The organism is Pseudomonas sp. 14A (assembly GCF_018132745.1).
Taxonomy (GTDB): domain Bacteria; phylum Pseudomonadota; class Gammaproteobacteria; order Pseudomonadales; family Pseudomonadaceae; genus Aquipseudomonas; species Aquipseudomonas mercuritolerans.
On sequence record NZ_JAGRQJ010000015.1, the window covers coordinates 632,472 to 690,142 of the forward strand.

50 protein-coding genes (2 of these 50 cut by a window edge) are annotated in these 57,671 nt (G+C 60.0%); 33 read left to right on the forward strand and 17 right to left on the reverse strand.

Going from position 1 to position 57,671, the window contains the following annotated elements:
- Window positions 1-667 carry the 5' portion of an iron-sulfur cluster carrier protein ApbC gene (gene apbC, locus PS14A_RS19665; RefSeq protein ID WP_024014150.1) on the reverse strand. Its footprint begins 428 nt before the window's first position, so only the first 667 of its 1,095 coding nucleotides appear in the window; it begins with the start codon at window positions 665-667; its stop codon lies beyond the left edge, outside the window.
- Between the two features lie 320 nt (window positions 668-987).
- On the opposite strand from apbC, the gene metG reads away from it, so the two are divergent.
- The 8 genes from metG (at window position 988) to PS14A_RS19705 (ending at window position 7,787) form a co-directional block, all read left to right on the forward strand.
- The gene (gene metG / locus PS14A_RS19670; RefSeq protein ID WP_071173428.1) at window positions 988-3,039 is read left to right on the forward strand and encodes a methionine--tRNA ligase; all 2,052 of its coding nucleotides are present in this window, start codon (window positions 988-990) and stop codon (window positions 3,037-3,039) included.
- Window positions 3,040-3,153: 114 nt separating this feature from the next.
- Window positions 3,154-3,723, forward strand: a complete 570-nt coding sequence (locus PS14A_RS19675) for an Rnf-Nqr domain containing protein (protein ID WP_212617027.1) — start codon at window positions 3,154-3,156, stop codon at window positions 3,721-3,723.
- A complete protein-coding gene (gene rsxB, locus PS14A_RS19680) occupies window positions 3,720-4,724 on the forward strand; it encodes an electron transport complex subunit RsxB (RefSeq protein ID WP_212617028.1) in 1,005 nt (334 codons plus the stop codon). The genes PS14A_RS19675 and rsxB overlap by 4 nt, the downstream gene beginning before the upstream one ends.
- On the forward strand, window positions 4,711-5,694 hold the full coding sequence (locus PS14A_RS19685; protein WP_212617029.1) for an RnfABCDGE type electron transport complex subunit D: 984 nt from the start codon (window positions 4,711-4,713) through the stop codon (window positions 5,692-5,694). The genes rsxB and PS14A_RS19685 overlap by 14 nt, the downstream gene beginning before the upstream one ends.
- Complete coding sequence (locus PS14A_RS19690; protein WP_212617030.1) at window positions 5,691-6,296, forward strand: RnfABCDGE type electron transport complex subunit G; 606 nt, start codon at window positions 5,691-5,693, stop codon at window positions 6,294-6,296. The genes PS14A_RS19685 and PS14A_RS19690 overlap by 4 nt, the downstream gene beginning before the upstream one ends.
- Window positions 6,293-6,865, forward strand: a complete 573-nt coding sequence (locus tag PS14A_RS19695; RefSeq protein ID WP_212617031.1) for an Rnf-Nqr domain containing protein — start codon at window positions 6,293-6,295, stop codon at window positions 6,863-6,865. Before PS14A_RS19690 ends, PS14A_RS19695 begins: the two co-directional genes overlap by 4 nt.
- Window positions 6,862-7,500 (forward strand): endonuclease III, encoded by a 639-nt coding sequence (gene nth, locus PS14A_RS19700; protein ID WP_016773410.1) that lies wholly within the window; start codon window positions 6,862-6,864, stop codon window positions 7,498-7,500. The genes PS14A_RS19695 and nth overlap by 4 nt, the downstream gene beginning before the upstream one ends.
- A 107-nt stretch (window positions 7,501-7,607) precedes the next feature.
- Entirely contained in the window at window positions 7,608-7,787 is a 180-nt protein-coding gene (locus PS14A_RS19705) for a hypothetical protein (RefSeq protein ID WP_130912026.1), read from the forward strand.
- Window positions 7,788-7,875: 88 nt separating this feature from the next.
- Here PS14A_RS19705 and PS14A_RS19710 read toward each other — a convergent pair whose 3' ends face one another.
- On the reverse strand, window positions 7,876-8,502 hold the full coding sequence (locus PS14A_RS19710) for a response regulator transcription factor (RefSeq protein WP_130912025.1): 627 nt from the start codon (window positions 8,500-8,502) through the stop codon (window positions 7,876-7,878).
- Window positions 8,503-8,920: 418 nt separating this feature from the next.
- Between PS14A_RS19710 and PS14A_RS19715 the strand changes: the two genes are divergently transcribed.
- On the forward strand, window positions 8,921-9,634 hold the full coding sequence (locus tag PS14A_RS19715; protein WP_212617032.1) for a hypothetical protein: 714 nt from the start codon (window positions 8,921-8,923) through the stop codon (window positions 9,632-9,634).
- A 122-nt stretch (window positions 9,635-9,756) separates the two neighbouring features.
- Here PS14A_RS19715 and PS14A_RS19720 read toward each other — a convergent pair whose 3' ends face one another.
- Both PS14A_RS19720 and PS14A_RS19725 read right to left on the reverse strand, forming a co-directional pair.
- Window positions 9,757-10,974 (reverse strand): argininosuccinate synthase, encoded by a 1,218-nt coding sequence (locus PS14A_RS19720; protein ID WP_007953201.1) that lies wholly within the window; start codon window positions 10,972-10,974, stop codon window positions 9,757-9,759.
- A gap of 129 nt (window positions 10,975-11,103) precedes the next feature.
- On the reverse strand, window positions 11,104-12,018 hold the full coding sequence (locus PS14A_RS19725; protein ID WP_041479867.1) for an OmpA family protein: 915 nt from the start codon (window positions 12,016-12,018) through the stop codon (window positions 11,104-11,106).
- Window positions 12,019-12,178: 160 nt separating this feature from the next.
- Between PS14A_RS19725 and pyrC the strand changes: the two genes are divergently transcribed.
- Both pyrC and rnt read left to right on the forward strand, forming a co-directional pair.
- Window positions 12,179-13,225 carry a dihydroorotase gene (gene pyrC, locus PS14A_RS19730; RefSeq protein ID WP_016773405.1) on the forward strand — a complete coding sequence of 349 codons (1,047 nt, stop codon included), beginning with the start codon at window positions 12,179-12,181 and terminating at the stop codon, window positions 13,223-13,225.
- Window positions 13,222-13,899 (forward strand): ribonuclease T, encoded by a 678-nt coding sequence (gene rnt, locus PS14A_RS19735; RefSeq protein WP_016773404.1) that lies wholly within the window; start codon window positions 13,222-13,224, stop codon window positions 13,897-13,899. The genes pyrC and rnt overlap by 4 nt, the downstream gene beginning before the upstream one ends.
- A gap of 72 nt (window positions 13,900-13,971) precedes the next feature.
- Here the strand turns inward: rnt and PS14A_RS19740 are convergent, their stop codons facing one another.
- Window positions 13,972-14,574, reverse strand: a complete 603-nt coding sequence (locus tag PS14A_RS19740) for a peroxiredoxin (RefSeq protein ID WP_003227723.1) — start codon at window positions 14,572-14,574, stop codon at window positions 13,972-13,974.
- Between the two features lie 312 nt (window positions 14,575-14,886).
- On the opposite strand from PS14A_RS19740, the gene PS14A_RS19745 reads away from it, so the two are divergent.
- Window positions 14,887-15,105 carry a bacterioferritin-associated ferredoxin gene (locus PS14A_RS19745; RefSeq protein WP_003227725.1) on the forward strand — a complete coding sequence of 73 codons (219 nt, stop codon included), beginning with the start codon at window positions 14,887-14,889 and terminating at the stop codon, window positions 15,103-15,105.
- 201 nt (window positions 15,106-15,306) lie between these two features.
- A complete protein-coding gene (gene bfr / locus PS14A_RS19750) occupies window positions 15,307-15,780 on the forward strand; it encodes a bacterioferritin (protein ID WP_016773403.1) in 474 nt (157 codons plus the stop codon).
- A 204-nt stretch (window positions 15,781-15,984) separates the two neighbouring features.
- Here the strand turns inward: bfr and grxD are convergent, their stop codons facing one another.
- From grxD to PS14A_RS19765, 3 genes are all read right to left on the reverse strand, one after another.
- Window positions 15,985-16,326, reverse strand: coding sequence for a Grx4 family monothiol glutaredoxin (gene grxD, locus PS14A_RS19755; RefSeq protein WP_016773402.1), 342 nt, complete (start codon window positions 16,324-16,326; stop codon window positions 15,985-15,987).
- A 97-nt stretch (window positions 16,327-16,423) separates the two neighbouring features.
- Entirely contained in the window at window positions 16,424-18,529 is a 2,106-nt protein-coding gene (locus PS14A_RS19760; protein ID WP_212617033.1) for a molybdopterin oxidoreductase family protein, read from the reverse strand.
- Between the two features lie 135 nt (window positions 18,530-18,664).
- Window positions 18,665-18,955, reverse strand: a complete 291-nt coding sequence (locus tag PS14A_RS19765) for a hypothetical protein (protein ID WP_186550022.1) — start codon at window positions 18,953-18,955, stop codon at window positions 18,665-18,667.
- Between the two features lie 406 nt (window positions 18,956-19,361).
- On the opposite strand from PS14A_RS19765, the gene argF reads away from it, so the two are divergent.
- Window positions 19,362-20,282 carry an ornithine carbamoyltransferase gene (gene argF / locus PS14A_RS19770; RefSeq protein WP_024014160.1) on the forward strand — a complete coding sequence of 307 codons (921 nt, stop codon included), beginning with the start codon at window positions 19,362-19,364 and terminating at the stop codon, window positions 20,280-20,282.
- Window positions 20,279-21,388 (forward strand): ABC transporter ATP-binding protein, encoded by a 1,110-nt coding sequence (locus tag PS14A_RS19775; protein ID WP_130912626.1) that lies wholly within the window; start codon window positions 20,279-20,281, stop codon window positions 21,386-21,388. Before argF ends, PS14A_RS19775 begins: the two co-directional genes overlap by 4 nt.
- A gap of 120 nt (window positions 21,389-21,508) precedes the next feature.
- Here the strand turns inward: PS14A_RS19775 and PS14A_RS19780 are convergent, their stop codons facing one another.
- Together PS14A_RS19780 and ybaK are read right to left on the reverse strand one after the other, a co-directional pair.
- Window positions 21,509-22,291: a PhzF family phenazine biosynthesis protein gene (locus tag PS14A_RS19780; protein WP_137214064.1), complete on the reverse strand. Its 783-nt coding sequence runs from the start codon at window positions 22,289-22,291 to the stop codon at window positions 21,509-21,511.
- 99 nt (window positions 22,292-22,390) lie between these two features.
- Entirely contained in the window at window positions 22,391-22,861 is a 471-nt protein-coding gene (gene ybaK, locus PS14A_RS19785; RefSeq protein WP_130912627.1) for a Cys-tRNA(Pro) deacylase, read from the reverse strand.
- Between the two features lie 350 nt (window positions 22,862-23,211).
- Between ybaK and PS14A_RS19790 the strand changes: the two genes are divergently transcribed.
- From PS14A_RS19790 to PS14A_RS19840, 11 genes are all read left to right on the forward strand, one after another.
- The gene (locus PS14A_RS19790) at window positions 23,212-24,063 is read left to right on the forward strand and encodes an MIP/aquaporin family protein (RefSeq protein ID WP_212617034.1); all 852 of its coding nucleotides are present in this window, start codon (window positions 23,212-23,214) and stop codon (window positions 24,061-24,063) included.
- 77 nt (window positions 24,064-24,140) lie between these two features.
- Window positions 24,141-25,643, forward strand: coding sequence for a glycerol kinase GlpK (gene glpK / locus PS14A_RS19795; RefSeq protein WP_024014162.1), 1,503 nt, complete (start codon window positions 24,141-24,143; stop codon window positions 25,641-25,643).
- A 95-nt stretch (window positions 25,644-25,738) separates the two neighbouring features.
- Entirely contained in the window at window positions 25,739-26,494 is a 756-nt protein-coding gene (locus PS14A_RS19800) for a DeoR/GlpR family transcriptional regulator (protein WP_007953179.1), read from the forward strand.
- Between the two features lie 246 nt (window positions 26,495-26,740).
- Window positions 26,741-28,276: a glycerol-3-phosphate dehydrogenase gene (gene glpD, locus PS14A_RS19805; RefSeq protein WP_186569766.1), complete on the forward strand. Its 1,536-nt coding sequence runs from the start codon at window positions 26,741-26,743 to the stop codon at window positions 28,274-28,276.
- Between the two features lie 521 nt (window positions 28,277-28,797).
- Entirely contained in the window at window positions 28,798-29,712 is a 915-nt protein-coding gene (locus PS14A_RS19810; protein ID WP_095181779.1) for a glutamate/aspartate ABC transporter substrate-binding protein, read from the forward strand.
- Between the two features lie 200 nt (window positions 29,713-29,912).
- Window positions 29,913-30,659: an amino acid ABC transporter permease gene (locus tag PS14A_RS19815; RefSeq protein WP_056790046.1), complete on the forward strand. Its 747-nt coding sequence runs from the start codon at window positions 29,913-29,915 to the stop codon at window positions 30,657-30,659.
- Entirely contained in the window at window positions 30,659-31,330 is a 672-nt protein-coding gene (locus PS14A_RS19820; protein ID WP_016773391.1) for an ABC transporter permease subunit, read from the forward strand. The genes PS14A_RS19815 and PS14A_RS19820 overlap by 1 nt, the downstream gene beginning before the upstream one ends.
- The gene (locus PS14A_RS19825; RefSeq protein WP_016773390.1) at window positions 31,327-32,061 is read left to right on the forward strand and encodes an amino acid ABC transporter ATP-binding protein; all 735 of its coding nucleotides are present in this window, start codon (window positions 31,327-31,329) and stop codon (window positions 32,059-32,061) included. Before PS14A_RS19820 ends, PS14A_RS19825 begins: the two co-directional genes overlap by 4 nt.
- Before the next feature lie 204 nt (window positions 32,062-32,265).
- Window positions 32,266-34,167 carry an ATP-binding protein gene (locus PS14A_RS19830; protein WP_056790048.1) on the forward strand — a complete coding sequence of 634 codons (1,902 nt, stop codon included), beginning with the start codon at window positions 32,266-32,268 and terminating at the stop codon, window positions 34,165-34,167.
- Entirely contained in the window at window positions 34,164-35,489 is a 1,326-nt protein-coding gene (locus PS14A_RS19835; RefSeq protein WP_024014166.1) for a sigma-54 dependent transcriptional regulator, read from the forward strand. Before PS14A_RS19830 ends, PS14A_RS19835 begins: the two co-directional genes overlap by 4 nt.
- An 8-nt stretch (window positions 35,490-35,497) precedes the next feature.
- Entirely contained in the window at window positions 35,498-35,827 is a 330-nt protein-coding gene (locus PS14A_RS19840; RefSeq protein ID WP_172828174.1) for a GlpM family protein, read from the forward strand.
- Between the two features lie 258 nt (window positions 35,828-36,085).
- Here PS14A_RS19840 and PS14A_RS19845 read toward each other — a convergent pair whose 3' ends face one another.
- Window positions 36,086-37,120, reverse strand: a complete 1,035-nt coding sequence (locus tag PS14A_RS19845) for an alpha/beta hydrolase (RefSeq protein WP_212617035.1) — start codon at window positions 37,118-37,120, stop codon at window positions 36,086-36,088.
- Window positions 37,121-37,335: 215 nt separating this feature from the next.
- Between PS14A_RS19845 and PS14A_RS19850 the strand changes: the two genes are divergently transcribed.
- Both PS14A_RS19850 and metR read left to right on the forward strand, forming a co-directional pair.
- Entirely contained in the window at window positions 37,336-42,876 is a 5,541-nt protein-coding gene (locus PS14A_RS19850; RefSeq protein WP_212617036.1) for a DUF6543 domain-containing protein, read from the forward strand.
- 154 nt (window positions 42,877-43,030) lie between these two features.
- Window positions 43,031-43,948, forward strand: a complete 918-nt coding sequence (metR, locus tag PS14A_RS19855; RefSeq protein ID WP_130909512.1) for a transcriptional regulator MetR — start codon at window positions 43,031-43,033, stop codon at window positions 43,946-43,948.
- A gap of 128 nt (window positions 43,949-44,076) precedes the next feature.
- Here the strand turns inward: metR and PS14A_RS19860 are convergent, their stop codons facing one another.
- The 3 genes from PS14A_RS19860 to PS14A_RS19870 form a co-directional block, all read right to left on the reverse strand.
- Window positions 44,077-44,574: a GNAT family N-acetyltransferase gene (locus PS14A_RS19860; protein WP_212617037.1), complete on the reverse strand. Its 498-nt coding sequence runs from the start codon at window positions 44,572-44,574 to the stop codon at window positions 44,077-44,079.
- 99 nt (window positions 44,575-44,673) lie between these two features.
- Window positions 44,674-45,108: an NUDIX domain-containing protein gene (locus PS14A_RS19865; RefSeq protein WP_212617038.1), complete on the reverse strand. Its 435-nt coding sequence runs from the start codon at window positions 45,106-45,108 to the stop codon at window positions 44,674-44,676.
- Window positions 45,109-45,165: 57 nt separating this feature from the next.
- Window positions 45,166-46,530, reverse strand: coding sequence for an HD domain-containing phosphohydrolase (locus PS14A_RS19870; protein ID WP_212617039.1), 1,365 nt, complete (start codon window positions 46,528-46,530; stop codon window positions 45,166-45,168).
- A 286-nt stretch (window positions 46,531-46,816) separates the two neighbouring features.
- Between PS14A_RS19870 and PS14A_RS19875 the strand changes: the two genes are divergently transcribed.
- From PS14A_RS19875 to PS14A_RS19885, 3 genes are read left to right on the forward strand one after another with little or no spacing between them, the layout of a single operon-like run.
- Complete coding sequence (locus PS14A_RS19875) at window positions 46,817-47,767, forward strand: cytochrome c peroxidase (protein ID WP_241669503.1); 951 nt, start codon at window positions 46,817-46,819, stop codon at window positions 47,765-47,767.
- Complete coding sequence (locus tag PS14A_RS19880) at window positions 47,764-49,578, forward strand: DAHL domain-containing protein (RefSeq protein WP_212617040.1); 1,815 nt, start codon at window positions 47,764-47,766, stop codon at window positions 49,576-49,578. The genes PS14A_RS19875 and PS14A_RS19880 overlap by 4 nt, the downstream gene beginning before the upstream one ends.
- Window positions 49,575-50,978, forward strand: coding sequence for an ATP-binding protein (locus tag PS14A_RS19885; protein ID WP_212617041.1), 1,404 nt, complete (start codon window positions 49,575-49,577; stop codon window positions 50,976-50,978). The genes PS14A_RS19880 and PS14A_RS19885 overlap by 4 nt, the downstream gene beginning before the upstream one ends.
- Before the next feature lie 7 nt (window positions 50,979-50,985).
- Here the strand turns inward: PS14A_RS19885 and PS14A_RS19890 are convergent, their stop codons facing one another.
- On the reverse strand, window positions 50,986-52,311 hold the full coding sequence (locus tag PS14A_RS19890; protein WP_212617042.1) for an APC family permease: 1,326 nt from the start codon (window positions 52,309-52,311) through the stop codon (window positions 50,986-50,988).
- A 265-nt stretch (window positions 52,312-52,576) separates the two neighbouring features.
- Window positions 52,577-53,398, reverse strand: coding sequence for a carbon-nitrogen hydrolase family protein (locus PS14A_RS19895; RefSeq protein ID WP_212617043.1), 822 nt, complete (start codon window positions 53,396-53,398; stop codon window positions 52,577-52,579).
- 124 nt (window positions 53,399-53,522) lie between these two features.
- Between PS14A_RS19895 and PS14A_RS19900 the strand changes: the two genes are divergently transcribed.
- Both PS14A_RS19900 and PS14A_RS19905 read left to right on the forward strand, forming a co-directional pair.
- Window positions 53,523-54,323 (forward strand): LuxR C-terminal-related transcriptional regulator, encoded by an 801-nt coding sequence (locus PS14A_RS19900; RefSeq protein WP_016773377.1) that lies wholly within the window; start codon window positions 53,523-53,525, stop codon window positions 54,321-54,323.
- Between the two features lie 158 nt (window positions 54,324-54,481).
- A complete protein-coding gene (locus PS14A_RS19905; RefSeq protein WP_137214076.1) occupies window positions 54,482-56,101 on the forward strand; it encodes an FMN-binding glutamate synthase family protein in 1,620 nt (539 codons plus the stop codon).
- Window positions 56,102-56,150: 49 nt separating this feature from the next.
- Here PS14A_RS19905 and PS14A_RS19910 read toward each other — a convergent pair whose 3' ends face one another.
- A protein-coding gene (locus PS14A_RS19910; protein WP_212617044.1) for a hypothetical protein crosses the window boundary here: on the reverse strand, window positions 56,151-57,671 show its final stretch. It continues 2,073 nt past the right edge of the window; 1,521 of the gene's 3,594 nt are visible here — the last part of the coding sequence; the start codon falls outside the window, past its right edge; the stop codon is at window positions 56,151-56,153.

The following is a 57,671-nucleotide window of genomic DNA, read 5'->3' on the forward strand; positions in this document are numbered from 1 at the left end:
TGTCGCCAGTGCCTGGCGGCATGTCGATGACCAGATAATCCAGATCGCCCCAGGCAGTTTGCGTGACCAGTTGCAGCAGCGCCCCGGAAACCATCGGCCCGCGCCAGACCATCGGCGTGTTGTCGTCGGTCAGGAACGCCATCGACATGACTTCCACGCCGTGGGCCTTGAGCGGCACGAACCATTTCTGATCCTTGACCTCGGGCCGGGTGCGCTCGGGAATGCCGAACATGATGCCCTGGCTCGGGCCGTAGATATCGGCGTCGAGGATGCCGACTTTGGCGCCTTCACGGGCCAGCGCCAGCGCGAGGTTGGCAGCGGTAGTGGATTTGCCCACGCCGCCCTTGCCGGAAGCGACGGCGACGACGTTCTTGACGTTGGCCAGCCCGGGAATCTGTGCCTGGGCCTTGTGCGCGGCGATCACGCTGGTGACCTCGACGCGAGCGATGACCACGCCGTCGAGGTTTTCGATGGCCAGTTGCAGCAATTGCGCCCAACCGCTCTTGAACAGTCCGGCGGCGTAGCCGATTTCCAGCTGCACATTGACGCGGTCACCGATGATCTCGATGTTTTTCACGCAACCGGCGCTGACCGGATCCTGGTTCAGGTAGGGGTCGGTGTATTGGCTGAGGACGGCTTCCACCGCTGCGCGAGTGACGGCGCTCATGGGCAACTCCGATAACAAGACTGGAAAGGATGGCGGGTATCGTACGCTGGACACCGATTTGAGGCGAACAGATTACTTGAGCTGAAAAGCCACTGTGGTGAGGGGATTTATCCCCGTTGGGTGGCGAAGCCGCCCCAAAACCTGCGCCCCCGGTACATCAGGAGCTGCGTGTGTAACGATATCCACGACTGCTGCGCAGCCGAACGGGGATAAATCCCCTCACCACAAGAGCTCTCAAAGTACCCGGTGGCGCAGGGGTGAAAAATATGCGCCGGCGCTTTATAGTGGCCGACCTCCGTTTCATCAAGTAGCGAAGCCCCATGTCCGAGCCACGCAAGATCCTCGTCACCAGCGCCCTGCCCTACGCCAATGGTTCGATCCACCTTGGCCACATGCTGGAATACATCCAGACCGATATGTGGGTGCGCTTCCAGAAGCATCGCGGCAACCAATGCATCTATGTCTGCGCCGACGACGCCCACGGTTCGGCGATCATGCTGCGCGCGGAAAAGGAAGGCATCACCCCGGAACAATTGATCGCCAACGTACAGGCTGAACACAGCGCCGACTTTGCCGACTTCCTCGTCGATTTCGACAATTTCCACTCCACTCACGCCGAAGAAAACCGTGAGCTGTCGAGCCAGATCTACCTCAAGCTGCGTGACGCCGGGCACATCGCCCAGCGCTCGATCACCCAGTATTTCGACCCGGAAAAGAAAATGTTCCTGGCCGACCGCTTCATCAAGGGCACCTGCCCGAAATGCGGCACCGAAGACCAGTACGGCGACAACTGCGAAAAATGCGGCGCGACCTACGCACCGACTGACCTGAAGGATCCGAAGTCGGCGATCTCCGGCGCCACCCCGGTGCTCAAGGATTCCCAGCACTTCTTCTTCAAGCTGCCGGACTTCCAGCAAATGCTGCAGGCCTGGACACGCAGCGGCACCCTGCAGGACGCCGTGGCCAACAAGATCGCCGAATGGCTGGACGCCGGCCTGCAGCAGTGGGACATTTCCCGCGATGCGCCGTATTTCGGCTTCGAGATTCCGGGCGAACCGGGCAAGTATTTCTACGTGTGGCTGGATGCGCCGATCGGTTACATGGCCAGCTTCAAGAACCTCTGCAACCGCACGCCGGAGCTGGACTTCGACGCGTTCTGGGGCAAGGATTCGACTGCCGAGCTGTACCACTTCATCGGCAAGGACATCGTCAATTTCCATGCGCTGTTCTGGCCAGCCATGCTCGAAGGCGCCGGCTACCGCAAGCCGACCGGCATCAACGTGCACGGCTACCTGACCGTCAACGGCCAGAAAATGTCCAAGTCGCGCGGCACCTTCATCAAGGCCCGCACTTATCTCGATCATCTGTCGCCGGAATACCTGCGCTATTACTACGCGGCCAAGCTTGGCCGTGGCGTCGATGACCTTGATCTGAACCTCGAAGACTTCGTGCAGAAGGTCAACTCCGACCTGGTCGGCAAAGTGGTCAACATCGCCAGCCGTTGCGCCGGGTTTATCCACAAGGGCAACGGCGGCCTGCTGGTCGACAACAATGCCGCGCCGGAGCTGACCGAGGCCTTCCTCGCCGCCGCGCCAAGCATTGCCGACGCCTACGAGGCCCGCGATTTTGCCCGCGCCATGCGTGAAATCATGGCCCTGGCTGACCGCGCCAACGCGTGGATCGCCGACAAGGCGCCGTGGTCGTTGAACAAGCAGGAAGGCAAGCAGGATGAAGTCCAGGCAATCTGCGCCACCGGCATCAACCTGTTCCGCCAGTTGGTGATCTTCCTCAAACCGGTACTGCCGCTGCTGGCCGCAGATGCCGAGGCGTTCCTCAACGTCGCGCCGCTGACCTGGAATGACCACACCACCCTGCTGGCCAATCACCAGCTCAACGAATTCAAGCCGTTGATGACCCGCATCGACCCGGTAAAAGTGCAAGCCATGACCGACGCCTCCAAGGAAGACCTGACCGCCAGCCAGACCGACACCGGCGCTGCCGCACCTGCGGGTAACGGCGAACTGGCCAAGGATCCGCTGTCGCCGGAAATCGATTTCGACGCCTTTGCCGCCATCGATTTGCGCGTCGCTCTGATCGTCAAGGCCGAACACGTCGAAGGCGCCGACAAGCTGCTGCGCCTGACCCTCGACATCGGTGACGAGCAACGCAACGTGTTCTCCGGGATCAAGAGCGCCTACCCGGACCCGTCCAAGCTCGACGGTCGCCTGACCATGATGATCGCCAACCTCAAGCCACGGAAAATGAAGTTCGGTATTTCCGAAGGCATGGTGATGGCGGCAGGTCCCGGCGGTGAAGAGATCTACCTGCTGAGCCCTGACAGCGGCGCCAAGCCGGGTCAGCGCATCAAGTAAGACGTTGCCGTAAAGCGATCCCACCGACGTGCGCTGCATGCCGGTGGGATTTTTCATATCTGGCCCGATAGTGCCTACCCTTAAGAGACACCCGCCCGTTTCGCTGGCAGAACCATGACCGAACTCGTGTTAACGCTGATCAGTGCTGCGCTGCTCAACAACTTGGTGTTGCACTGGCCGCTGGGCGTCGCTCCGCTGCTGGCGGGCAACCGACGCCAGGTGCATGCGCTGGGGTTGGCGACGTTGTGCCTGATGGTGGTGGTCGGCGTTATCGGTCACGCGATCTGGCAGTGGATACTGCTGCCGTTGCAGCTTGAAGCGCTGCGCCTGTTCGTGTTTCTGCCGTTGAGTGTGTTGTTGATCGCGCCGCTGCTGAAACTGCTGGCGCGCGGGCTGCCGGATTGGCCGTTCGACGGATTGTGGCCGCTGCTGCTCGGCAATGCCGGCGTACTCGGGCTGGCGATGATCAATGCGCAAAACGAACTGGGCGTGCTGCACGCGACGGCGTTGAGCTTCGGTGCCGGGCTGGGTTTCTGGCTGGTATTGAGTGTGTTCTGCGACCTGCGCGAGCGCACGGCCGACAACGATATTCCCCTGCCCTTTCGCGGCCTGCCGATCGATCTGATCAGCGCCGGACTGATCGCAGTGATTTTTCTCGGATTCAGTGGATTGATCAAAACATGAGTCTGCTTCAACGCATCGATGCCCTGCTGCCGCAGACCCAGTGCGGCAAGTGCGGCCATCCCGGATGCAAACCGTATGCGCAAGGCATTGCTGACGGCGAGCCGATCAACAAGTGCCCACCGGGCGGCGAGGAAACCATCGCTGCGCTGGCCGAACTATTGAAAATACCGGTCCTGGAACTGGACATCAGCCGTGGCCCGGCACCGCCGCAAGTCGCTTTCATCCGCGAGGCCGAATGCATCGGCTGCACCAAGTGCATTCAGGCCTGCCCGGTCGACGCCATCGTCGGCGCGGCAAAACTCATGCACACGGTGCTGATCGACGAGTGCACCGGTTGTGATCTGTGCGTCGCGCCGTGCCCGGTCGACTGCATCGAAATGCATCCTTTGCCTGCGAACACGACTGCCGTGGTTGGCGGTCTTGCGTTCGGTCTTGAAGAACAGCGCGCCCGCGCAATCAAGCGTGACCACGCGCGCCAGCGTTTCGAGCGCCGCAACCAGCGCCTGCTGCGCGAAGAACAGCAAAAGCAGGCCGAACGTGAAGCGCGAGCGCAGCGTGCGGCACAGCCGCAAGTGTCGACCGCCGACCCGGTGCAGGCTGCGCTGGAGCGGGTGCGGGCACAAAAAGCCGCGAGCGCCGATGCGGCGCTGAAGAAAGCCAAGGTCGATGTGGCGATGAGTCGCGCTCAATTGCATAAATCGCTGAAAGCCTTCGGCCATCCGCCGACGTTCGAACAGCAGTCGCAATTGATCGTCCTGCAGCAACAATTCGAAGCCGCCGAGCAAGCGCTGGCGAATCTGGAAAGCAGCCAACCGGCAATTCCCGCCGTTCCCGCACCGACCAACGACGCCGAACTGAAGCGAGCCAAGATCCAGTTGGCCATGCGCCGCGCCGAGCTGAAAAAAGCCCAGGCAGCGGAGGCTGCGCCGGAGCAGATCGCAGCACTGGAGCAAGCCGTGACTGACGCCGAGCGCCAGGTGCAAGACCATGCCACCCCTTGAGGCAGCGGACGATCGCCTGCAACAGGCGATGAATACCGTGCTGCTCGCAGCGCTGCCGGGGCTGCTCGCTTTGTTCTGGCTGTATGGCTGGGGCGTGTTGATCAATCTGCTGCTGGCGGTCATCAGCGCTTTGCTCGTCGAAGCTGGGGTCGCAAGCCTGCGTCGACAAGCCGTGCAACCGACGCTGCGCGATCGCAGTGCACTGGTCAGTGCGATGTTGCTGGCCGTCGCGCTGCCGGCTTATTGCCCTTGGTGGCTGACCGTCACGGCGACCGCTTCAGGCTTGTTGTTCGGCAAGCATCTGTATGGTGGCGTCGGCAAAAACCCTTTCAATCCGGCGATGCTTGGCTTTGCCCTGAGCATGGTGCTGTTTCCGCAAGCGATGACCCATTGGCCCGGTCATGGCCTCGATTTCCTCTCGGCGTTGCAACAGGTTTTCAACCCGGTTCCAGCACCGGACGCCTGGGCGCAAGCCACGGCACTGGACAGTCTGCGCATCAATAAAAGCCTGACCAGCGATGAGCTGTTCGTCAGCAACCCGGCCTTCGGCCGCTTCGGCGGGCGCGGTGTGGAATGGGTGAATCTGGCGTTCCTGCTCGGCGGCCTGTGGCTGTTGCAGCGGCGGATCTTTTCCTGGCACGCACCGGTGGGGATGCTCGCCAGTCTGTTCGTCATCAGCCTGTTGTGCTGGAACGGCTCGGGGTCCGATTCCCACGGTTCGCCGCTGTTTCATCTGCTCAGCGGCGCGACCATGCTCGGTGCATTTTTTATCGTGACCGAACCGGTGTCGGGCGCGAAAAGCGCCCTCGCCCGCCTGCTGTTCGGCATTGGCGTCGGCTTGCTCACCTATCTGATTCGCACTTGGGGTGGTTACCCCGACGGCGTCGCGTTTGCGGTATTGCTGATGAATCTGCTGGTGCCGACGCTGGAGCGCTTCGCCGCCAGCCACCAGTTGAAGGTGAACGCGTGAACCGCTCGGCGAGCGTCGTGACGGTCGTGCTGCTGGCACTCGTTGGCGTGAGCGCAACATACGTGCTGCAGCGCAGCAGTGCACCGCAGATTGCCAGCGAGCAGCGTTTGCTCGACAGCCGCAAATTGCTTGATGTGCTTCCTTCGGGGTACTACGACAATCAGCCGCTGGAACAACCGCTGACGCTCATCGACTCATCGCTGCGCCATAGCACGCTGTCGGGCGGCTATCGAGCGACCCGCTCCGGACAGACAGTCGCGGTGCTGTTGCGCAGTCGCAGCGAAGGTTACGCAGGTACTCTGGAACTGCTGATAGCCATCGATGCAAACGGCAGAGTTCTGGGCGTGAAAACCCTTGAGCAGCGCGAAACGCCGGGATTGGGTGGTCACATCGGTGAATGGCCGAATGCCTGGCTTCAGACGTTCCTCGGCAAATCCCGTACTGAGCCGACAGACGCCGGTTGGGCGCTGAAAAAGGATCAGGGGCAGTTCGATCAAATCGCTGGTGCGACCATAACTTCCCGTGCCGCCATCAACGCGATTCATGACGCACTGCGTTATTTCGATGAGCATCGGGCGCTGCTGCTGGGGAATGGCCAATGAGACGCACGGTGAGTTTATTGATGCTGGTGCCGCTACTCGGCGCCACACAAACGTTTAGCGCTGCGCTGGGGATGACCTTGATGCTCGGCATAGTGCTAGGCGCTTTTGCCATCTGCATGTCACCGCTGCGCGAGCGCCTGACGGGCACCCATACGTTGCTCGCCAGCCTGACACTTGCTGCCACATTGACCAGTTGCGCGGATATTGTGGCGCAACGCTGGTTTTTGCCATGGCAGCAGGCGTCTGCGCTCTATATAGGGCTGCTTGCCTTGCAGTGCGTCGCTCTTGAATACAGTGGCCTCTTTCGCGAGCCCATCGCTGCCATTTTCAAACGCTGCACCCTGTTCGCCGCGCTCATGCTGTTGATCGGCGGGCTGCGTGAAATCCTTGGCCATGGCTCCCTTGGCCGAGGGCTGTCGGCGTCTTGGCAAGGTCTGGTTGTCTTCCCCGAGGGATTGCATCTGTTTACGCTGGTCCCCGGCGCTTTTGTTTTAACGGGCGTGCTTCTCGCCGCACGTCAGGCGTGGACACGCCGCCACTCTGTCATCAAGGAAACGCATCGCCCATGAATGCTGCAAAACGTCTTGAGATATTTCGCCGACTGCACGAAGACAATCCCGAGCCGAAAACCGAGCTGGCCTACTCTTCGCCGTTCGAGCTGCTGATTGCGGTGATTCTTTCGGCACAGTCCACCGATGTCGGCGTCAACAAGGCCACCGCCAAACTCTTCCCCGTCGCCAATACGCCCGCCGCTATTCACGCGCTGGGGGTCGAAGGCCTGTCCGAGTACATCAAGACCATCGGCCTGTACAACAGCAAGGCGAAGAACGTCATTGAAACCTGTCGCTTGCTGGTTGAACGCCATGGCGGGGAAGTGCCGCAAACCCGCGAAGAACTCGAAGCCCTGCCCGGCGTCGGGCGCAAGACTGCCAATGTGGTGCTAAATACCGCTTTCCGGCAATTGACCATGGCGGTCGACACGCACATCTTCCGCGTCAGCAATCGCACCGGCATCGCGCCGGGGAAAAATGTGGTGGAAGTTGAAATGAAATTGATGAAGTTTGTACCGAAAGAATTCCTGCTCGACTCACACCACTGGTTGATTCTGCACGGCCGTTATGTGTGCCTGGCACGCAAACCGCGCTGCGGCAGCTGCCGCATCGAAGATTTGTGCGAATACAAACACAAAACTTCTGACGATTGAGCCATCATCAGTTTTCCGTATCCATCGATTGAAAAAATCTTTTTTACCCGCCGCACTAATGTCGATATAAGGAGCGCCAAAGGCAGTCTTAGCCGGGAGTCGACTTCATGAGTACCGATAAAGAACAACTGGATGTGGAAGAAGATTTTATTGTCGCTGATGCCGATGACGCGGAGCCGGTGGTGGAAGTGGCTAAAACCAACCTCAGCAAGCGTCGCACAATCGACAACCTGCTTGAGGAGCGCCGATTGCAAAGACAATTGGCCGACTACGATTTTGATCTCTGATACCTGAAGGCCTCCCTGAACGGAGGCTTTTCATTTTCTGCGACAACCGAGCTTGATCGGCCCATGACGGTCTCAGCTGTCGAATCGTTCAAACCAGGCCATTGCGCTGCGCCAACTCGATCAGATCAACCAGAGACCGCGCATTGAGTTTCAGCAACAGACGAGTCTTGTAAGTGCTCACAGTCTTGTTGCTCAAAAACATGCCGTCTGCGATCTCCTTGTTGGTCTTGCCGCGGGCCAATTGCTGCAACACCATCATCTCCCGTCCGGACAGTCGATCAACCATGTCCGCTTCACTCGCATTGCCCAGACTGGTTCGCACGGTGTGCAGCGCCTGATTAGGGAAATAGCTGTAGCCGGACAGAACAGCCTTGATCGCACTGAGCAATTCGGTGAGATCCTGTTGCTTGCATACATAACCCGCTGCGCCGGACTGCATACAGCGCATCGAAAAATGTCCCGGAGCCTGGGAAGTCAGCACCAGAACTTTCACCGGCATGGCAGTGGAAGTCAGGCGAGCAATAACTTCCAGACCATCAAGTTTTGGTATGCCTATATCGAGAATGACAAGGTCCGGCAGTTGTTCACGAGCAATTTGTAGTGCATCAACGCCATTATCCGTTTCTGCAATGACTTCGTAGCCATGCCGTTCCATCAGCATACGTACCGCAAGTCGAATGACGGGATGGTCATCCACGATCAGCACTTTATTCATGGGCAAGTCCAGTTTTCGCTGTTCGAATTTTTAGAACACGCACGATATCCCAGTCACTTGCTTCAAGGCATGGCAACTTTTACACGCACTTGCATCGAGAGACATTCCCTACAAGCATCGAGGATAATTCCCACAAATCGGCCACTCTCGACCCGTCATAACCTCCTTCCTGCCTTCCTTATGGCGGCGAAACCTGGATTGCCGTGCAGGCAAATCCTACGCATCGCTGGTCCTGCGTGACGTCCCTGCTCACAATCAATTGGACATATAAGGTAACGAACCGGCAACAAGACACGTTCGACACCACATCATTGATTCTATAAAACTTGGAAATAAACACTTGCTACTTGCATGAACGTTTTTGCTGTAAATGGAAACATTGAACTTTCAACTAAACGCAGAAGATGGAACTCAACCCATGCTGAAGATAAAAAACCAGATCACCAACCCCATGACAGTCATTGCCATATTTGCGATTCTTTCGGAAACTTCCGCTGCGGTCTCGCTGCCTTTTCTGGACAACAAGGACCGGGAAATTTACGTGTGGTTTCTGATCAGCTTTCCCTTTTATTTGTTATTTCTGTTTTTTCTCACGCTCAACTTCAATCACCGGTCGCTTTATTCGCCATCCGACTTTGGCAAAGACAAAAGCTTTTTGAAGACGACAGAGCATCAGGAGCGAGACGACAAACGCAACGCACTGCTTCGCGAAACAGGCGAGCATTGCGCTTTCGAGCTGACCAGTTGCATCGTGTCAGCCAAAACCGGCCCTGGCCGATTCCCGCGTCCATGCAGAATTCACAACGCGCCAGACCCTCCACCCGGCACCAGGCGAAGAACCGATCCGGTTGTGCAGAACATCAAGCTGTCACCCTCGGTAGGCGAACTGACCATCATCGACGCGCGAGGTATCGATGCATCAAGGGAATTCGATGCGATCCTCGAAGCGCTCAAAAACGCAGAGAGGAAACATGCGCGCGTTCTCGTATTCCTGTGCAATCACGCCTCGGATTCGCTGGCCCATTGCGCACTGCAACAGATCAGGCAGGCGAAGAAAGGCCCAGGCGCCACACTTTGCATCGTGTACAACCTGTGTTCGCAGACAGTGACATTGCTCGGCAGAACGAGCTGACACCGCGACCAAGCCTGTGTACAGACAGAACAAGGACCGGCCTGATGAACCCTACTGAAAATCCGAAAAAAAAGGCGGCCCTGAACAGGCCGCCTTTTTTAATGCGCGTCGGTCAGAGTCGCTCAGAACAACTTGCGACCCTTGTTGGCAGCAATACGCATGCGCAGCGCATTGAGCTTGATGAAGCCTGCCGCGTCGGCCTGGTTGTAAGCGCCGCCGTCTTCTTCAAAGGTCGCGATGTTGGCGTCGAACAGTGAGTCGTCGGACTTGCGGCCAGTAACGATGACGTTGCCTTTGTACAACTTCAGGCGCACTACGCCGTTCACGTTGACCTGCGAAGCGTCGATCATCTGTTGCAGCATCAGACGCTCAGGGCTCCACCAGTAACCGGTGTAGATCAGGCTGGCGTACTTGGGCATCAGCTCGTCTTTGAGGTGAGCGACTTCGCGGTCCAGAGTGATCGATTCGATGGCGCGGTGGGCGCGCAGCATGATGGTGCCGCCCGGGGTTTCGTAGCAGCCACGAGACTTCATGCCGACATAACGGTTTTCGACGATGTCGAGACGACCGATGCCGTGCTCGCCGCCGATCTTGTTCAGCGTCGCCAGTACGGTGGCCGGGGTCATTTCGACGCCGTCCAGCGCGACGATGTCGCCGTTGCGGTAGGTCAGTTCCAGGTACTGCGGGGTGTCGGGAGCCTTCTCCGGGGAGACGGTCCAGCGCCACATGTCTTCTTCGTGCTCGGTCCAGGTGTCTTCCAGCACGCCGCCTTCATAGGAGATGTGCAGCAGGTTGGCGTCCATCGAGTACGGAGATTTTTTCTTGCCGTGGCGTTCGATCGGGATCGCGTGCTTCTCGGCGTAGTCCATCAGCTTCTCGCGGGACAGCAGGTCCCACTCGCGCCAAGGGGCGATCACTTTCACGCCTGGCTTGAGCGCGTAGGCGCCCAGTTCGAAGCGCACCTGGTCGTTGCCCTTGCCGGTGGCGCCATGGGAAATGGCGTCGGCGCCGGTTTCGTTGGCGATTTCGATCAGGCGCTTGGCGATCAGCGGACGGGCGATGGAAGTACCCAGCAGGTACTCGCCTTCGTAAACGGTGTTGGCGCGGAACATCGGGAACACGAAATCACGCACGAATTCTTCGCGCAGGTCATCGATGTAGATTTCTTTGACGCCCATGGCCTGAGCCTTGGCGCGGGCCGGCTCGACCTCTTCGCCTTGACCGAGATCAGCGGTGAAGGTCACCACTTCACAGTTATAAGTATCCTGCAGCCACTTGAGGATCACCGAAGTGTCCAGGCCGCCGGAATACGCCAGAACGACCTTGTTTACGTCCGCCATGCCATCACTCCACGGGGTTCTACGGAAAGCCGGGGAGTCTACCGCTCAAACGCGATAATTTACAGAGGCGCGACAGCTTAAGACGACAAAGCGACAGAATCTGTCGAGAGCGCGACGATGACCGGCGGGTCAGGAAGTCGCTGCGGCCGTGGCCGGCGTACTCGCTTGCGGCGCCGGCGCAGGAGCCGTGGTGGGTGCCACGCGCGACAGTTTCACGTTGACCCGACGGTTCTTCGCACGATTGGCCTTGCTGGTGTTCGGCACGATCGGATACTGCTCGCCGTGGAAGCGCACGGTGATCTGCGATTCCTGAATGCCGTTGGCCTTGAAGAAATCCACCACCGCCAGCGCGCGGCGGCGCGACAGTTCGCGGTTGGTCAGACGATTGCCGCTGTTGTCGGAATGGCCGTCGAGGTCAATGTGGTTCACCGTCGGGTCGGCCTTCATGTATTCGAGCATCACTTGCAGCTTGGCCTTGGCAGCCGGGTCCAGCTCAACGCCTTCGCCGGGGAAGCCGATCTGCGACTGCTTGATCTGGTCGAAATTCTGCGGCAGCAATTTCGCCACACAGCCTTGATAGTCGTTGAACGCCTTGCTGAATTTCACCGGCAACAAACGCACTTCGGAGACGCGGCCATCGCCAGACGCACGGCGTACCACCGGGCTGCGACCATCCAGCAGACCGCTGATCAATCCCCCGGCCTGGGATTGCGAGCTGTTGAACAACACATTGCCGCTGCCCAGACGCACAGAGCCCAGATTGATGTCGCCACGCCCCGGCTGCCACGGTGCAGCGGCAGCGAGCAAGGTCGCCGAACCACCACCGAGCATGGCGTTATAGGCATTCAGGCGAAAGATCGCCTGCTCACCGGCCTTGCGCACGAACTCGCCCGAGCCGAAATCGGTGATCGGTTGCGTCAGGCGGCACTCGAACTGGTCGCCGGCGACCGTCCACTCAATGTTCTCCAGACGGGTCTGGTAGGTCAGCGCCATCGCGGGAAGGCTGGCAAACACACTGAGCAGGGCTAAATAACGCTGGCGCACGGGAGGCTCCATTGGCTTGTGAAACACAAACACCGATTCACACAATGTTTACGGCATACCTTCGGGATATCGGACGCTTGTGGCAAAACTTGATAGCGGGTGCCTGCAAGAGTCTTTTCCGGTAGCATTCGCCTCAGTTTGACCCGCCTGGAATCCCCTCATGTCCGACCGCCTGACCCTGCTGCGTCCCGACGACTGGCACATTCATCTTCGCGATGGTGCCGTGTTGACCAATACCGTTGCCGATGTGGCCCGCACCTTCGGGCGCGCGATCATCATGCCGAACCTGGTACCGCCGGTGCGCAACGCCGCTGAAGCCGACGGCTATCGCCAGCGCATTCTCGCTGCCCGCCCGGCCGGCAGTCAGTTCGAGCCGTTGATGGTGCTGTACCTCACCGATCGCACCCAACCGGAAGAAATTCGTCAGGCCAAGGCCAGCGGTTTCGTCTACGCCGCCAAGCTGTACCCGGCCGGCGCGACCACCAACTCCGATTCCGGCGTGACCAGCATCGACAAGATCTTCCCGGCGCTGGAAGCCATGGCCGAAGTCGGCATGCCGCTGTTGATCCACGGTGAAGTCACCCGTGGCGACGTCGATGTGTTCGATCGCGAAAAGATCTTCATCGACGAGCACATGCGCCGCGTGGTCGAACGCTTCCCGACGCTGAAAGTGGTGTTCGAACACATCACCACCGGCGACGCCGTGCAGTTCGTCAACGAGGCTTCGGCCAACGTCGGCGCGACCATTACCGCGCATCACCTGCTGTACAACCGCAACCACATGCTGGTCGGCGGGATTCGGCCGCACTTCTACTGCTTGCCGATTCTCAAGCGCAACACCCATCAGGAAGCCTTGCTCGACGCCGCCACCAGCGGCAGCGCCAAGTTCTTCCTCGGCACCGACTCGGCGCCCCACGCCCAGCACGCCAAGGAAGCCGCCTGCGGTTGCGCCGGTTGCTACACCGCCTACGCCGCCATCGAGATGTATGCCGAAGCGTTCGAACAGCGTAACGCGCTGGACAAGCTCGAAGCCTTCGCCAGCCTCAACGGCCCGCGTTTCTACGGCCTGCCGGCAAACACCGATCGCATCACCCTGGTCCGCGAAGAATGGACTGCCCCGACCAGCCTGCCGTTTGGCGAGCTGACCGTTATCCCGCTGCGCGCCGGTGAAAAACTGCGCTGGCGCCTGCTGGAGGAACACGCGTGAGTGAAGACAATTTCGACGATGAACTGGACGGTCAAGGTGGCGGCGGCGGTTCCCGTCATCCGATGGCAGCGCGTTTTCGCGGCTACCTGCCGGTTGTCGTCGACGTAGAAACCGGTGGCTTCAACGCAGCCACCGATGCCTTGCTGGAGATTGCCGCGACCACCATCGCCATGGATGAAAAGGGTTTCGTCTACCCGGATCACACCTACTTCTTCCGCGTCGAGCCATTCGAAGGCGCCAACGTCGAAGCGGCAGCGCTGGAGTTCACCGGGATCAAGCTCGATCATCCGCTGCGCATGGCCGTCAGCGAAGAAACCGCGCTGACCGACATCTTCCGTGGCATTCGCAAGGCGCTGAAAGCCAACGGCTGCAAGCGGGCAATTCTGGTCGGGCACAACAGCAGTTTCGACCTGGGCTTCCTCAACGCAGCAGTTGCGCGCCTGGACATGAAGCGCAACCCGTTCCACCCGTTCTCCAGTTTCGACACCGCGACCCTGGCGGGTCTGGCATACGGTCAAACCGTGCTGGCGAAAGCCTGTCAGGCGGCTGGCATCGATTTCGACGGTCGTGAAGCGCACTCGGCGCGCTACGACACCGAAAAGACCGCTGAGCTGTTCTGCGGCATCGTCAATCGCTGGAAGCAGATGGGCGGCTGGGAAGACTTCGACGACTGATCCTCGTCGAGCAAATCCCGCGCATGAAAAAACCGGCCACGTGGGCCGGTTTTTTTACCTCGACGTCGCGCCTTACAGGGCCGCAGCGTTCTCGGTCAGGTAAGCCGCAACGCCTTCCGGCGAAGCGTTCATGCCTTTGTCGCCTTTCTTCCAGTTGGCCGGGCAGACTTCGCCGTGCTCTTCGTGGAATTGCAGCGCGTCGACCAGACGGATCAGCTCTTCCATGTTACGGCCCAGCGGCAGGTCGTTGATGATCTGCGAGCGAACCACGCCTTTGTCGTCGATCAGGAACGCGCCACGGAAAGCCACGCCGCCTTCGGATTCAACGTCGTATGCCTTGGCGATGTCGTGCTTCATGTCGGCAGCCATGGTGTATTTCACCTGGCCGATGCCGCCATTGTTGACCGGGGTGTTGCGCCAGGCGTTGTGGGTGAAGTGCGAGTCGATCGACACGGCGATCACTTCAACGTTGCGTGCCTTGAAGTCAGCCATGCGGTTGTCCAGAGCGATCAGCTCGGACGGGCAGACGAAGGTGAAGTCCAGTGGGTAGAAGAACACCAGGCCGTATTTGCCTTTGATGGCCGAGGACAGGGTGAAGCTGTCAACGATCTCGCCATTGCCGAGTACGGCCGGGACGGTGAAGTCTGGGGCTTGTTTGCCTACGAGTACGCTCATTGATATCTCCTGGTGTAGAAACTTGAAGTTCAAGGTCCGGGCCAGCCTGCCACCCTCAGGCGACAGCCCTGTGACACGAACCCTCTTCGCAAGGGACGACCATCATACACTGCGTATTTGGCCTGTCCGTAACGGATTTTCCCTGTTCGGTTATCCACTGCGTATTCATGGGGTCAGACGCGCATTTGGAAAATACCGTTCGTCAGTCGCCGGCAAATAGGCTGCGAAGCGTTCCGAAAGCACTTTGACAATCATTCTCGTTAACATTAAGATCCATCGCAATTGAGTCACAACCAGCGACGGTTCTTACTTATGTATGTTTGCCTCTGCACTGGCGTCACCGACGGACAGATCCGCGAAGCGATCTATGAAGGTTGCTGTAGCTACAAAGAAGTTCGCCAGGCCACCGGCGTCGCCAGCCAGTGTGGCAAATGCGCCTGCCTTGCCAAGGAAGTGGTGCGCGAAACCCTGACCAAGCTGCAAACCGCCCAGGCCGCGATCCCTTACCCGGTAGAATTTACTGCTGCGTAAATGCCCTCATTTCAAAGAACCGGACCAGATGTCCGGTTTTTTTATGCCTGAAAATCAATTGCTTAGCGTCCAGACGCGGAACACAAACATTCTTATTCCGATTAATTTTCATTTATTATTCAATAACTTAGGTTTGACACTTATAACTGCCAAGCTCAAACTCCGCCTTATATACGGTTAATACAGGGCAGGACTCCGATCATGAAAGGCGACATTACAGTCATCCAGCATCTCAACAAGATCCTCGCCAATGAGCTGGTCGCGATCAATCAATACTTTCTGCATGCACGCATGTATGAAGATTGGGGTCTGAACAAGCTCGGCAAGCACGAATACCACGAATCCATCGACGAGATGAAACACGCGGACAAGCTGATCAAGCGCATCCTGTTCCTTGAAGGCCTGCCGAATGTGCAGGACTTGGGCAAGCTGCACATCGGCGAACACACCCGCGAGATGCTCGAATGCGACTTGCGCATCGAAAAGACCGGCCATGCCGATCTGAAAGCCGCCATCGCCCACTGCGAAACCGTTGGCGACTTCGGTAGCCGTGAACTGCTCGAAGACATTCTCGAGTCGGAAGAAGAACACATCGACTGGCTGGAAACCCAGCTCGGCCTGATCGACAAGATCGGTCTGGAAAACTATCTGCAGTCGCAGATGGGCGAAGAGTAGGAGCTGTCGGGTGAAACGAGGCTGCGATCTTTATCGATTTCAGCTTTAACTTCGCAAGAACTATGTAAACGCCAACAAAAAAGCCCCGCCCTCTTTCGAGGTGCGGGGCTTTTTGTTGGCCGAAGATCAAAAGATCGCAGCCTCGTTTCACTCGACAGCTCCTACAGGAGACGCGTCGTCGAGCGAAACTCCATGAACGCAGAATCAGGCTTCGGACTTGTTCGCCGCCGCCGCTTCGACAGCCGCCTTGATGGTGCTTTGCAGCGAACCGTCTGCAGCCATCTCGGTCATGATGTCGCTGCCGCCGACCAGCTCACCGCCGACCCACAGTTGCGGGAAAGTCGGCCAGTTGGCGTACTTTGGCAGATTGGCGCGGATTTCCGGGTTCTGCAGGATGTCCACGTACGCGAACTTTTCACCACAGGCCATCACGGCTTGCGCAGCTTTTGCGGAGAAGCCGCACTGCGGGGCATTCGGCGAGCCTTTCATGTAAAGCAGAATGGTGTTGTTGGCAATCTGCTCTTTAATCGTTTCGATGATATCCATGGAGCACCTCGGCTGAACTTTCCGACTCAGAGGTCGGCACGGTGGCGCATTGTAACGGAATCCCGAGCGCCATGCTCGGTCTCCCCGACAGACCCGCTCAAGCCGCCGCCACGGTCACCGGCACACCGTTCAACGCCGCGTTACCCGACAGTTCGTCGAGCTGGCACTCGTCGGTCAGGTCATTGGCGCTCGATCCCGGCTGGCCGCTGGCGATTGCCATCTGCACGCCCGGGCGCGCGTGCCCCCAACCGTGGGGCAGGCTGACCACGCCTTTCATCATGTCGAGACTGGCGAGCACTTCCACCTCGATCTGCCCGACCCGCGAACTCACCCGAACGCGTTGCCCATCGGCCAGACCACGGCTGGCCAGGTCATCCGGATGCATCAGCAACTGATGCCGCGGCTTGCCCTTCACCAGCCGATGAAAATTGTGCATCCACGAATTATTGCTGCGTACATGGCGGCGGCCTATCATCAACAATTCATCGGCTGCCGGCGCCTGCAACGCGGCAAAGCGTGCGAGGTCGGCGAGAATTTCCGGCGGTGCGGCCTGGATACGCTGATTCGGCGTTTTCAGACGTGACGCCAGATTCGGCTTCAGCACCCCCAGATCAATGCCGTGCGGATGATCGAACAGCGTCGCCAGCGACAGCTTGTGCTCGGATGCATCGCCATAGCGGCCCATGCGCAGGCCCATGTCGATCATCTTAGCCGGCGGCATCGTCGGTTTCAGCTCCTTGCCGGTTTTCTCGGCGAAGGCTTTGGCCAAGCCGACGAAGATCTCCCAGTCGTGCAGCGCACCCTCGGGCTTGGCGAGAATCGCGCGATTGAAGCGGGTGACGTTACGCACCGCAAACAGGTTGAAAGTGGTGTCGTAGTGATCGTTTTCCAGCGCCGAGGTCGACGGCAGGATCAGATCGGCATAGCGCGTGGTTTCGTTGATATACAGGTCGATGCTGAGCATGAAGTCGAGGCCGTCCAGCGCCTGCTCCAATTGCCGGCCGTTGGGCGTCGACAGCACCGGGTTGCCGGCGACGGTGATCAGCGCGCGGATCTGCCCCTCGCCTTCCGTGAGCATCTCTTCGGCCAGTGCCGAGACCGGCAACTCGCCGCCGTATTCCGGCCGACCGGAAACGCGGCTCTGCCATTTGTTGAAATGCCCGCCCGAGGTCGACGCCACCAGATCCACAGCGGGTTCGGTGCACAGTGCACCGCCAACGCGATCGAGATTGCCGGTGACCAGATTGATCAACTGCACCACCCAATGACAGAGGGTGCCGAAGGCCTGAGTCGAAACGCCCATGCGTCCATAGCAGACCGCACTCGGCGCAGCAGCGAAGTCGCGCGCCAGTTGGCGAATCTGTTCGGCAGGCACTGCGCAGAGCGGGCTCATCGCTTCGGCACTAAACGCAGCCACGGCGTTGCGCACCTCGTCGAGGCCATCGACCGGCAAATGGCTGTCGCGGGTCAGGCCTTCGCTGAACAGCGTATTGAGCATGCCGAACAGCAACGCCGCATCGCCACCGGGGCGGACGAAAACGTGTTGATCGGCCATCGCTGCGGTTTCGCTGCGGCGCGGATCGACCACCACCACTTTGCCGCCGCGCCCCTGAATCGCCTTCAGGCGCTTCTCGACGTCCGGCACGGTCATGATGCTGCCGTTCGACGCCAACGGATTGCCGCCGAGGATCAGCATGAAATCGGTGTGATCGATGTCCGGAATCGGCAACAGCAGACCGTGGCCGTACATCAGATAGCTGCTGAGGTGGTGCGGCAGTTGATCGACCGACGTTGCCGAGTAGCGATTGCGGGTTTTCAGCAACCCCAGGAAGTAATTGCTGTGGGTCATCAGGCCGTAGTTGTGCACGCTCGGATTGCCCTGATACACCGCAACGGCGTTCTGCCCGTGACGTTCCTGAATCGCCGCCAGTTTCTCGGCCACCAGCGCAAACGCCTCGTCCCATTCGATCGGCAGCCATTCGCTGCCGACGCGGCGCATCGGCTGACGCAGGCGATCCGGATCATTCTGAATATCTTGCAGGGCCACGGCTTTCGGGCAGATATGGCCGCGGCTGAAGGTGTCGAGGGCATCACCCTTGATCGAGGTGATCGCGACGTTGCCATCGGTTTCCGTGGTTTCGATGGTCAGGCCGCAAATGGCTTCGCACAGGTGGCATGCACGGTGGTGAAGAGTCTTGGTCATGGCCAGTCTCTGTCTTGTTCGGGAGCAGGCAATCACGCCCGCGGGAACAAAACTATGGCCCGTGCGCAGAGGCGGCGCCAGCGACGTTCGTCTTGTGAATCGACGGTTATCAGGACAGCCGATAAATCGCCGCGATCAGTTCGGCGGCAACTGCGGCGGTGCCGCCAACTGGATTTCCTGGATGGTTTCGATCTGCTCGTGGGCGACGTGCACGCCGGTGAGCTCGCCGATCAACCGCCAGTGCTCATCGAGCCCGGCGCTGATGGTGGCCATGCGATCGATCATGTGTCGGCCGGCGGATTTGACCACTTCGTCCTCACTGCGCAGCAACTCGAAAGACATCGAGGTGACGGACGCGGTGAGATGGGTCAGGGAGCGAGCCGTGTGGCCCAGCAGTTCCATTAACAGTTGTTCTTTCGATTCCATGCGGAGGCTTCCTGCGTCGCTCGAAACTTATTTATAACCCAGCACTTAGCTTTAGCAAATGTTTCAGTCTGAACATCCGACCAAGCGAATCCATGGCACTGCAATCGTCAACCGACCAGGACAGCTGCGATGCCGTCGCGGCGCATTGCCAAGCGCGGCGGGGCCAGTGTACAAAGAGGCTCGCTGCTGCACTGGACCCGGCTTCAAAATGCGCACCGATATCACTCGGTCCGCTCTCCGAATCCCGCTGAAAAAGTAGCCTATTGGAAAAACGCGACATTTAATGTCAATATCGCGCCTCCCCCTATTTCGTCGCCCCGTGCGGCTTACGCCGCAGGTCTCGCCCGCTGTTCCGTTAAACAAGGCTTTGAGCATCTGCGGTCTGTAGCAAAAAAGGTAGTCAATGATGAGCGCAAGGCACTTTCTCTCCCTGATGGATTGCACGCCCGAAGAGCTGGTCAGCGTGATCCGTCGAGGCGTTGAGCTCAAGGACCTGCGTAACCGCGGCGTACTGTTCGAGCCTCTGAAAAACCGCGTGCTGGGGATGATCTTCGAAAAATCCTCGACCCGTACCCGAATCTCCTTCGAGGCCGGCATGATCCAGCTCGGCGGCCAGGCGATTTTCCTGTCCCCGCGCGACACCCAACTGGGCCGTGGCGAGCCGATCAGCGACTGCGCCATCGTCATGTCGAGCATGCTCGATGCGGTGATGATCCGCACCTTCGCCCACAGCACCCTCACCGAATTCGCCGCCAACTCGCGCGTGCCGGTGATCAACGGCCTGTCCGATGATCTGCACCCGTGCCAGTTGCTCGCCGACATGCAGACCTTTCTTGAGCACCGTGGCTCGATCCAGGGCAAGACCGTGGCCTGGATCGGTGACGGCAACAACATGTGCAACAGCTATATAGAAGCGGCGATCCAGTTCGACTTCCAATTGCGCGTTGCCTGCCCGGAAGGCTACGAGCCGAACCCGGAATTCGTCGCCCAGGCTGGTGATCGCGTGACCATCGTCCGCGATCCGCAAGACGCCGTGCGTGGCGCGCACCTGGTCAGCACCGATGTCTGGACTTCGATGGGCCAGGAAGAGGAAACTGCCAAGCGCCTCAAGCTGTTCGCGCCGTTCCAGGTTAACCGTGCCCTGCTCGACCTCGCTGCCGAGGACGTGCTGTTCATGCACTGCCTGCCGGCGCACCGTGGCGAAGAAATCAGTCTCGACCTGCTCGATGACCCGCGCTCCGTCGCCTGGGATCAGGCAGAAAACCGTCTCCACGCACAGAAGGCCCTGCTCGAGTTCCTCGTCGAACCGGCATATCACCACGCATGAGCCATGAATTACTGCTGAACCTGCGCAACCTCGCTTGCGGCTATCAAGATCAACGCGTGGTGCAGAACCTCAATCTGCACCTCAACGCCGGCGACATCGGCTGCCTGCTCGGCTCGTCCGGCTGCGGCAAGACCACCACCCTGCGCGCGATCGCCGGTTTCGAACCGGTGCACGAAGGCGAAATCACCCTCGGTGGCGAAACCCTCTCCAGTGCCGGTTTCACCCTGGCGCCGGAGAAACGCCGGATCGGCATGGTGTTTCAGGACTACGCGCTGTTCCCGCACCTGAGTGTGGCCGACAACATCGCTTTCGGCATTCGCAAGCACCCTAACAAGGCGCGCGTGGTCGAAGAGCTGCTGGAACTGGTCAACCTGAAAAACCTCGGCAAACGCTTCCCCCACGAGTTGTCCGGCGGTCAGCAACAGCGTGTCGCCCTCGCCCGCGCCCTGGCGCCGGAACCGCAGCTGTTGCTGCTCGACGAGCCGTTTTCCAACCTCGATGGCGAGTTGCGCCGCAAGCTCAGCCATGAGGTGCGCGACATCCTCAAGGCCCGTGGCACCAGTGCGATCCTGGTGACCCACGATCAGGAAGAAGCCTTTGCCGTCAGCGACCACGTTGGTGTGTTCAAGGAAGGTCGGCTCGAGCAGTGGGACACGCCTTACAACCTCTACCACGAACCGGCGACGCCTTATGTCGCCAGTTTCATCGGTCAGGGTTATTTCATTCGCGGTCAGCTCGTCACCCCGGAATCGGTGCAGACCGAGCTGGGTGAACTGCGCGGCAACCGTGCTTACACCTGGCCGATTGGCGGCGCGGTGGACGTGCTGTTGCGTCCGGATGACATTGTTTATGCGCCGGATAGCTCACTGAAGGCGCAGATTGTCGGCAAGACATTCCTCGGCGCGGCGACCTTGTATCGCCTGCAACTGCCGACCGGTGCGCAACTGGAATCGATCTTCCCCAGCCATGCCGATCATCTGGTTGGCGCGCAGGTCGGGATTCGCGTAGCGGCGGATCATTTGGTGCTGTTCCAGGCTTCGGGGAGCACTGCGGCACAGATTCCGGCGGTGGAAAACGGCGTCCGTCGATTCAGCACCAGCCTTTAATCCGCACTGGATAAAAATTGTGGGAGCGAGCCTGCTCGCGAATGCGGTGTTTCAGTCACCGAAGATGTTGACTGAAAGAGCGCTTTCGCGAGCAGGCTCGCTCCCACAGTTGGTATTGCCTCAGCCTAAAAACAGGGTGCCGCTGGCCACCAGCGTCGCATTGCCGCCAATCTTCACCCGCTCACCTTCCAACCGACAGAACAACTCCCCGCCCCGCGCCGAGCGCTGGCACGCGGTCAGGTTCGATTTGCCCAGACGCTTGGCCCAGTACGGGATCAGGCTGCAATGGGTCGAACCGGTCACCGGGTCTTCATTGATACCAATGGCCGGGGCGAAATAGCGCGAGACGAAGTCATGCTGGTTGCCACGCGCAGTAACGATCGCGCCCAGCCATGGCAGTTTCGCCAGCGCTGCCATGTCCGGCTGGCAGTCGAGCACCGCCTGTTCCGAGTCCAGCACCACGAACAGTTCGTTGGAGCCGAGCACATCAACCGCCTCGACACCGAGCGCCCGCTCGACGTCCAGCGTCACGCCGATTTCCGATGGCACGATGGTCGGGAAGTCCAGCCATAGCCGGTCGCCTTCGCGGCTGACACTCAGCGGGCCGGACTTGCAAGTGAAGTCGATGCGCTCGGCCCCTTCCTTATAGATTTCGAACAATACAAATGCGCTGGCCAAAGTCGCATGCCCGCACAGTGGCACTTCAGTTGTCGGGGTGAACCAGCGGATATGCCAGGCCTGGCCTTCGCGCACCAGAAACGCGGTTTCCGCGAGATTGTGCTCGGCGGCGATCTTCTGCATCAAGTCATCGGCCAGCCAACTGTCGAGCCGATAGACCATCGCCGGGTTGCCACTGAACGGCCGATCGCTGAAGGCGTCGACCTGATGAAACGCAAGCTGCATGATTTTCTCCCTGAATTGGTCGACCGAGCATGCAACGGCGGCCCGGATCAGTGCCAGTGACAGAAACGCAATTTTTTCTTCATACAGCCGGCGCGACTATTACGCCCGGCCGATATCGGCGAACTGCGCCTGGGTGTGCTGGGCCAGCACCGCAGGCGCCAGTTCCACTTCCAGTCCTCGCCGCCCGGCACTCACATAAATAGACGCAAACCCCTGAGCGGAATTGTCGATGAAGGTGCGCAGGCGTTTCTTCTGCCCGAGCGGGCTGATGCCGCCCAACAGGTAGCCGGTGGAGCGTTGCGCGGCGGCGGGATCAGCCATTTCGGCTTTCTTCACTCCAGCGGCATGGGCCAGCCCCTTGAGATCGAGCGTTCCGACGACCGGCACCACAGCGACCAGCAGTTCGCCTTTTTCACTGGCGGCCAGCAAGGTTTTGAACACTTGCGCCGGTGCGAGCCCGAGCTTCTCCGCCGCCTCCAGCCCATAGGACGCGGCCTTCGGATCATGTTCGTAACTGTGCACGCGATGTTCGGCACGAACTTTTTTCAACAAGTCCAACGCTGGGGTCATGGCAGCTCCGGGTTCGGCAATCTTTGAAAAACCTGCGGCGGATTCTAGGTCATCGTTCGGCAAAAGGCTCTATTCCAAGCCGCGAATCCCGTGGCTTCGCGCTGCATTCAAGCTGATCGCCGCGCTGATCATTCATACGACGAATAGTTTTATTGTGACCGACGGTTCACTTTCGACCTTTGACAGGTTTGTTTCTTGTCTATATTTTTTCGAATCTGAATAATGTAAGAATCATGCTCCGCGCAGTACCCAGCAGTAACCCGGGAACCGAATGGGGATTCCGACCCGGTGAAGATCGCGCCCTGCTCCGTTGGCAAGGCGCTACACAAGAAAAAGAACCGAGGTTTTCAATGACAGCTGCTTTACCGCAACCATCGCTTTCCGGCCAATGCATGGCCGAATTCCTGGGCACTGCCCTTCTGATCTTCTTCGGCACCGGCTGTGTCGCCGCGCTCAAAGTCGCGGGCGCCAGCTTCGGCCTGTGGGAAATCAGCATCATCTGGGGCGTCGGCGTGAGCATGGCGATCTACCTCACCGCCGGGGTTTCCGGCGCGCATCTGAACCCGGCCGTGAGCATCGCTCTGACAATCTTCGCTGACTTCGAAAAGCGCAAACTGCCGTTCTACATCCTTTCGCAAATCGCCGGCGCCTTCTGCGGCGCGTTGCTGGTCTACACGCTCTACAGCAATCTGTTCTTCGATTACGAACAAACCCACCAGATGGTTCGTGGCTCGGCTGCCAGCCTGGAATTAGCCTCGGTGTTCTCCACCTACCCGAACCCGGTGCTGTCGACGGCCCAGGCGTTTCTGGTCGAGATGATCATCACCGCGATCCTGATGGGCGTGATCATGGCCCTGACCGATGACAACAACGGCCTGCCACGCGGCCCGATGGCGCCGCTGCTGATCGGTCTGCTGATCGCCGTGATCGGCAGTGCGATGGGCCCGCTGACCGGTTTCGCGATGAACCCTGCGCGTGACTTCGGTCCGAAACTGATGACTTTCTTTACCGGTTGGGGTGAAATTTCCTTCACCGGTGGTCGTGATATTCCGTATTTCCTGATTCCGATTTTTGCACCGATTGTCGGTGCCTGCCTCGGCGCTGCCGGGTATCGCGGGCTGATTGCCCGTCACCTGACCGGCGCCACACCTGCTACAAAGGATGCAGAACCGGCCATTGACGGCAAACCAAGAACTTCTTGAAACAGTCGGCGCCGGCTCCTGCCAAACCGAGCCTGCGCCACGGCCCACTCTCCCTTATTTCGTCCAAGGCAATCGACATGACCGACATTCAGAACAAGAACTACATCATTGCCCTTGATCAGGGTACGACCAGCTCCCGCGCGATCATCTTCGACCGCGACGCGAACGTGGTCTGCACCGCGCAGCGAGAATTCGTTCAGCATTACCCGCAAGCCGGTTGGGTCGAGCATGACCCGATGGAAATTTTCGCCACCCAGAGCGCGGTGATGGTTGAAGCGCTGGCCCAGGCCGGTCTGCATCATGACCAGGTCGCCGCGATCGGTATCACCAACCAGCGGGAAACCACCGTGGTCTGGGACAAGACCACTGGCCGCCCGGTGTATAACGCGATCGTCTGGCAGTGCCGCCGCAGCACCGAGATCTGCCAGCAGCTCAAGCGCGATGGTCACGAAGACTACATCCGTGACACCACCGGTCTGGTTACCGACCCGTACTTCTCCGGCACCAAACTGAAGTGGATCCTCGACAACGTCGAAGGCAGCCGCGAGCGTGCACGCAACGGCGAACTGCTGTTCGGCACCGTCGATAGCTGGCTGATCTGGAAATTCACCGGCGGCAAGGTGCACGTCACCGACTACACCAACGCCTCGCGCACCATGCTCTTCAACATTCACTCGCTGGAGTGGGATTCGAAGATGCTGGAGATCCTCGACATCCCCCGCGAGATGCTCCCGGAAGTCAAAGCTTCCTCGGAAATCTACGGTCGCACCAAGAGCGGCATCGCCATCGGCGGTATCGCCGGCGACCAGCAAGCGGCGCTGTTCGGCCAGATGTGCGTAGAGCCGGGCCAAGCGAAAAACACCTACGGCACCGGTTGCTTCCTGCTGATGAACACCGGCGACAAAGCGGTGAAATCCCAGCACGGCATGCTCACCACCATCGCCTGCGGCCCACGCGGCGAAGTGGCTTATGCTCTGGAAGGCGCCGTGTTCAACGGCGGTTCGACCGTGCAATGGCTGCGCGATGAACTGAAAATCGTCAACGACGCCCACGACACCGAATACTTTGCCAACAAGGTCAAGGACAGCAACGGTGTGTATCTGGTGCCGGCGTTTACCGGTCTCGGCGCACCGTACTGGGACCCGTATGCCCGTGGCGCGCTGTTCGGCCTGACGCGCGGCGTACGCGTCGATCACATCATCCGCGCCGCGCTGGAATCGATCGCCTACCAGACCCGCGACGTACTCGACGCCATGCAACAGGACTCCGGCGAACGCCTCAAGGCCCTGCGTGTGGACGGCGGTGCGGTGGCGAACAACTTCCTCATGCAATTCCAGGCCGACATCCTCGGCACTCAGGTGGAGCGTCCGCAAATGCGCGAAACCACCGCACTCGGCGCTGCCTATCTGGCCGGCCTGGCCTGCGGCTTCTGGGGCAGCCTGGAAGAACTGCGCGGCAAAGCAGTGATCGAGCGCGAGTTCGAACCGAGCCTGGACGAAACCGAGAAAGAGAAACTCTACAAAGGCTGGAAAAAAGCCGTCAGCCGCACCCGTGACTGGGCGCGTGAGGACGCCGAATAAGCCAACGTGCAGTTCCAGAAGGGTATCTAACTGGTAGGGAGCAGATTCCTGCGGCATCATGGGCAAATTTTGCTTGGCAGCCCAAAGGAAGCCCCATGAATCTGCCTCCCCGTCAGCAGCAAATCCTCGAGCTGGTCCGCGAACGCGGCTATGTGAGTATCGAGGAGATGGCCACGCTGTTCGTTGTCACCCCGCAAACCATCCGCCGCGACATCAATCAGCTCGCGGAAGCCAATCTGCTGCGTCGCTACCACGGTGGCGCCGCGTACGATTCCAGTGTCGAAAACACCGCGTATGCGATGCGCGCCGATCAGATGCGCGACGAAAAGCAACGCATCGGCGAAGCCATTGCCGCACAGATTCCCGATCACGCCTCGCTGTTCATCAATATCGGTACCACCACCGAATCGATCGCCCGCGCCCTGCTCAATCACAGTCACCTGAAGATCATCACCAACAACCTGCACGTCGCCTCGATGCTCAGCGCCAAGGATGATTTCGATGTGCTGCTGACTGGCGGTAACGTGCGGCGTGACGGCGGTGTGGTCGGTCAGGCGAGTGTGGATTTCATCAATCAGTTCAAGGTCGATTTCGCCTTGGTCGGGATCAGCGGCATCGATGAGGACGGCAGCCTGCTCGACTTCGATTATCAGGAAGTGCGGGTCAGCCAGGCGATCATTGCCAATGCGCGGCAGGTGATTCTGGCGGCGGACTCAAGCAAGTTCGGGCGTAACGCGATGATTCGACTGGGGCCGATCAGCCTGATCGATTGCCTGGTCACCGATCAGCAGCCGGTACCAGCGCTGGCGCAATTGTTGAGTCAGCACAAAATTCGTCTGGAAGTCGTTTAACCCGCAAGATCAAGAGATCGCAGCCTTCGGCAGCTCCTACATCTGGAATGCATTCCTCCTGTAGGAGCTGCCGAAGGCTGCGATCTTTTGCTTTTAATGTTCGGATATTTTCCTTTCTCAGCCCTTCGATGAGTTTTTTCAATCGAACGCGACTGGCTGCGCGCGTGTTTATGGGCTACCATTTTCGCAAATGAACATTAATGTTCGATTTCCAAGACATAAAACCAAAAGAACCGAGGCCAGCCGATGTCCACCTCTACCTTGCGTACGCCCCCTCTCTCCGAGATCTATGACGTTGCCGTAATTGGCGGCGGGATCAATGGCGTGGGGATCGCAGCGGATGCCGCCGGTCGCGGTCTTTCGGTGTTCCTTTGCGAAAAAGATGACTTGGCCAGCCACACCTCGTCGGCCAGCAGCAAGCTGATCCACGGTGGCCTGCGCTACCTCGAGCATTACGAATTCCGTCTAGTGCGCGAAGCGCTGGCTGAGCGCGAAGTGCTGCTGGCGAAAGCGCCGCACATCGTCAAACCGATGCGTTTCGTCCTGCCGCACCGCCCGCACCTGCGTCCAGCGTGGATGATTCGTGCCGGCCTGTTCCTTTACGACAACCTTGGCAAGCGCGAAAAACTGCCGGGTTCGAAAAGCCTGAAGTTCGGCGCCGACAGCGCGCTGAAAAGCGAAATCAAGAAAGGCTTCGAATACTCCGACTGCTGGGTCGATGACGCCCGCCTCGTGGTCCTGAACGCTATGGCCGCCCGCGAAAAAGGTGCGCATGTGCACACCCAGACCCGTTGCGTCAGCGCACGTCGCACCAAAGGTTTGTGGCATCTGCATCTGGAGCGCGCCGACGGAAGCCTGTTTTCTATCACCGCCAAAGCACTGGTGAACGCCGCCGGCCCATGGGTGGCCAAGTTCATCCGTGACGACCTGAAGATGGAATCGCCGTATGGCATCCGTCTGATTCAGGGCAGCCATATCATCGTGCCGAAGCTGTACGAAGGCGAGCATGCGCACATTCTGCAAAACGAAGATCAGCGCATCGTTTTCACCATTCCGTATCTGAACCACTTCACCCTGATCGGCACTACCGACCGTGAGTACACCGGCGACCCGGCGAAAGTGGCGATCACCGAAGGCGAAACCGACTACGTGCTGAAAGTGGTCAACGCTCACTTCAAGAAGCAGCTGAGCCGCGAAGACATTGTGCACAGCTACTCGGGCGTTCGGCCGCTGTGCAACGACGAATCCGACAATCCGTCGGCAGTGACCCGCGATTACACCCTGGCGCTGTCGGGCAACGCCGAAGAAGCGCCGCTGCTGTCGGTGTTCGGTGGCAAGCTGACCACTTACCGCAAACTCGCCGAGTCGGCGATGGCGCAGTTGATGCCGTTCTTCACCCAGATGCGCCCGAGCTGGACTGCCACCGCCACCCTGCCCGGGGGCGAAGACATGACCACGCCAGAGGCGCTGAGCGCGCGAATTCGTGACAAGTTCGATTTCGTCCCGACTGAAATCGCCCGACGCTGGGCCGTCACCTACGGCAGCCGCACCTGGCGCATGCTCGAAGGCGTGGAAAGCCTGGCCGACATGGGTGAGCACATCGGCGGCGGGCTCTACACCCGCGAAGTCGATTATTTGTGCAGCGAAGAATGGGCGACCACGGCGCACGACATCCTGTGGCGCCGTACCAAGCTAGGCTTGTTCACCACAGCGGAGGAGCAGCAGAAGCTCGCGACGTATCTGGGCAAGGTTGAGCAGAATCGGAAGATCGAGGCGGCTTGATCTCACCGTTCAAACGAAAGCCCCTGCATCGAGAGATTCAGGGGCTTTTTGTTATGTGGACTTTGTTGAACCTGATTGGGACAGTTAGATCTTTTCCCCCTCACCCCAGCCCTCTCCCCCAAGGGGTAGAGGGGGAAAGGGAGCCGATCTCTGTGGGTTCCAAAGTCCGAGGTCGGCTCGGTATCTCACGTCGCCGTAACTCGACCATCCACCGCAGTCAGTCCCCTCTCCCTCCGGGAGAGGGTTAGGGTGAGGGGCTTTTGATCGTTCGGTTTTCCGAACGCGACTCCACAGTCGATTCGGTTAACCGGATCACACCCTCAAAAAATTACCGCCACAAAACTTTAATAACGTTATAAAACAACTGGTTAACCGACTGTGACTGCTCTGGCACGAGTCATGCTCTACACTCTCTCGACGAATGCCTGCTGTGCCGACACTTCAGGAGCCGTCAGGCATTCGAAGCACAAAAAGGGCCGACAAACTGGCTCCATAAAAAAAACAATGTCGAGGAAAATTTGATGCGCATCGTTCCCCATATCCTGGGCGCAGCCATTGCTGCCGCTCTGATCAGCACGCCAGTTTTCGCCGCCGAGCTCACCGGCACCCTGAAGAAAATCAAAGAGTCCGGTGTCATCACCCTGGGCCACCGTGACGCCTCCATTCCGTTCTCCTACATCGCTGATGCGTCCGGCAAGCCGGTTGGCTACTCGCACGATATCCAGCTGAAGATCGTCGAAGCGATCAAGAAAGACCTCGACCTGCCGAACCTGCAAGTCAAATACAACCTCGTCACCTCGCAGACCCGTATCCCGCTGGTGCAGAACGGCACCGTGGACGTCGAGTGCGGTTCGACCACCAACAACGTCGAGCGTCAGCAGCAGGTCGACTTCTCCGTCGGCATCTTCGAAATCGGTACCCGTCTGCTGTCCAAGAAAGACTCCAAGTACAAGGATTTCGACGATCTGAAAGGCAAGAACGTCGTAACCACCGCCGGCACCACCTCCGAGCGCATCCTCAAGGCGATGAACGCCGACAAGCAGATGGGCATGAACGTCATCTCCGCCAAAGACCACGGCGAGTCCTTCCAGATGCTGGAATCGGGCCGTGCCGTTGCGTTCATGATGGATGACGCGCTGCTGGCCGGCGAAGCCGCCAAGGCCAAGAAAGCTGCCGACTGGGAAGTGACCGGCACGCCACAGTCGTACGAAATCTACGGTTGCATGATGCGCAAAGGTGACGAACCGTTCAAAAAGGCTGTGGATGACGCGATCAAGGCCACCTACGCTTCGGGCGAAATCAACAAGATCTACGAGAAGTGGTTCATGCAGCCGATTCCGCCAAAAGGCCTGAACCTGAACTTCCCGATGAGCGACGAGCTCAAGACCCTGATCGCCAATCCGACCGACAAAGCGGCTGACGACAAGAAGTCCTGATTTTCTGACTAACCTTATCCCCTGAGGAGGCGCCTGCCTTTTCAGGGGATGGTCACTCCCTGCTGGCATTTTTCTGGAAACACTCGAACCGGTGGCTGTTGAGCCGATCGCGTGTGCCCGGTCTTTGAAAAAAGACTGGGGAGGGAACGGAGTTCCCCAGGCGGGCACTTGTACATCGATCGAATCGAGGGGAGACCCTAATGAATTACAACTGGGACTGGGGCGTGTTCTTCAAGTCCACCGGCGTGGGCAGCGAGACCTATCTCGACTGGTTCATCTCCGGTCTGGGCTGGACCATCGCCATCGCCGTCGTGGCGTGGATCATCGCCCTGCTGCTCGGCTCGCTGCTGGGCATCATGCGCACCGTGCCGAACCGCATCGTATCGGGCATTGCGACCTGCTACGTCGAGCTGTTCCGTAACGTGCCGCTGCTGGTGCAGCTGTTCATCTGGTACTTCCTGGTGCCCGATCTGCTGCCGCCGGATCTGCAGGAGTGGTACAAGCAGGACCTCAACCCGACCACCTCGGCCTATCTGAGCGTTGTCGTCTGCCTCGGTCTGTTCACCGCCGCCCGTGTCTGCGAGCAAGTGCGCACCGGTATCCAGGCGCTGCCTCGTGGCCAGGAATCCGCCGCCCGCGCGATGGGTTTCAAACTGCCGCAGATCTACTGGAACGTGCTGCTGCCCCAGGCCTACCGGATCATCATTCCGCCGCTCACCTCGGAATTTTTGAACGTGTTCAAGAACTCCTCCGTGGCGTCCCTGATCGGTTTGATGGAGTTGCTGGCGCAGACCAAACAGACCGCCGAGTTCTCGGCCAACCTGTTCGAAGCCTTCACCCTGGCAACCCTGATCTATTTCACCCTCAACATGAGCCTGATGCTGCTGATGCGCCTGGTCGAGAAGAAAGTCGCAGTGCCCGGCCTGATCTCCGTGGGGGGTAAATAATGGAATTCGATTTCAGTGGCATCGTCCCGGCCATTCCCGGTTTGTGGAACGGCATGGTGATGACCCTCAAGCTGATGGCCATGGGCGTGATCGGCGGGATGATTCTCGGCACGATCCTCGCGCTGTGCCGTTTGTCGCACAACAAGCTGCTGTCGAGCATCGCTGGCGCCTACGTCAACTATTTCCGCTCGATTCCGCTGCTGCTGGTGATCACCTGGTTCTACCTGGCAGTGCCGTTCGTGCTGCGCTGGATCACCGGCGAAGACACGCCGATCGGTGCGTTCACCTCGTGCGTCGTGGCATTCATGATGTTCGAAGCGGCGTACTTCTGCGAAATCGTCCGTGCCGGTGTGCAGTCGATTTCCAAGGGCCAGATGGGTGCCGCGCAAGCGCTGGGCATGAATTACGGGCAGATGATGCGCCTGATCATCCTGCCGCAGGCGTTCCGCAAGATGACCCCGCTGCTGCTGCAGCAGAGCATCATCCTGTTCCAGGACACCTCGCTGGTCTACACCGTGGGCCTGGTGGATTTCCTCAACGCCTCGCGCGCCAGCGGCGACATCATCGGCCGCTCCAATGAGTTCCTGATTTTCGCCGGTCTCGTGTACTTCATCATCAGCTTCGCCGCCTCGCGGTTGGTCAAGCGTCTGCAAAAAAGGTTCGCCGTATGATCTCTATCAAAAACATCAACAAGTGGTATGGGGACTTCCAGGTGCTGACTGATTGCAGCACCGAGGTCAAGAAAGGCGAAGTGATCGTGGTCTGCGGCCCGTCGGGTTCCGGCAAGTCGACGCTGATCAAGTGCGTCAACGCCCTGGAACCGTTCCAGAAAGGCGACGTGGTGGTTGACGGTACGTCGATCGCCGATCCGAAAACCAACCTGCCGAAACTGCGTTCGCGCGTGGGCATGGTGTTCCAGCATTTCGAACTGTTCCCGCACCTGACCATTACCGAAAACCTGACCATCGCGCAGATCAAGGTGCTCGGCCGCAGCAAGGAAGAGGCGACCAAAAAGGGTCTGCAACTGCTCGAGCGCGTAGGCCTGTCGGCGCACGCCCACAAGCATCCGGGGCAACTGTCCGGCGGTCAGCAACAGCGTGTGGCGATTGCCCGTGCGCTGGCGATGGACCCGATCGTCATGCTGTTCGACGAACCGACCTCGGCGCTCGACCCGGAAATGGTCAACGAAGTGCTCGACGTCATGGTGCAGCTGGCCCACGAAGGCATGACCATGATGTGCGTGACCCACGAAATGGGCTTCGCCCGTAAAGTGGCCGACCGGGTGATCTTCATGGACCAGGGCAAGATCATCGAAGACTGCCCGAAAGAGGAATTCTTCGGCGACATCAGCGCCCGCTCCGAACGCGCGCAGCACTTCCTCGAGAAAATCCTGCAGCACTAAAAAACCACGCAGAACCCTGTGGTGTGGCGAGGGGATTTATCCCCGTTCGGCTGCGAAGCAGTCGTCGAACCGTTAAATCCGGTTTGACCATGAAATGCCGGGGCCGCTTCGCAGCCCAACGGGGATAAATCCCCTCGCCACAGGGTTCACCTCAAACCAATGGTGATGCACAACAAGTGTTGTGGTTGACCCAAGGCATCTGTGATGAAATGCGACCCCACTCTTTATCGCGCTGCAGAGCCATCACTTGCCGTGAAGCCCCGTCTGATCCGTCATCTGTTCCTGCCGCCGCTGATCATCGCCTTGATGGTCGGACTGGGTTTTATCGGCTTCTGGACCAGTGAACACTTCGGCATCCGCAGCCTCGGCGAGAACGGCCAGCGCCAGCTGGAACTGCACGCCCGCGCGGTCGAAAGCGAGATCAGCAAATACACCTACCTGCCCAGTCTGCTGGAACTCGAAACCAGTGTGCCGCAGTTACTGGCCGACCCGACGCCGGAACACCGGCAGACGGTCAACGATTACCTCGAAGGCCTGAACCGCCGCAGCCGCAGCCGGGCCATCTACGTGATGGACACCACCGGCCGGGTCATGGCCACCAGCAACTGGCGCGATGTCGACAGTTATCTCGGTGAAGACTTGTCCTTCCGCGCCTATTTCAAGGACGCCGTGCGCGGCCAGCCCGGGCGCTTCTATGGCATTGGCAGCACCAACGGCGAACCCGGTTACTACCTCGCCCATGGCCTCGAAGAGCACGGCAAGATCATCGGTGTCGCGGTGGTCAAGGTGCGTCTGGAAGCCATGGAAGAACGCTGGCAGCGGGCGCGTCTGGAGGCGTTCGTCAGCGACGAGAACGGCATCATCATTCTGTCCAGCGACCCGGCCAGACGGTTGAAATCGGTGATTCCGCTGAGCGACGAGGTCAAGGAAAAACTCGCCCGCAGCCTGCAGTACTACTGGTTCCCGCTCAACGAACTGCAACCGCTGGCCCGCGAGACACTGGCCGAAGGCGTGGAGAAACTGACTTTCCCGGCCAACAGCGAATTGCAGCCCGACGAAGACGACATCAGCTATCTGGCGCAAACCCGACTGCTGAGTGACACGCCGTGGAATTTCACCCTGCTGACGCCGTTGCAGGACCTGCGCCGCGAAGCGATCAACCAAGGCATTCTGGTGGCCGTTGCGTTTGCCCTGTTCGCCTTCCTGCTGATTGCCTGGAACGAGCGGCGCAAAGTCCTCGCCACCCGCCTCGCCGCCCGCGAAGCGTTGCAGGAAGCGAACAGCCAACTCGAACGTCGGATTACCGAACGCACCGCCGATCTGCGCGCCAGCAACGAACGCCTGAAGAGTCAGATCCGCGAGCGCCGCCAGGCCGAAGAGACGTTGCGCCGCGCCCAGGATGAACTGGTGCAGGCCGGCAAACTTGCGGCCATCGGCCAGATGTCGACCAGCATTGCCCATGAACTGAACCAGCCGCTGGCGGCGATGCGCACGCTGTCGGGCAACACCGTGCGCTTTCTCGAGCGCGGCCAGCTCGACGTCGCCAGCACCAACCTCAAAACCATCAACGACCTGATCGACCGCATGGGCCGGATCACCGCCAGCCTGCGTTCGTTTGCCCGGCGCGGCGACAACAAGGGTCAGGCCAGTCTGGGCAAAGCCGTCGACGCCGCGTTGCAAGTGCTCGGCGCGCGCGTGGAAAACACCGCGCTGCAGATTCACCGGCAGTTTGCCGATGTGCAGCTGCTGATCGATCAGACCCGCCTCGAACAGATCCTCGTCAACCTGATCGGCAACGCCCTCGACGCCATGCACGCGCAACCGCAGCCGCAACTGTGGCTGGAGGGTGAGGAATTCAACGGCAAGTATCGCTTGCGGGTGCGTGATAACGGCCACGGCATCGACGCCGAAGCGCGCAAGCATTTGTTCGAACCGTTCTTCACCACCAAACCCGGCGAGCAAGGCCTGGGACTGGGCCTGACCCTGTCCGCCAGCCTCGCCGCCGCCACCGGCGGGCACCTGGGTGTTGAACACCCGGCCGGCGGTGGCACCACTTTCGTCCTCAGTTTACCGTTGGTAAGCCCTCTTTCTGCCGAGCCAATATGAACCCCGAACTCAGTGTGCTGATTGTCGAAGACGACCCCCATGTGCTGCTCGGCTGCCAACAGGCGTTGACCCTCGAGGACATTCCCTGCATCGGCGTCGGCAGTGCCGAAGAGGCGCTGGCGCAGGTCGGCGACAACTTTGCCGGCATCGTCATCAGCGACATCCGCCTGCCGGGCATCGATGGCCTGGAATTGCTCACCCGCCTCAAGCAGCGTGATCGCAGCCTGCCGGTGGTGCTGATCACCGGCCATGGCGACATTTCCATGGCCGTCGGCGCGATGCAGAAAGGCGCTTACGATTTCATGGAAAAACCGTTTTCGCCGGAGCGTCTGGTAGACGTCGCGCGACGGGCGCTGGAGCAACGCAGCCTCGCCCGCGAAGTTTCCTCGTTGCGTCGACAACTGGCTGAACGCGACTCCCTTGAAGGGCGGATCATCGGCCGTTCACCAGCGATGCAGAACCTGCGCGAACTGATTGCCAACGTCGCCGACACTTCGGCCAACGTCTTGATCGAAGGCGAGACCGGCACCGGCAAGGAACTGGTCGCCCGTTGCCTGCACGATTTCAGTCGCCGTCACAGCAAGCAGTTCGTTGCGCTGAACTGCGGCGGCCTGCCGGAAAACCTCTTTGAAAGCGAGATCTTCGGCCACGAAGCCAATGCCTTCACCGGCGCCGGCAAACGCCGGATCGGCAAGATCGAGCACGCCGACGGCGGCACGCTGTTCCTCGACGAAGTGGAAAGCATGCCGCTGCCGTTGCAGATCAAGTTGCTGCGCGTGCTGCAGGAGCGCACCCTCGAACGCCTCGGCTCAAACCAGAGCGTGGCGGTGGATTGCCGGGTGATCGCGGCAACCAAATCCGACCTCGATGAGTCGAGCAAGGCCGGCGAGTTTCGCAGCGACTTGTACTACCGCCTCAACGTCGTGACCCTGGAATTGCCACCGCTGCGCGAACGCCGCGAAGACATCCTGCAACTGTTCGAACACTTCACCCAGCAGTCGGCGCTGCGCTTTGATCGCGCACTACCCGAGCTGGACAACCAGACCCTGTCGAACCTGATGAGCCACGACTGGCCGGGCAACGTGCGCGAACTGCGCAACGTCGCCGAACGCTTCGCCCTCGGCCTGCCGGCCTTCAAGAAGTCCGGCGCCAGCGCTGGTCAAGGCCTGGCATTTGCCGAAGCGGTGGAAGCCTTCGAACGCAATCTGCTGGTCGACGCCTTGCAACGCAGCGGCGGCAACCTGACCCAGGCCAGCCAGGAACTGGGCATGGCCAAGACCACGCTGTTCGACAAAGTCAAAAAATACGGGCTGAGCCACTGATGGATCTGATTCTCAAAGCCGCGATCGGCGCCGCAGTGGTGCTGATTCTCGCGGCACTGTCGAAGACCAGGAACTATTACATCGCCGGCCTGGTGCCGCTGTTCCCGACCTTTGCCCTGATCGCGCACTACATCGTCGGCAAGGGCCGTTCGGTCGACGATCTGAAGACCACGATCGTGTTTGGGATGTGGTCGATCATTCCCTACTTCGTGTATCTGGCGACGCTGTACGTGATGGTCGACCGCATGCGCCTGGAAGCATCGCTGGCCGTGGCGGCGGTGGCCTGGTTGATGGCGGCGACCGTGTTGGTAACGGTCTGGGTGCGTTTGCACAGCTAAGATCAAAAGCCCCTCACCCCAGACCTCTCCCCGAGGGAGAGGGAGCCGACCGAGGTGTCCTGCGAGGTACATCGACGTGCGACACCGAGTCGACTATGGATCGGATGAAAAACCGAGTCGGTTATGGTGGTGTCAACGTGAACGCATTCACCGAATTCATAATCGACTCGGTCATTCAGATCGGCGTAGAGCACAAGACACCTCGGTCAGTCCCCTCTCCCTCTGGGAGAGGGTTAGGGTGAGGGGACTCTTTCTGGCTCACAGCAGATTCCTGCCCACCACCGGCTCGATCTGTGCCCAGTGCGAAGTATCCTCACGATGCGCTTGCAGATAAGGCAGCACCGCCGCCAGCAACGGTTCCTTGAACGCCTCCTGAAAGCGATGCGCCAGCCCCGGAATCAGCTTCAACTGACTGCCCTGAATGTGCGCCGCCAGATGTACGCCGTGCATCACCGGCAGCAGCGGATCAGCCGTGCCATGCACCACCAGCGTGGGCACACGCAATTGATTGAGCAAAGCCACGCGACTGGGTTCAGCAAGAATCGCCATGATCTGACGTTTGACGCCGTCGGGGTTGAACGCGCGGTCGTAGGACGCCGCCGCCTGTTGCAGCAACGCTTGGCGATCATCAGTCACCGTCGGGCTGCCGAGTGCCGCGAGCAGATCGGCCTGCTGCTCCAGCGCCACTTGACGGTTCGGCGCGCCCCGGCGTGAGAGCAACTGCACCAGCGCCGCACTCGGCGCTGGCAGGCCTTCAGCGCCGGAAGTGGTCATGATCAGCGTCAGGCTTTCCACCCGCTGCGGCGCCATCGCCGCCATGTGCTGGGCGATCATTCCACCCATGCTCGCGCCGAGCACGTGGAATTGCTCGACCTTCAACGCCGTCATCAAACCCAGCGCATCGTCGGCCATGTCGGTCAGGCTGTACGGGGCCGAGACCGGCAAACCGAGCTTGTAGCGCAGCACTTCGAAGGTCAGATTGGCCTCGATGGGCGCCTGCCGCCAGGTCGAGAGGCCGACGTCGCGGTTGTCATAGCGGATCACCCGGAAACCCTGCTGACACAGCGCGACTACCACCTCATCCGGCCAATGAATCAACTGGCCCCCCAGGCCCATGACCAGCAACAGCGCCGGGTCTGATGCACGACCGATGCTCTGATAGGCAAGGCTGACCGCAGGCAGATCGGCGTGCTCGGTCGGCACGTTCACATCGCAGCGCCCGGCTGCCAACGAGCCGGCCCCGAACACAAGCGCGGCCAACGCGGCCGCGACTGAAATAAATCTCTTGAACATGAAAAACACCAAAACGCAGCACCCCAGTAGAGCGCGAGTCTGATGAAGTTCGTGCGAGCGCGCTGCCACACTTGCATGACAGTTTGATGAAGAGTGCCGAGCGGTCATGCAGGCGCTGCAAACAATATCCCTGTACCGCCATGCTCCGGCGCAAATTCTTTTGAATGACTTGAACAGGAGCGGATGCCCCGCTCCCCCCTTGCGAGTCATCCACCATGCTCGAACCCCTTACCCTGGATTTGCCGCCAGCGCCCCCGGAGTCGTTCGCTACCTCCCTGGCGCTGCCTGAGTCCATCGACGAAAGTCTTTTGTTACGGGCCAATCAGCACTGGCGCGACAGCAGCAGTGGCCTGCGTGAACTGTTTGCGAGCAGCCCCGCGCTGCGCGATACGATCAACGCTTCGCTGCGACAACACCTGCAACTGGACGGCGAAAAAACCGGATTCGGCTTCATTGCCACCCAAACCCAGCCGGAGCATTTTGTCAGTCTTACCGACGCCTGCGCTTTTGTCGTACAACATCCGGCGCTGGAAACCTCGTTGGACCAGCACTGCCACGTTATCGGCCTGAAGCCTGATCACCCGCTGTACACCCTGAAGCCGCTGCAACTGCTGGCCAAACTCAAGCCGCTCGACCCGCAGAGCGCCCACGCCACCCGCTGGGCCGAGTTCTGGGAAGCACGTGCGCCCGGCACCCCGGTTTCGCGACGCACACGCGCCACCGAGCTATACCGATCACATTTCGAAGCGAGCGCTGACGCCGCTTACGCCAGTAAAGTCATCAACGCCGAACAGCGCGACCTGCTGCAGCAAATCGTTGATTCAGGTTCCACCCCAGCGATGTTCAAAGGGCAGTCCGTTCACCTGGAAAAACCGGCACTGGTGCTGAGCAATCACAGCAAAGTCAAACTGCCGGGGGCTTGGGTGATCAGCACGGGGGACCGGGCAACGGCGCGAGCGCTGCTCTACCTGCCCTGCCGCCCCGCGTGCATTCAGGCGTTCGACAATCGAGTGGATCTGCAGACGTGGCTCGCCGGTCAGGTACAGATCCCTGGCGGCCTGCCACGCCAGATCCAGCGCTTCGATTACAGCGCAGCGACAGATCCGATGATCACCGGCGCCAGCGATCTGTTCGCCGACCGGCAGCAGGCGCAGATGAATGCCTTGCGCAACACCAACCGGGGCAAACCCGGGTTGCGCGAACACGCTGCGCAAGCGCTGTTGCATGTCGATCTGATTGACCATCAGCGCAGCACAGCGATCATCGTTGCAACACCGGCCAAAGCGCTCACTGCGCAAGAACCCATCGCAAGTGACGCCCCTCCGTTGTTCGGCAGCCTGTCCGCAGGCATTCCGCTGGCCCTGAGACACGCCTCGCTCAACCGCGAGCGCGATGCACTTGAACACTTGCTGTCCAACGACCCGGACGGCACACGCTTGCAACAATGCCAGGACGCCCTGAAAGCGCTGGAAAGTGCCGAGCAAGCCTGCGAAAAGGTCAGCACCTTGTTGTTCGACAACGCCCCCGTCTGCGACACGGCGTTCGCTGCGATTTGTCAGGCTCACAAGGATGGCTTGTACGCCGAGGCGAAGCTGCAAGTGCTACTCGGGCAAATCGACAGCGCCGAACACGACCTGCTCAAAGCCGTTCTGGACAAGCCTGTGGCCAGTGCACGCGATGCAGACTGGATCGCCGCCAGCCTGACACTTTCGCTGAGCGAAACCCGCGACACGATCACTACGGTGCAGCGCGAAACGCTCAAGGGTGTACTGGTATTCACTCGGCAAGCTGCGCTGGCGGACCGCGCCTCCAACACGAGTCTGCTGTTGTATTGCCCAGGCAGCGGCGGTGGTCTGCGACGCTTTCCCGATCGCCGTACCTTGGCACTCGATTTTTTCAAGATCAGCGAGCAGGACAGCGAATCGGCCTTGCAACTCGACGCCATCGCCTCGGACCCGCTGCGTCATTGCCTCAACGCACTGATCGTCGATTGCGAGACGCGGACCGCCACCCTGCGCGATCAGTCCGGGCATGCCGATGCACTGGAAATTCTCCGCCAGGATTGCACAGCCGCTCTGCAAGTGCCGGTCAGCGCCGCCAGGAGTCTGATGTTCGCGCACGAGCAAGAGCAGCAGCGCAGCGGTGTTCTGGCCACTCATCTGCCGAGCTGGCTGGTGCGTTTGCAGAAAAGCGAGCGGGCTGCGCTCAAAGAGCGCATCAAGGCGTATATCGAGGCGATGCGCAAAAGCCACGCGCTGATGACACTGGCACTGGAACCGCGCGACGACTTCACCCGTAAACATCTGTACGCGCGCCTGCGCAAGGACTTTGCCACCGAGGGCTATTTTTCCGTGCAGGTCGAATTGCCCGATTCCACCAAAACCGAAACCGTAGTGGAAGCCACCCCCACCGGCCCGCGGCGTAAAACGGTGATCGTGCCCGGCGCCACGCGCAGCACGATGTCACTGGAAGACCTCGCCCAGTTGAACATCGACAACGTTCAGTCAGTGCTCAATGACTCACTGTCGCAACGCCTGATTTTCATGCGGGTGAAGGTCAGTGCCGCGCGCCAACAGGATCGCAACCGTCTGCTCAACGGCATCAACCTGAGCTATCTGCGTAAAGTCCTGCCGGAGCTGGACCTGCCCAAGGCCTATGAGCGCAGGATCCTCGAAGCCTTTAATGGCGCGCCCGGCGAAGCGCTGTTCGTCAGACAGCATCGGCGCGAAGGCCTGATCGAACCCTGGCGCCTGCTGCTGAAGATCCAGAGTGAAAATGCGCGTGCACAGAAACACCTCGACCGCAATGAGGCTGAGGTGGTGAACATCGCAATCGATGCCGATACCGCTGAAGCCTGGCGCGCTCAAGGCAAGCGCATCGTTCTGCTGCCGGTCGCGCTTAAAACTGGCGGCAAAGACACCCCGCGCGAAGGTCCAGTGACCTTGTCCGGCGTGACCTTCATTGAAGAGCAGATCAGCGGCACTACACTGCTCTACCTGCCGGACAGTCCGGATCAACAATTTTTCCGCCGTTACGACAGTCTCGAATCAGCGCGCAAAGGGCTGTTCACACTGTGCGCAAGTGACCGCTGGATCGAATACCTGGCGGGCAAGGCCTTGCAGGGCAATATTCGCGCGCATGTCAGCCGCATCGGTCAGGCGCATGAAAAAAACTTCGACGCCATTATCGAAGTCGGCGCACGCTGGCCGGCAAGCACTTCGCTGGCCGCGCACCTGCTCGATGCGCACATGGGTCGCTTGCTCGAAGCCCATCGCGGCAGCTCGCGCTCCAACGATGCGCTGTTCTTCGAACGCTATGCACTCAAAGGCCCACGGGCGTTCAACTACATAAAAATGGCGATTGGCATGGTCCCCTTTGTCGGCACCGTCCTCGCGCTTTACGATGCGTGGAACGCAGCCAATCAGGCCGTGGCAGCGTTTTTGCGCGGCGACGTGGCAGACGGGCTGGCGGAGCTCGAGTCAATGTTTCTCTCATTGATCGACGCGCTCATGGATCTGCTTCCGGGCGAAGCGGTGGCCTCGACTCTTGCGCGGTCCACCCGCGCCCTGACACGTGCGCGCCAGTTGCATGCGCTGCTGGGCAACGTTTCGGCCTTGCACGGTAAAACCCAGCGGCGAGCCCGGCATGTACTCGCCCGCTTTCAGGATTACGACTACGAACTACCGCTGTCCCTGGCCGGGATCGAGCCAGCCAGCCACGGGTTGTACCGTGGCGTTTACCGGCATGCCGACGGCGATTTCATCCAGCGTCAGGGGCGCATCTACCAGGTGGAGCTGGGCACGGGCTCACGCAACTGGCGCCTGGTCGGCAATTCGCGCAAGTCTTACAAGCAACCGGTCGCCCTGGATGAAACCGGCCAGTGGGACACTTGGTACGGCGTCTATGGAACCGCCGCTGAGGGTGGCTTGCGTGGCGGCGGAAACGTCGCCGGACATCTGGCCGATGCGCTGGACGCTTATTGGCCTCCGGTGATTCGCCAGCGCTTGCCGCGCTGGTGGGCAGAGCGTACGTTTCGCCGGCATCAGCAGTTGGAACTGGAGACGGAACGCCTGGGATACGTTATCGATAGCGGGGTCGAGGCGCGCAAGAGGGCGATACTGGCTTTCCAGGACGCCAGCCCCGCCGACCAGCGCGCCTTGTTGCCGGCAGCCGAAACCGCATGTCTGGAAGAAATCCGCCTGTGCGCTCAACGCTATCAGGGGTTGGCGGAGTTGAGGCCGCTCACCAGCGGCAATAAACAAGCGGCCGTCAACCGCGTACAAAGCTCCCTCGCCGTACGCCTGACCTCGCGATATGCCATGCGCGCCGGCCAAGTGTCAGCAGGCACAATCATGGTGCTGGAAGACATCCGGCGGCTGACACGCATGCACAGTGCTCTGCCGCCGAGCGCACGGTCACAGCGATTGGCCTTGCGTGCCCGGATTCGCGATCTGGAACTCGGTTACGTAAAAAAATTCGAGGAACTGGAAAGCACGAGATTCCAGCTCAATCAGTGGTACGAGCGCATCACCTTGAGATCCGACAAGGTCGGCCAGATCGAAACTGTCAATCTGGTCAATCGTCAGTTCAGCGATACCCGTCTGCTCTTTCACAAAACCTACATGCGCCTGGAGCTGGTCAAGAACTACGGCTATGACAATGACGTTTCCTGGATGTACTTCAACGAGCAAACGGACGGACTCTGGACACAGGCCAGACAGGCGGTGACCACCCAGTACGACCTGCCGAATCTGCAAACCACTGCGCAGAATCGCAGCCGCATGCTGACGCAATGTCTGGATGCCTATATCCGCTTCCGCCGACACATCACAGTCTGGATGACGGCCTACCCTGAGCACTTTCACCGGGATGCCATCGAACCGCTGCTCGACGGCCTGGAGCAGATGGCCGAACGTGCCCGCCGAGGCGTAATTGATCCACCGGCTCCGAGAACTCCCGGCCAGCCTGCCCAGCGGGTCTTCACCACTGAGGACGGCAACCTGCTGTACGGCACGGAAAAATTTGACTCGAGGTCGCAACGTCGGGTTTATGAACGCCGCCTCAGGGATGGCGAAGTGCAACTCTGGGAACAGGGTCCAGACGGCCGTTCGCGGCAGATCAGCCCTCAGGCTCCAGCCCCCCAGGCGCCGTCCGTAAGTCTCGCCGCGCTGGTCAATGACGCCGGACAGCGCCTGGACAGCATCCCGGCCTACCGGGCGACCGTGCAGAGCAATGCCGAGCGCGGCATGCTGCCGGTCGATCTGCAACACATGATGGACACCCAGGCCGCTGAGCTGAACACCCGAGCCGAGCGTATCGCCGCCAGTTCTGCGCAGCATCCGCTCATCCAGCGCTTGCGCGATGCAGCCGCCGAGCTGACCGTTGCCGGACGCACCCTGCGCACCGAACGCTCACTCACCAGCCAGAAGCCCACCGATGGCATGCTCGATGACCTGATCGGGCAAGGCGCCGTTGCAATACGCAGAACGCAACCGATCAGATTGCTCGGCCGGCGTGGCGGCCACCCGGACTATATGCAGGAGTACGAGATCTGGAACATTACGACCGAACCCCAGCAGTTGCTGTGGTACGCGCACTTTCACTACCGCAACGCGACGCCGGTGTTCAACCGCTTCGAAACCGCGCATTTGAAATTGCCGCAGCACCGCTTCCTGACCCATGCCGATGATGCGACGTTGCCTTACGCGAAAATCGGCAGTAAATCGCTGGTCCTTGGGCATTTCGAGCGGGTCTGACTACTGGCGCCCGACCTTGCTCTCAGCCAGCGAATGGCAGGGAGCAAGGACGAATTGTTCTGCCCTCAAAGTGCGATGGTCGACAACCGGATGACCATGAGACAAACTCAACAGATCCTCGCTGATCACAAGTTTTGTTCATGGAGCCCCGCCGGTGCTTGAAATCCGTCACCTGAAAACCCTGCATGCCCTGCGCGAAGCCGACAGTCTGGTCGATGCCGCTGACCGCCTGCATCTGACGCAGTCAGCCTTGTCGCACCAATTCAAGGAACTGGAAGAACGCATGGGCATGCAGTTGTTCGTGCGCAAGACCAAACCGGTGCGCTTCACCAGTGCCGGTTTGCGCCTGTTGCAACTGGCCGATGCCACCCTGCCGCTGCTGCGCGCGGCTGAAAGGGACATCGCTCGTCTGGCCGGTGGTACCGCCGGTCGTTTGCACATGGCCATCGAATGCCACAGCTGCTTTCAGTGGCTGATGCCGACCATCGACCAGTTCCGCGATGCCTGGCCGGAGGTCGAGCTGGACCTGGCCTCGGGCTTCGCGTTCGCGCCGCTGCCGGCACTGGCCCGGGGCGATCTCGATCTGGTGGTGACCTCCGATCCGCTGGAGATTGCCGGTATCACTTACGTGCCGCTGTTCACCTACGAAGCCATGCTCGCGGTGGCCAACCAGCATGCGCTGGCGAGCAAGCCGTACATCGTTCCCGAAGACCTGCTGACGGAAACATTGATCACCTACCCGGTCGAGCGCGATCGTCTGGACATCTTCACCCGCTTCCTCGAACCGGCCGACATCGAACCGGCGCAGGTGCGCACTTCCGAGCTGACAGTGATGATGATGCAACTGGTCGCCAGCGGCCGTGGTGTCTGCGGCATGCCGCATTGGGCGCTGCACGAATACAGCTCGCGCGGCTATGTGAAGGGCAAACGGTTGGGTGAAAAGGGCTTGTTCGCGACGCTGTACGCGGCGATTCGCACCGACATGCTCGATGCGCCGTACATGCGCGATTTCCTGCTGACCGCCAAGGACACCTCGTTTTCGACCCTCGATGGCGTCAGCGCCGTACGCTGATTCTCCAGATCAAGAGATCTCCCTGTGGGAGCGAGCCTGCTCGCGAATCGCCGTGTCAGTCGCCGAACATGTTTGCTGATAAAGCGCTTTCGCGAGCAGGCTCGCTCCCACAAGGATTTCGTGGTGGATCAGAGCTGGCGCCACATGTGGATCTTGTCGAAGTAGTCTTCGCCCACCCGCACCGCCAGCGGTTCGAGGCCGTACTGAATGAAGCCGCAACGCTGATACAACTGAAAAGCCGCGTCGTTGCCGGCGGTGACGGTGAGCTGCAGCAGTTTCAGCGCCGGATGTTTTTGCGCTTCGGCCAGAGCCGCCTTGACCAGATCAAAGCCCAGCCCTTTGCGACGAAAATCCGCCGAGACATACATGCCGAACAGCGTGGCTTTGTGGCGCGCCTTCTCGCGCGGCTCGAAGGCCAGGCCGACAATCCCTGCCAAAGTGCCGTCGTCGAACGCGCCCAGAACCACATCGAGCTTGCTGGTCAGGCGCGCTTCCCACCAGCTCAACGGCATCACCGCGCGTTCGCGCACGCTGGAAGTGAAGGCCTGCGGATGCCGGTCATAGGCTTCCAGCATCAGTTCGCGGTAAGCCAGGGCATGGCTGGCATCCAGCCGTTCGATCCACACCTCAGGCGGTCCGCCGTTGTTCGAGCATCAGCAATGCGGCGGCGGCAAAGATCAGAAGGTCTTGCAACGGGATCATGGCAACGTCCTTTGCGGGAATGATCAGGCGAGTGCCGTCAGTGAACGGCGATAAAACGGCAGGATGTGTTCGCGTGTCAATGGCGCCAGCTCGAGCGCCGGATCAATGGCCGGATCGACCCAGATGACTTCCTCGATTTCCGCCGCCGGACAGACGTCAGTGTCGATGGTCAGTTGAAAGATTTCCGCATGCACGATGTAGCCCGGCTCGTTGGCGGCAGGGGCGGAGAAGCTGTTGAGGAAAATCGCCTGCGCCGGGTCGATCTGCAGGCCCAATTCTTCTTCGAGTTCTCGGGCCAGGGCGTGGATCGGCAGCTCATGGGCCTCGATCTTGCCGCCCGGTTGCATGAACGCCGTGGTGCCGCGCTTGCGCACCAGCAGGGTCTGGCCTTGCGGGTTGAGCAGCAGCGCAGCGGCGATATGGAGAGTGCGGGGCGCAGCGTGAGAAGTCAGCGGCATGAGCGAGGAAAATCCCTGAGGCAAAAACCCAAGGATCCCATGCCCGCCCCCCTGCCGTCATGCCCGTTCGCCCTGCACCTGGAGCGCGGCCTCTGGCTCCTCGGGCTCTTTGACGAAGACCCGGTACTTGCCGCCTTCCATGGCTTCGAAGGCAATCAGTTTTTCGATCAGCGGGCCGCTCAGCACCTTGCCAGTGTTGAGCAGGAGCATGCCGTTATCAGCATTGAGATTGCGCGCCAGCAGCATGCCGGCGGCCAGTTCGCGGGTGCTCAACACTTTGACCTGCGGATCAATCAGGGCGATATCGTTGAGGAACGTCACACACACCTCGATAAACGCCTCGACCAGCTCCGGATCGTACAGCCGGCCACTGTACTGGCGCAGGTACAGCAGCGCTTCGTCGTTATTCATCTGGCGCTCGAGAATCAACCCGCGTTGCAGTTCGACGAAATCCACCGCCAGCTTCAGCAGCCGCGAGCCAAACGGGATCGCATCGCCCTTGAGCCGGTCGGGAAAGCCATTGCCATCCCAGTGTTCCTGATGATGCAGGATCAACCGGGCGGCATCTTTCATCGGGTCAAGGGTCATCAACAGCGATTCGCTCTGCTTCGGATAGCCGCGATAACGCTCGCGCTCTGCGGAATGCAGCAGATCCGACGGCGTGACCATCATCGAGTCCGGCCAGCTCAGTTTGCCGATGTTGTAGAGCGCGGCGGCCATGGTCAGGTCACGACTGGACGCTTCATCCAGGCCATGGACCTTGCTGTAGCCGCGCACCAGTTCGATGATTTGCCGGTTGGTCTGCTTGGAGGGCGGCAAGCGCAGGTTCGCCAGCAGCGAGAACACCTCTGTGCCGGTGACATAGCTGTGTTTGAGTTCTTCGTACGCCAGATCGAGCATGTCAGCGGTCTGCTGCAACTCGGCGGTCCGCGCCGCGACGTGTTTTTCCAGCGCGCTGTTGAGCTGTTTCAGTTGCGCGTTCTGCGCGCGGGCAAGCCGCTCCAGGCGCTGGCGTTCGCGTTCCGAATGCTGATGCTCCAGCGCCTGACGCAGAATCAGCAGCAGCTCTTCGTCGTTCCACGGTTTGCTGATGTAACGATGGATCTGCCCGTCGTTGATCGCCTTGATGATGGCGCTCGGGTCGGCGTAACCGGTGAGCATGATCCGCAGGGTGCCCGGAAAACGTTCGCGCACCTGGGCCAGCAGCGTCGCGCCGTCCATACCGGGCATGCGCGCATCGCTTATCACCAGATCCACCGGTTGCTGCGCCAGCAGTTCCAGCGCCTGGGCACCGCTGGTGGCCAGCAGAACGTCATAGGGTTGGCTGCGCAGCAGGCGGCGCAGGCTGTTGAGAATCGATTCCTCGTCGTCGACCAGCAGCACTCTGGAGCGCTGACTGGACGGTGTGGATTGTTCTTCCATGGGATGGCCTCAAGTGCAACAGTGAACATGAACGATGCGGCGCTGTGCCCCCGCACCGATCCGCATCTGCCATGAAGGCTAGATGATTTTGCCGATTGCCCACACTAAACTTCTGCCGTGCTGCGCAGGCAAGCTGACGAACGGCCGACTACTCTCAATACGATGAGCGGTCATGGCCGCCGACGAACCCGAGGATGAGGGAAAGGGATGCTCTCGACGAAAACTGCGTACGAAAACCCGGGCAGCGCGGCATGAACACAGCCTTGTGCGGTAGCGCCCCGTGAATCTGCCAACAGCTTTTCTGCGCCTGGTCCTGACGCTGCTGCTGTGCGGCGGCGCTATCGCCGAACCGCTGAACGAGCCGCTCAAACCACTGCCAGAGTTGCCCCGCCAGGATGCCGGGCGCGTGGCTCTGGGGCGGCAACTGTTCCATGACCCCAGGTTATCGGTAAATAACACCCTGTCCTGCGCCAGTTGCCATCAACTGGACAGGAATGGTGCCGACAACCGCGCGCTGTCTCTGGGGTTCGACGGCAAGCCGGTGGCGATCAATACGCCCACGGTGCTCAACGCCAGCCTGAACTTTCGCCAGTTTTGGGACGGCCGCGTCGAGACGCTCGAAGAGCAGAGCGATGTGGTCGTCACCAGCCCTCATGAAATGGGCAGCGACTGGGACACGGTCCTCAAACGCATCGGCGAGGACCCCGACTACCGTCGCAGCTTCTCCGCGATCTACCCGGACGGTCTCACCAAGGTCAATGTTCAGCGGGCGCTCGCAGCCTTCGAGCGCACCTTGTTGACCCCCGGTTCCCGGTTCGATCAGTACCTGCTGGGCGATACCGCCATCCTCAGCTACGAAGAAAAACAGGGCTACCAACGGTTCAAGGAGTACGGCTGCATTGCCTGTCATCAAGGGGTGAACATTGGCGGCAACATGTTCCAGAAATTCGGTGTGTTCGGCGACTACATTGCCGATCGCGGCCAGGCGACAAAGGCCGACCTGGGGCGCTTCAATGTTACCGGCGACGAAGCCGATCGTGCGGTGTTCAAGGTTCCCAGCCTGCGCAACGTCGCACTGACCGCGCCGTATTTCCACGACGGCTCGGCGGCGACCCTCGAACAGGCGGTGGACATCATGTTCCAGTATCAACTGGGGCGCATGCCGGGCAACGAAGACAAAACCCTGATCATTCAGTTTCTCAAGACCCTGACCGGCCAGTGGGAAGGCAAGCCATGATGAACATTTCGCGGCGCCGCAGCCTGCTGCTCTTGTCGTTGATCGCATTCGCGCTGGCTTCGGTGCTGCTGTTTCTGTACTTCAAGTCCAGCTCTGACCAGACGATGACATACACCGAATCGCGGGACCTCATCCGGCAGATCAAACAGCAGGATTCGCTATGGGAAAACGAGATCCTCAAGGCCAGGGTGGCGATCTCGCACAACTACGACCCGCTGGTATCGCCAATGAACGCGATGAATCAGCTCTGGGAGCGTTTTACCGACATCGAATCGGGGCATGGGCGCAACGAAGCGGCGCAATGGCACCAGGCGCATGTCGATTTTCTGCAGGCGATGAAAGAGAAATCCCGACTGGTCGAGCAGTTCAAATCGCACAATGCCTTGCTGCGCAATTCGCTGGCGTTCCTGCCAACCGCCGAGGATGACATTCAGCAGCAACTGGCCAACCTGCCCGACTTCGACAAATCGCAGTTGCAGAACATCACCACCGACACCTACGACCTGCTGCTCAGTGCACTGGAATTTGCCCAGGTCACCAGCGCCGAGCGCGCCGCCGAAATCGAGGTGGGGCTGAACAAACTCGCGGTCAATGCACAACGGCTGCCGGAAGAATTCCAGGCACCGATCAGGATTCTGAGCAATCACATAGCCCTGATTGCCCGTGAACAACCGCAGGTCAATCAATTGCTCGAAAGCATCGAAGCGATCCCCGTCGCCGAACGCCTGGACACCATGACCACCCTGCTTGACCGCGATCAGCAGCGGGCCGACAGGATCGACCGCCAATACCATTTCTACATGCTGCTGTTTTCCGTATTGCTGGTGCTGTCGCTGGTGGGCCTGACGATCCGCCTGATCGGCAGTTTCGCCGAAATCAACCGGGTCAATGCGGCGCTGCAGACCGCCAACGATGTGCTGGAACAGCGGGTCGATGAGCGCACCCGCGAACTGAAAAACGCACAGAGCGAACTGCTCGATGCCGCACGTCAGGCCGGCATGGCGGAAATCGCCACCAACGTTCTGCATAACGTCGGCAACGTGCTCAACAGCGTGAATATTTCTTCCGATCTGATTGCGCGAAAATTGCGCAGCAGCAAGACCCAGGGTCTGGCCAAGGCGATGCAGTTGATCAACGAGCACCCGGACGACCTCGGCGTATTTTTGCGCGAAGACGCCAAAGGAAAATTGCTCCCCGCCTACCTCAACCAACTGGTCACTGCCATAGCTCAGGAACAACAGGAAATGGCCGATGAGCTGATGCAAATGAGCAAAAGCGTCGACCACATCAAGGACATCGTCGCCACCCAGCAATCCTATGCCGGCGCCAGCAGCATGACCGAGCCGCTGTTCATCGATGAATTGCTCGAAGACGCCTTGCGCATGAACGCCGGTGCCCTGACCCGCCATCACGTCACGGTGGTCAGGGACTATGGCGACGTGCCGCAAGTGATGGGCGACAAACACCGCCTGCTGCTGATCCTGATCAACCTCATCAGCAACGCGAAGTACGCAATGTCCGACCTCAACAACCGCCCGCGGACCATGACTCTGGCAGTGAAAACTGTCGATGACAGCATTTTGCAGATCAGCGTCAAGGACGATGGCGAGGGCATCGCAGCGGAAAATATGGCACGGATCTTTGCCCACGGATTCACCACCCGCAAGGAAGGCCACGGCTTCGGCCTGCACAGTTGCGCCCTGGCCGCGATCGAGATGAACGGCCATCTCAGCGCCCACAGCGACGGACCGGGCAAGGGCGCGCTGTTCACCCTGCAGTTACCGCTGATTACCGTAACGGAGCACGCATGAGCGAATTGTCGAACCGCCGCATTCTGCTGATCGACGATATGCCGTCGATTCATGAAGACTTTCGCAAGATTCTCACGCCGGTCACGGCGCAATCGGTTGAGCTGGACGAAATGGAGGCCGCACTGTTCGGGGCGCAGGTTCGTCCCCAGCGCCCATTGCTGGAACTGGATTCGGCCTACGGTGGCGAGGAAGGGCTGGGCAAGCTGATCCAGGCTTTGCAGGAACAACGTCCGTACGCACTGGCCTTTGTCGACATGCGCATGCCCGACGGCTGGGACGGCGCAAAAACCATCGAACACCTCTGGCAGCACGACCCGCAATTGCAGGTCGTGGTCTGCACCGCGTATTCGGACTATTCCTGGGATGAATTGCTGGACCGATTGCAGGCGCACGACCGCTTGCTGATCCTGAAAAAGCCGTTCGACAATATTGAAGTGCAGCAGATGGCCAATACCCTGCTGACCAAATGGCAGATGACCGAAAGGGCCTCGTTGCAAATGCATCATCTGGAACATCTGGTGGATCAGCGCACCCTGGAATTCAAGCAGGCCAGCGAAGCCCTGCAACGGGAAATCGACGAGCGCAAGCAACTGGAAAGCCAATTGGTGCAGTCTGAAAAGCTCGCGTCACTGGGACAGATGGCTGCGGGCGTCGCGCACGAAATCAACAACCCGATCGGTTTCATTTCCTCCAATCTTGGTTCTCTCGACGGCTATTTCAAACAGTTGCTGGCCCTGCTCGAGGCGTATCAGAGCTATCTGCCTGGGCTCGACAGCGAAGCGGCAGCCAGATTGCAGCGCCTGCGTGAAGAGACCGAGCTGGATTTTCTCCTCGAAGACATTCCGCTGTTGATTCGCGAGTCCAAGGAAGGCATCGGCCGGGTCGGTCAGATCGTCAAAGACCTGAAGGATTTTTCCCGCGTCGATAACAGTCAGCAATGGCAGTGGGCCAATTTACAGCAAGGCATCGAGTCGACTTTGAACATCGTTGCCAGCGAGCTCAAGTACAAAGCCGACGTGATCAGGGAGTACCAGCCGTTACCGGACATCGAGTGCCTGCCGTCGCAAATCAATCAAGTGATCATGAACCTGGTGGTCAATGCCGCACAGGCCATGGGGCCCGAGCGTGGCACCATCACCTTGCGCACCGGTGTGCAGCAAGACATCGCCTGGGTTGAGGTCGCCGACACTGGCTCGGGCATTGCCCCGGACACCTTGCAGAAAATCTTCGACCCGTTTTTCACCACCAAACCGGTCGGCCAGGGCACCGGCCTCGGCCTGTCGCTGTCCTACGGCATCGTGAAAAAACATGGCGGAGACATTCGGGTCCACAGCGAACCGGGCGTGGGCACGACGTTCCGTGTCGAACTGCCCATGCGCCAGAACAGCCCGGCCGCTTGAGACACCTTCAGCCGGCTTCCTGAAAATCCAGTTCCGGCGGCTGACGGCGGAAACCGCTGGTGAGCACGGCGAGGTAAACCACGCCAATCGCCAACCAGCTCAGCCCCAGCCACACCGCCAGATGATCGAGACTGACCATCAGCCACAGGTCGGCCACCAGACCGATCAGCGGGCAGAGCAAAAACAGCAGCAGCTCGCGCAGGCCTTTTTTCTCGCCGCCGATCCAGTAATGGAAGATCACCGACAGGTTGACCAGGCTGAACGCGAGAAACGCGCCGAAGTTGATGAATGAGGTCGAGGTGGTCACATCGAGTTTCAGCGCCAGCAACGCCACCGCCGCGCACAGCAGAATGCTGTTGACCGGGGTGCCGAAGCGCGCATGCAACGTACCGAAAAAAGACTTGGGCAAGACGCCGTCGCGGCCCATGGCGAACAGCAGTCGCGAACCACTTGCCTGGGCCGACAGCCCCGAGGCGAACTGGCCGACAATCAGGCCGATCAGGAAGATCGAGACGAACAGGTCGCCACCGATATTGCGCGCGATTTCATAGGCAGCCGAGTCGACGCTGTCGAACTGGAACGATGGATGAGCGATCTGCACGAAGTATGAAACGCCAACGAAGATCAGGCCGCCAATCAAGGTGATCAGCATGATCGCCCGGGGAATGGTGCGGCGTGGATCGCGGGTCTCTTCGGTCAGGGTGCTGACCGCGTCGAAGCCAAGGAATGAATAACAGGCAATCGCCGCGCCGCTCATGATCAGCGGCATCTGCATGTCGCCGTTGAAGAACGGTTTGATCGACCACAGCGGCGTGCTCGCATCGCGGCCGATGTAGTGCACGCACAGCGCCACGAAGGCGATCAATACGAGAAACTGCACCAGCATCAGCAAAGCGTTGATGCCATTGGCCAGTTTCAGCCCGACGATGTTGATCGCACTGGTGATGCCGATGAACGCCAGCACCCAGATCCATTGCGGGATCGACGGAAATGCCGAAGCCAGATAAGCGGCGCCGATCAGCCAGATCGCCATCGGCAGGAACAGGTAATCGAGCAACACCGCCCAGCCGGCAATGAAACCGAGTTTCGGACTGATCGCCTTGCGCACGTAGCTGTATGCCGAGCCGGCCACCGGGAAAGCGGCAGCCATGCGCCCGTAACTCATGGCGGTGAAGAACATCGCCACCAGCGCCGCCAGATAGGCCGCCGGGACCATGCCGGCGGTGGACTGGGCGAGGATGCCAAAGGTGCCGAGGACAATGATCGGCGTCATGTAGGCGATGCCGAACAGCACCACCGACCCTAGCGAAAGGGTGCGTTGCAAACGAGCCATGGGCGACTTACTCCGAATGTTATTGGATTTATGGCAGAGCCGGGTTCGGCGAAAATTTCGGGTGTGGCTGATTATTTTTGTTCGACTGAAGATCGTTACCCCTCACCCCAGCCCTCTCCCCCAAAGGGGGCGAGGGGGAAAAGGAGCCGATCTATGTGGACTTCAATATCTGAGTTCGACTCGGTATCTCAGGTCGATGTATCTCGAAAGTACACCTCGGTCAGTCCCCTCTCCCTCCGGGAGAGGGCTAGGGTGAGGGCAGCGGTTATCGGTGTGGAATAAATAGCTCGCGAACACCGCAAGCCTGCTCCACCACCTCTCCCGGCAACTTCAAACGCTGATCATCCAGATAGCGATAATCCTTGCGCGCAATCTCCAGTTGCGTGAAATCCAGCTCGACCCTGAACTGCCCTTCTTCGCGCCCGGCCTCGAACAGCAGCGCCCCCAGCGGATCGACCAGCGCGCTGCCGCCGGCAAACACCAGACCGTCATCGCCCGCCTCGACACGATTGACCATCAGCGCAAACGCCTGGTTTTCCTGGGCGCGGGCCATGATCGCGGTGCGGTGGGTCGGGCCGTACGGGTCCATGTTGCCGTTGGTGACGATGAGCAATTCCACGCCCAGTTGCGCCAGGGCGCGGGCGGTTTCCGGGAACTCGATGTCGTAGCAGATCAACAGGCCCACGCGCACGCCGTTCCACGCACAGGTGGTGTAGCGGTCGCCGGCCCCGAACACGCCGCGATCCGACGCCCACAGATGGGTCTTGCGGTATTTCAGGGCGATGCCTTCGGGTGTGATCAACAACGTCGTGTTGTAGAAGCGGCCGTTGTCGTTCTCGGCCATGCCCACCACCACGGCGATGTCATGCTCACGCGCCGCCGCGAGCACGGCGCTGACGGTCGGGCCGTCGAGCGGTTCGGCGATCTGCGCCACGGTTTCGGCGTTGGGGAAGCCCATCAGGTGGGTTTCCGGGAACACGATCATTTGCGTGTCGACCGCGCAGGCAGCAATCGCCGCCAGTGCGCGTTCGAGGTTGTAAGCCGTGTCGTTGTCACGGCCCGCCAGTTGGGCGAGTTCGACTTTCATGGTTATCCCTTGTTATGTGGCCCGGCCCGGAAAGATTGCCCGGTGCCTGTCTGTGGGCCAGTATGCGCAGCAAGCAACCGGCCAGGGAATCACGCCGCCGGGGTAACCCGATAGGGGTAGATCGATGACACTTTCGTTGAATGACATCACTTGGCACCGCGCCGTCGGGCAATTGATCGACGCGCTCGACAAGCCGAATTTCTGGGCGCAACTGGTGCGTCTGCTTGAGCAGTACGTGGCGTTCGATAGCTGGGTGGTGCTGCTGTTCAGCGCCGATCAGCATCCGCAAGTCTTCGCCGAATGCCCCGGCGAGGACGGCAGCCCGGACCCGTTGTTCCAGGATTATCTGCGCGGGCTGTATCTGCTCGATCCGTTCTACATCGCCTGCCGCGAGCAGTCGCGCACCGGCCTGTATCGCCTTTCGGAAGTCGCGCCGGAGCATTTCGAGCTGACCGAGTATTACCAGCGATACTTTCGTCTGAATGTGGTGGCCGACGAAATCCAGTTCAATTGCCAGCTCGAAGGCGAGCGCACGCTGTGCCTGTCGCTGGGCAGTGAAAAACGTTTCACTGGCGAACAGATCGCTTTGCTGTCTTTGATTCAACCATGGGTGCTGGGCCTGTTGCGCCAACGTCTGCCGTACGAAATCAACGAAACCGTGGCCCTCGCCGTCGCACCTGCGCAGGCAGACTGGCGGGTGCAACTGGAAGCGTCGGTGCAACAGCTCAAGGGCGCCCAATTGACCGCGCGGGAACTGGACGTCGGGCGTTTGATGCTCAGCGGTTGTTCCAGTAAGGAAATCGCCCGTAAGCTGGAAATCTCCGTGGAAACCGTAAAAGTCCATAAGAAACACATGTACAGCAAGCTGGGGATCAAATCCCAGTCCGAGCTGTTTTCGATTTTTCTGCAGGCGCAGAACGCCTGAAACAATGTGACTAACGCTTTTTGTGGGAGCGAGCCTGCTCGCGAAGAGGCCCTCATGGCCGACATCAAGGTTGGCTGGTCCGCCGTCTTCGCGAGCAGGCTCGCTCTCACAGAAATGCGTGTCGTTGCACAAAATTGAGTCCGAACCAGGGAAACCGTATGAGCCTGTCTTTGCTGAGCCGCTACGCCTTCTTTGCCGTCTGTGTGATTTTCACCCTCGCCAGCCTGCCCTTTCTCGAACATGACTGGCTGTGGCCGATCACCGCCGTCACCGCAGTGCTGAGCCTGCTCGGCGTGTTCGACCTGCTGCAGACACGCCACGCCGTGCGCCGCAATTACCCGATTCTGGGCAATATCCGTTATCTGGTCGAAGGCATCCGCCCGGAGATTCGCCAGTATCTGCTCGAATCCGACAGCGACGCCCTGCCCTTCTCCCGCGCGCAGCGTTCGCTGGTGTACTCGCGAGCGAAAAACGAAACCGCCGACAAACCGTTCGGCACGCTGATCGACGTCTACCAGTCCGGCTTCGAATTCATCGGCCACTCGATGCGCCCGGCGCCGTTGAGCGACCCGAATGGTTTCCGCGTCACTGTCGGCGGGCCGCAGTGCACGCAGCCGTATTCAGCGTCGATCTTCAATATCTCGGCGATGAGCTTCGGCTCGCTCAGCGCCAATGCCATTCGCGCCTTGAACCAGGGCGCGAAACTCGGCAACTTTGCCCACGACACTGGCGAAGGCAGTATCAGCCCGTATCACCGCGAACACGGCGGCGACCTGACCTGGGAGCTGGGCAGCGGCTACTTTGGCTGCCGCACCAGCGACGGCCGCTTCGACCCGGAACGCTTCGCCGTGCAGGCGCAGAATCCGCAAGTGCGCATGATCGAAATCAAGATGAGCCAGGGCGCCAAACCCGGCCATGGCGGGATCTTGCCCAAGCACAAGGTCACCAGGGAAATCGCTGAAACCCGTGGCATCCTGATGGGCGAGGACTGCGTTTCGCCGTCGCGCCACAGTGCGTTTTCCACGCCAATCGAGATGATGCAATTCATCCAGCAACTGCGCGAACTGTCCGGTGGCAAACCGGTGGGCTTCAAATTCTGCCTCGGCCATCCGTGGGAATTCATGGGCATTGCCAAGGCCATGCTGGAAACCGGCATTCTTCCCGACTTCATCGTCGTCGATGGCAAGGAAGGCGGCACTGGCGCCGCGCCTGTCGAGTTCACCGACCACATCGGCGTGCCGATGCGCGAAGGCTTGCTGTTCGTGCACAACACGCTGGTCGGCCTGAACCTGCGCGACAAGATCAAACTCGGCGCCAGCGGCAAGATCGTCAGCGCCTTCGACATCGCCAGCGTGCTGGCCATCGGCGCCGACTGGGCCAACTCCGCGCGCGGCTTCATGTTCGCCATCGGCTGCATCCAGTCGCAGTCGTGCCACACCAACAAATGCCCGACCGGCGTCGCCACCCAGGACGCCCTGCGCCAGCGCGCTCTGGTGGTCCCAGACAAAGCCCAGCGCGTCTACAACTTCCATCGCAGCACGCTCAAAGCGCTGGCGGAAATGCTCGCTGCCGCCGGGCTTGATCATCCTTCGCAACTGTCGGCCAAGCATCTGGTGCGTCGCATGTCGGCAACCGAGATCAAACTGTTCTCGCAGTTGCATGTGTTTTTGAAACCCGGGGAATTGCTCACTGGGGAAGTGAACGGCGAGTTTTATTCGCGGATGTGGCAGATGGCGCGGGCGGACAGTTTTGAACCTTTGGAAGTGGCTGCCGCGTAACTGCAAAGCGCCAATCCGCACGACGGATTGGCGCTCGACATCCGTTACATCACGCGGCAGTAGCACCTTCAACAACCGGCACCGGCCTGGTGACTGTTCTAATCACGCCGGGGTTGGGATAAACGCTGACCAGTGTGTCCGGTTGCGTTATCCAGCCAGGTTTCTCCGATGAATATTTTATGATCGTGCCCGCACCTTCACTGGCCTGGAAATGCAACTTCCAGGATTGCGCCGCGCGGTCGTATTTCATGAACGCAAAACCCAACAGCCGCGAGTCCGCCTGACCGTTTGCATTCACACGCAGCCCATAGTCGGGATATTCCATGGACGCGCTGAGACCCAGACCGTGCTCATGCGTGGCGAGGCCATTGTACTGAGCGAGTTCCTTGCCACCCTCGACATGCCTGACCCGCAGGCGACTGGCGTCGAGTTGATCGACCACCAGCGAGCAGCCACTGAAGCCAGGCGTAAACAAATGATCGGGCTCGCCCCACTTGGGGTGGACCGGAATATCGACATAACCTCCCTGCGCGGCCCAGTAACCGACCACGGCATCTGACGACTGCGGAAGCTTGTCGATTTTCGGGTCATGGATTTTCAATGCATTGAATTGCGTCCGGACCGAGTTGGCAGGCTGAACGCGCTCCATGACAAAGACGAAACTTGCCCCGCCCTCCTGATTGGCCAGTTGTGACGCGATCTCGGCGCTGTAATTGACGCGCCCCGGTTGCAACAATTCGGTGGCCACCGGTAACCGGCTTAATTGCGCCGGCGACAAGGCTTCATGAATGCCGGTGCGCTGCAGCGAATAACGCGTCAGGGAAGGCAGACCACAATCGTACGCAAGGTGTGCAACCTCACTGTTAGCAACGACTTCGATGACCGGTTCCCATAAACCGTTGGGCAGCCGATGGCGCATAAATGCCGAGCCCGGACGTAGCGGATTGCTTGAGGTGTACACAAGCTGATGGCTGAGACGGGTACTTTCATCGACAGTCGCCCCCACCGGCACGTCTGTTGCACCTTGCGGCAGCTCACCGCCACGCAGCGAAACCGGCTGCCATTGATCCGGCGCAACTTGCCAGAGTCTGGCGCCGTGCGTGCGGTTCGTCGCCGGGTCAACAATCACCACGTCGGTGAAATCGTCTGCCAGATTGAAATCATTCCTGATTCCATACACCGCTTCCTTGCCAGCGGCGTCGATATTGCGGATATAAAAGCGTTGGCCGTCCGCGCTGCGGAAAATACCCCAGGCATTGCTCTCAAGACCGACGAGTACCGAGGGCTTGATGGCGAAGCGGTTGAAATCGCTGTTAGTGAATCCGTTCACTCCAAGGATTTCAGGCTTGGGCCGGAAATCGCCCGGTGCGCCGTAAAGCCGATTGTTCAGCGGGTTGTAGTGATGCCACTGCTGGTCTTTCAGCACGCCGATGCCATCGACACTTTGCTGGTTTATCTTCCAGGTACCTATCAGTGCGGGCCCGTGTTCTTTGCGCAGTAACCGCAATAACTCGCTGGGGTCTGACACTCTGCGCAATGCCATGATCTGCCGCAGGCCTTGCTCGCCGAG

What these genes read in the sequence shown, in the direction of transcription:
- glpK (WP_024014162.1), top strand. Translation starts at nt 24,141, where the DNA reads ATGACCGACATTCAGAACAAGAACTACATCATTGCCCTTGATCAGGGT.
- PS14A_RS19695 (WP_212617031.1), top strand. Translation starts at nt 6,293, where the DNA reads ATGAGACGCACGGTGAGTTTATTGATGCTGGTGCCGCTACTCGGCGCC.
- PS14A_RS19825 (WP_016773390.1), top strand. Translation starts at nt 31,327, where the DNA reads ATGATCTCTATCAAAAACATCAACAAGTGGTATGGGGACTTCCAGGTG.
- PS14A_RS19815 (WP_056790046.1), top strand. Translation starts at nt 29,913, where the DNA reads ATGAATTACAACTGGGACTGGGGCGTGTTCTTCAAGTCCACCGGCGTG.
- PS14A_RS19845 (WP_212617035.1), bottom strand. Translation starts at nt 37,120, where the DNA reads ATGTTCAAGAGATTTATTTCAGTCGCGGCCGCGTTGGCCGCGCTTGTG.
- PS14A_RS19800 (WP_007953179.1), top strand. Translation starts at nt 25,739, where the DNA reads ATGAATCTGCCTCCCCGTCAGCAGCAAATCCTCGAGCTGGTCCGCGAA.
- argF (WP_024014160.1), top strand. Translation starts at nt 19,362, where the DNA reads ATGAGCGCAAGGCACTTTCTCTCCCTGATGGATTGCACGCCCGAAGAG.
- PS14A_RS19705 (WP_130912026.1), top strand. Translation starts at nt 7,608, where the DNA reads ATGAGTACCGATAAAGAACAACTGGATGTGGAAGAAGATTTTATTGTC.
- PS14A_RS19865 (WP_212617038.1), bottom strand. Translation starts at nt 45,108, where the DNA reads ATGCCGCTGACTTCTCACGCTGCGCCCCGCACTCTCCATATCGCCGCT.
- PS14A_RS19715 (WP_212617032.1), top strand. Translation starts at nt 8,921, where the DNA reads ATGCTGAAGATAAAAAACCAGATCACCAACCCCATGACAGTCATTGCC.
- PS14A_RS19685 (WP_212617029.1), top strand. Translation starts at nt 4,711, where the DNA reads ATGCCACCCCTTGAGGCAGCGGACGATCGCCTGCAACAGGCGATGAAT.
- PS14A_RS19720 (WP_007953201.1), bottom strand. Translation starts at nt 10,974, where the DNA reads ATGGCGGACGTAAACAAGGTCGTTCTGGCGTATTCCGGCGGCCTGGAC.
- PS14A_RS19820 (WP_016773391.1), top strand. Translation starts at nt 30,659, where the DNA reads ATGGAATTCGATTTCAGTGGCATCGTCCCGGCCATTCCCGGTTTGTGG.
- PS14A_RS19760 (WP_212617033.1), bottom strand. Translation starts at nt 18,529, where the DNA reads ATGACCAAGACTCTTCACCACCGTGCATGCCACCTGTGCGAAGCCATT.
- nth (WP_016773410.1), top strand. Translation starts at nt 6,862, where the DNA reads ATGAATGCTGCAAAACGTCTTGAGATATTTCGCCGACTGCACGAAGAC.
- PS14A_RS19780 (WP_137214064.1), bottom strand. Translation starts at nt 22,291, where the DNA reads ATGCAGCTTGCGTTTCATCAGGTCGACGCCTTCAGCGATCGGCCGTTC.
- PS14A_RS19830 (WP_056790048.1), top strand. Translation starts at nt 32,266, where the DNA reads ATGAAATGCGACCCCACTCTTTATCGCGCTGCAGAGCCATCACTTGCC.
- PS14A_RS19900 (WP_016773377.1), top strand. Translation starts at nt 53,523, where the DNA reads ATGACACTTTCGTTGAATGACATCACTTGGCACCGCGCCGTCGGGCAA.
- bfr (WP_016773403.1), top strand. Translation starts at nt 15,307, where the DNA reads ATGAAAGGCGACATTACAGTCATCCAGCATCTCAACAAGATCCTCGCC.
- PS14A_RS19765 (WP_186550022.1), bottom strand. Translation starts at nt 18,955, where the DNA reads ATGGAATCGAAAGAACAACTGTTAATGGAACTGCTGGGCCACACGGCT.
- PS14A_RS19890 (WP_212617042.1), bottom strand. Translation starts at nt 52,311, where the DNA reads ATGGCTCGTTTGCAACGCACCCTTTCGCTAGGGTCGGTGGTGCTGTTC.
- PS14A_RS19775 (WP_130912626.1), top strand. Translation starts at nt 20,279, where the DNA reads ATGAGCCATGAATTACTGCTGAACCTGCGCAACCTCGCTTGCGGCTAT.
- grxD (WP_016773402.1), bottom strand. Translation starts at nt 16,326, where the DNA reads ATGGATATCATCGAAACGATTAAAGAGCAGATTGCCAACAACACCATT.
- PS14A_RS19790 (WP_212617034.1), top strand. Translation starts at nt 23,212, where the DNA reads ATGACAGCTGCTTTACCGCAACCATCGCTTTCCGGCCAATGCATGGCC.
- ybaK (WP_130912627.1), bottom strand. Translation starts at nt 22,861, where the DNA reads ATGACCCCAGCGTTGGACTTGTTGAAAAAAGTTCGTGCCGAACATCGC.
- PS14A_RS19870 (WP_212617039.1), bottom strand. Translation starts at nt 46,530, where the DNA reads ATGGAAGAACAATCCACACCGTCCAGTCAGCGCTCCAGAGTGCTGCTG.
- PS14A_RS19850 (WP_212617036.1), top strand. Translation starts at nt 37,336, where the DNA reads ATGCTCGAACCCCTTACCCTGGATTTGCCGCCAGCGCCCCCGGAGTCG.
- PS14A_RS19895 (WP_212617043.1), bottom strand. Translation starts at nt 53,398, where the DNA reads ATGAAAGTCGAACTCGCCCAACTGGCGGGCCGTGACAACGACACGGCT.
- PS14A_RS19810 (WP_095181779.1), top strand. Translation starts at nt 28,798, where the DNA reads ATGCGCATCGTTCCCCATATCCTGGGCGCAGCCATTGCTGCCGCTCTG.
- PS14A_RS19745 (WP_003227725.1), top strand. Translation starts at nt 14,887, where the DNA reads ATGTATGTTTGCCTCTGCACTGGCGTCACCGACGGACAGATCCGCGAA.
- glpD (WP_186569766.1), top strand. Translation starts at nt 26,741, where the DNA reads ATGTCCACCTCTACCTTGCGTACGCCCCCTCTCTCCGAGATCTATGAC.
- PS14A_RS19710 (WP_130912025.1), bottom strand. Translation starts at nt 8,502, where the DNA reads ATGAATAAAGTGCTGATCGTGGATGACCATCCCGTCATTCGACTTGCG.
- PS14A_RS19885 (WP_212617041.1), top strand. Translation starts at nt 49,575, where the DNA reads ATGAGCGAATTGTCGAACCGCCGCATTCTGCTGATCGACGATATGCCG.
- PS14A_RS19905 (WP_137214076.1), top strand. Translation starts at nt 54,482, where the DNA reads ATGAGCCTGTCTTTGCTGAGCCGCTACGCCTTCTTTGCCGTCTGTGTG.
- metG (WP_071173428.1), top strand. Translation starts at nt 988, where the DNA reads ATGTCCGAGCCACGCAAGATCCTCGTCACCAGCGCCCTGCCCTACGCC.
- PS14A_RS19835 (WP_024014166.1), top strand. Translation starts at nt 34,164, where the DNA reads ATGAACCCCGAACTCAGTGTGCTGATTGTCGAAGACGACCCCCATGTG.
- pyrC (WP_016773405.1), top strand. Translation starts at nt 12,179, where the DNA reads ATGTCCGACCGCCTGACCCTGCTGCGTCCCGACGACTGGCACATTCAT.
- rsxB (WP_212617028.1), top strand. Translation starts at nt 3,720, where the DNA reads ATGAGTCTGCTTCAACGCATCGATGCCCTGCTGCCGCAGACCCAGTGC.
- PS14A_RS19675 (WP_212617027.1), top strand. Translation starts at nt 3,154, where the DNA reads ATGACCGAACTCGTGTTAACGCTGATCAGTGCTGCGCTGCTCAACAAC.
- PS14A_RS19880 (WP_212617040.1), top strand. Translation starts at nt 47,764, where the DNA reads ATGATGAACATTTCGCGGCGCCGCAGCCTGCTGCTCTTGTCGTTGATC.
- PS14A_RS19740 (WP_003227723.1), bottom strand. Translation starts at nt 14,574, where the DNA reads ATGAGCGTACTCGTAGGCAAACAAGCCCCAGACTTCACCGTCCCGGCC.